We start from the raw sequence: 56008 nt of genomic DNA, 5'->3' as shown, positions 1-56008 counted from the left end.
GCCGGCCACACGCATCGCAGCCGGCGCTGCCGCTCGCAGTTCGGCGATCGCGGTTTCGACACCGCCATAAGTGCCCGTATCAAACGGACGATCCAGCGTCCGCGCGACTGCGTCCTCGAATCCCTGGGTCGCACGGATAGCGCGCGCTGCGTCGGGCTTGAACCTGTCCCAGGTCGGGTCGCTGAGAGTGTCTTCCGCCACGGCCACGTTCCCTTCTCGTCGTCGTCCTTGGTTCCCCCACATCGGGGGCTCTACGTCATATAGGCCGCTGGATCGGTCCTTCGCGGACAATGACGGACGAGATTTCTTGCAGGAATATTGCGCGCGTATAGCGCGTCCGTTTTCTTCCCTCTGATCGGGCATTTTCCGGACTCACGAACACCCCGCGAGCCGACCGTGACTGGTCGCTGGTCGCTGGCCCTTCCCGCTTATCCAGACGTTGACCCTGGGGTGCTGAGGAACGTGGCCGCCGTCAATCCGACGTAGCGACGAGGGGCCATTTCATGCACGTCTCATCCGCATCCACCACGCTCGAGCGGGCACTACTCAATGAGTGGAACAGCACCCTCGCAACCCTGCGTCACAGCTTCGGCGCACTCGGGGAACTGACCGGTGACGAGGCGATCGACCTCATCCGCCGGCCTCAGCCCCAGGACGAACGGGACCACGTTCTGCACCAGCTGATCGAGCTCGAGCACGCGGGAGATCAGATCGCCGGGAAGGTGATTCTCAAGTCGTTCCTGCCGCTCGCATTCCGCCTGGCACGGACCTGCACGAGCATGCGTGCCACCTGGCGCAACTCCCCCACCGACGCCACCGCGACCACCATCGGAGCGCTGTGGGAGATCATTCGCACCTACCCGATGCACCGCACAAGCTCGGTCGCCGGCAATATCCGCCTCGAGTGCATCAAGCTGCTCGAGCGAGGCTTCGGAGCGTCGACCGACGTCGAGCTCGCCGTCGACGACGAGACCTTGGAGCACCTGGTGAACGCCGACGCCGCCGCCGACACGGACGACCCTTTCCACGACCTCGTCACCCTGTTCACCTGGGCGATCGATAACGGCACACTGACTGCCGACGAGGTCCGGCTGCTCGCACGAATCGAGCTCGCGGAGGGCAACCCCGGTGAGGAGCGCGAACACGCTGCTGCCGAGCTCGGCATCAGCCGCGACACCCTCAACCGACGGGTGCATCGCATCCGCTCGAAGCTCATGACCGCCGTGTGCGGTGACGTCCAGGAGCGCGTCTCTTACGCCCCTCGTCGTAGCTGAGCTCGACCCCGAACGGACAAAGCCTCTGGATGGCCCCTAGAGGCTTTGTCGCGTGCGCGCACGGCTCTTACTCCCCAGACTGGCCTCAAAACCGGCTCAGGCGGGCGCTGACGCCCTCTCGCGGGGCGGCCAAGCCGCCGGGGTGTCGCTCTCCTCCCCCCCTCAGGTGGGACTGTGACCCCCCCCCCGGGGCTCGAGCCTTCTGCACTTCGGCGACCCATCCAAGTCGTAGACTCCCCCAGGCCTGCGGGGGGCCCCACCAGGCGCAGCACCTGGCGGCATTATCTCCGCCCAGCACCGGGCGCACGCATCCCGCATGCCCCCCGCAGCACTCGGGCAAGCACCACGCTTGATTCGGATCTGATCCGCGCTCTATTTACGCCATACCGGCGCAATACAACCGCGTATATGGCGTATATATAGCGAGCGTATAGCGATTTGTATGCGGTTATGCATCGCATTATGTGCGCCGCTCCTGCGTTGACGCTGCACCCGTATCCGTGCATATTTGCGGGTTTTTGCAGGTCATCTAGCGGTGCCCGGGCGCCTTTAGTGCGTTTATATAGCGCGTGTATTGCGCGCATATGGTTGCGGTATGTCGGGGAGTGCTCGCTAGACTGACGCCATGAGTCAGCACATCTGCCTACAGTCGAGCGAGGCAACTGCGCCACTGCGCAGCACCACCAGCGACACGTCAGCGCTTATCAGGAACGGGAGGAACCGATGAAGGTCATTGCGATCGCCGGCCAGAAGGGCGGCATCGGTAAGACGACGACCGTCATGAACGTCGCTGCTTGCCTAACGCGAGGACGTCGCGTGCTTGTCGTCGACGTGGACCCACAGGAATCCACCACCTGGTGGGCGGAGAACGCGGGGGAGGAGCTTCCCTTCGACTTCACCGCCGACGTCGAGCCCGGAAAGCTGTCACGGATCCGCAACGCCGATTACGACTACGTGCTGATCGACACCCCAGGAACACTCGACAACACCGACGTCCTCTCGGCCGTCCTCGACGTGACCGATTTCGTCGTGCTTCCGCTGAACCCGGAGCCCCTCGCCGTGCCCGCTCTGCGTCGCACAGTCGCGCACCACATCGTGCCGCGGGGGTTGGACTACCGGGTGCTGCTCAACAAGATCGACCGTCGTGTCTTCGGCCAACTCGAGGACTGGCAAAAGCTCATCGACGACGGACTCAAGATGCCCCGCTTCAACGGATACGTCCGAGCAAGCAAGAGCATCGCGGACGGGCCGCTCGACGGAAAGGTCGTCACCCAGTACAACGACACCCGCGCTACGCAGAACGCGATCTTTGATTTCACGACGGTCGCCAGAGAGCTACAGCAGGCATTGGAAGCCACACCCGCCGCCACAGCGAAGGGAGCTAACTGATGGCGCGCAAAGACCTGGGAGCACTGGTCGGCAACGATGCCGATACAACCCCGAACACCCCGGCGGCGCAGCCGGCCCCCTCGAAGACCCCGCAGGTCGCCGCGGCTCCGGCCGAAGTACCCGCACCCGCACCTACTCCCGCAGCAGCTGACGACGTCAGTGATGCTGCGCCGGCCGAGCCGGCGAAAAAGCAGCGCGCGCCCCGTCGACCAGCCGCAGCCGCAGACAGCGGGGGAGAGCGCGAGACCGCATCTAAGGGTGTCCCGGTCCAGCTGACCGAGGAGCTCAACGAGCGCCTGCAGGCGTACATGACCCGCAAGTCGTGGAGTCACCAGACCGTTCTCCTCGACGCCATCGAGGCGACCTACACTCGCCTGCCCGAGCTCATCAGCCAAGCGACCGCATCAGACGATGCGGCGGCTGAGCGCACTCCCTTGTTCGACCGCCCCTCACGTCCCACCCCGAAAGCCTCTGGTGAGGCGCGAATCAAGCACACGGTGCGGATGAGCGACAGCAACCGCAACACCCTCGATCGCATCGCCGAAGAGCTCGGAGCTCCGAGCCGCAACTTCCTCATCACCGTGGCCTACGAGGCCTACCTGCCCACCACCGAAACGAGCTAACCCATGACCACAACCGCCCCTGAGAAGACAAGCAAGCGCGCTCGGAACGCCGAGAAGCCGGCGACCCGGCCTGCAGCCGTAGGTCAGCCGACCAAATCGCGCCGCCGCGTATGGATGATCGCCCTGGGCATCACCATCGTCCTCATCGGCGCGTTGATGACCTGGTACGTGACCACCACCACATCCCGCACCGTGTCGGTGCTCACCACCAGCGACAACGTGCAGCGAGGCGAAGCGATCACGCAGAACGACCTCACCACCATCACGGTAGCCGGCGGCCAGAACGTCGACGCGATCCCGGCATCAGACGCGGCCGAAATCGTCGGCCGCGTCGCCAGCGTCGACCTTCCCGCAGGGTCGCTGCTGACCTCCGGCAATACGCTCGACACCCTGCCGGTGCCCGAGGGCTCCTCGATCGTCGGCATCGCCCTCAACTCGAGCCAGCTGCCGTCGTACCGCCTCGTCGCCGGTGACGCGGTGCGGCTCGTGGACACCCCGGTCGCCCAGGGGGAGCCGCCGACAAGTGACCCCCAGACATTCGACGCCACCGTGTTCACCACGACGTACGACGAGGCAAACCAGACGTGGATCGTCGACGTCGTCGTGCCCGAGCGAGAAGCGGCATCCATTGCCGCACGCGCAGCCACCCAGCGCGTGTCCATCATCCTCGACAGCGCGGGGGAGTAACACCGGATGTCGATCGTCTACCTCACCAGCACGTCGGGCGCTCCCGGGGTCTCGACCCTGGCTACCGCCCTCACGCTGAACTGGCCGCGGCCGGCACTCCTCCTCGAGGCCGACACCGCGAAGACCAGCCACATCCTCTCCGGCTACCTTCGCGGCCAATATCAGCACGTCCAGAGCCTCACTGAGGCCGCCATCGCCAACCTGCGCGGCGGGCTCGACGGCGAGATCCTCTTCGCCCAGACGATCAGCCTGGGGGAGGGCCGCTACGTCATCCCGGGATTCAACGATCTCGGCGGCGCACGCGGCACCACGAGCTCGTTCTGGGCGAACTTGCTCCGCGCCCTCGAGCAGCTGCCCCGCACCGCTGGGGCCCCGGACCTCGACATCATCGTCGACGCCGGCCGGTTCGCTCCCGGAGATCCCCGCAACCCGCTGATCGCGGCCGCCGACGCGGTCCTCGTCGTGACCGGGAACACGTTGCCTGACATCCACGCGCTCTACGCAGCCTCGAGCTCGTTCGGGACCACCCTTGAGGCCGCCGGCCATAAGGACTACCTGGGGCTGACCATCACCACCAGCCCGCTCCGGGGCCAGGGGTACAGCGCCACCGAGATCTCCGCGAAGACGGGGATGCCGTTCATCGGCGCCCTGCCCTGGGATCCCGCTACCGCCGCCCACTACTCTCACGGCGCCGCCGCACCCGCGAAGCGTTCGCCGTACTCCAAGGCACTGACAGAGATCATCACCACCCTTGAAAGCGATCTCGCCGGCCGCCGCTACACGCCGACCGCACAGGACTGACCATGGCCAAGAACAACACCCCAGACCCCGCAGACCTCTCCTCGCTGCCCCTGTTCAGCCAGCCGCGTCCCGCAGCAAATCCCGCTGCGAGCCACCTGCTGCGCGCAGCCGCCCGGGCCGAACAGCCGGCACCCACACCGCCAGTGTCGGAGCCGGTGACATCGGCCCCGACCATCGACCCCTTCGCGGTCGCCGACACAGCCGCGTCCATTCCCCCCACGACGCGACCTGTCGTATCGCCGAGCCGCCGAAGCGCCGCGGCAATGTTCGAGGATCAGGGTCGCATCCCCTGGGGGGCGGTGTCGGAGTTCCGTGATGCTGTCTCGGTGATCCTCGCCGACGCCGGACAGGCCGACCCCAGCCTCACAGACGAAGATCGCGAGGACATGGCCCGCCAGCACACGGCAGAGCTCATCCGCGCACGGGTCGACGACCTCACCCGCCACGGCCAGGAACAGTGGTCGATGGATCTGCAGGAAGACATCGCGCAGGCCGTCTTCGATGCGATGTTCCGCCTCGGTCGGCTGCAGCCGCTCGTCGACATCGAGGGCGTCGAGAACATCGACATCGTCGGCTACGACAACGTGTGGCTCACCTTCTCCGGCGGCAACAGGCAGAAGTACCCGCACCCCGTCTCCCGCAACGACGACGAGCTCGAGCGGGAGATCAACTTCATCGCCACCCGCCGCGGCGAGGGAGCGCGATCGTTCAACGCCTCACGCCCGTCACTGCACCTCGACCTGCCCGGCGGCGCCCGACTGGCCGCGCTCGCTCGACCCGTCGCGGAACGCCCCGCAATCACCATCCGCATCCACCGTCACGTCGATATCTCGCTCGGCGACCTGGTCGCCACCCACACCCTCACAGCGCTCGCGGCGAAGTTCCTCGACGCCGCGGTGCTCGCCGGGCTCAGCCTCGTTACCAACGGCTTCCAGTCCAGTGGCAAGACCACGCTGCTGCGCGCGCTGGCCGACTGCATCCCGCCGGACGAGAAGCTGGCGACGATCGAGATGGAACGCGAGCTCTACCTGCACAAGAACCCCGCGAAGCACCCCCTGGTGATCGCTTTCGAGTACCGCCCCGGCGAGGGCGAGCCCGGAGTGTCGGGGGAGCGGGCAGGGGAGTTCCCTCTGATCCGGGGCCTCGAGGACTCGCTGCGACACACCACCGACCGTCTGATCGTCGGTGAGGTCCGCGGCTCGGAGATCAACGCGATGCTGCAGGCGATGCAGTCCGGCGTCGGATCGATGAGCACGCTGCACTCGCAGAGCCCCGAGGACGCGATCGAGCGCATGGTCACGCTGATGATGAAGGACGGTTCCAACGCGACGCCGGCCTACTGCTACCGGCAGATCGCTCAGAACATCGACCTGATCATCCAGATGGCGAAGATCCGTGATCACGAGACCGGCAAAGCCCGCCGCGTGATCACGTCGATCAGCGAGATCCAGCCCGGCGAGGACAGCTACGGCATCGCCCGCCCCACGATCAGCAAGATCTTCGCGTTCGACAAAGCGACGCAGACGCTCGAGCTCGGCCAGCTGCCATCCCGGGAACTGCTCGACAAGCTCACAGATGTCGGCTTCCGCGAAAGCGAGCTCAGCCCCTACTCAAAGGAGGCCAGCGCATGAACACCGCCGGCATCCTGATCGCGATCCTGATCGCCGTCATCGGCGGCATCCTGGTCGTGCTCGGGCTCGCCTACCAGCCGCCCGAGCCGGGCACCGCCAAGCCCGTGCGAGCCAAGCGGACCACCCCGCTGTTCAGCCGACAGCAGCAGCTGTGGGCACTGATCGGCCTTGCCTCGGGCGTGCTGCTGTTCATCTACTCCGGATGGCTCATCCTGGTGCCCATCGCCGCCGTCGCCGGAGCCACGCTGCCGCTGTTCCTGAGCAAGGGCGATGCCCCGCAGAAGATCTCCCGCCTCGAGGCGCTCGAGACGTGGACCCGCAGCCTCTCGGGTCTCACCGTCGCCGGAGCCGGCCTCGAGCAGACGTTGACCTCGTCACTAGCATCCGCTCCCGAAGCCATCAAGACGCAGGTCGGATCGCTCGTCGCCCGGCTCAATGCTCGCTGGCCCACCCACGAGGCGCTCGAGGCTTTCGCCCGCGACTTCGACGACCCCACCGCCGACCTCATCGTCATGCACCTGCTGCTCAAAGAGCAGGCCCGCGGTGCCGGTCTCGCCGAGGCGCTGGACGACCTCGCGGAGATCATCTTCGAGGAAGTGAAGGTGCGCCGGCAGATCGAAACCGACCGCGCCAAGCCGCGCACCCAGGTCCGCATCGTGGCGATCGCCACTCTGGTCGTACTAGCCGCGCTGCCCTTCCTGGGCACCTACACCGCCGCTTACGCCACACCGCTTGGTCAAGTGCTCCTGACCATCTGGGTCGCCCTGTTCGGCCTGCTCCTGGTGTGGATGCGCTCGATCAGCATCGGCAAGCCCGCGCCACGGCTACTCGTGGCCCCCGAGACGAAGGAGGAGTCGCTGTGAACCTGCTCGCTCTCATCCCCGGACTAATCCTCGGTATTGGCGTCACTCTGATCGTCGCCGCACTCCTCCCTCGGCAGCCGCACCTGGCAGCGACCCTCGATCGACTCACCGAGACCACGATCGCCATCCCCGAGGCCGGTGACGACACGCTGCAGCACCGGGTCGGATCGTGGGTCGCCCAGCATCTTCCCGAGCGGTCCTGGCTCAAGGTGCCCACCACCGACCTGCGACTCATCCAGATGCCGTTGGACAAGTACTACTACGACAAGGTGCTCCTGGCTCTCGTCGGGCTGGTCTCCCCGCTCGCCCTCGGACTGTTCGCTCAGGCGCTCGGCTTTTTGCCGTTCTACATCCCGGCAATCCTCGGCCTCCCCATCGCCGTCTGGCTGTGGTTCAGCGTCGACCAGGACATCCGCTCGAAGGCCAACGACGCACGCGCCGAGTTCACCCGCGCGGTCGCCGTCTACCTCGAGCTCGTCGCGGCCGAGCGCAAACGAGGCGCTACCGCCGCACGAGCCCTCGAAACCTCCGCCGACGTCGGCCGCTCCTGGGTGTTCGTCCGCATCCGTCAGGAGCTCACCCGAGCCCGATACGCCGGCGTTGCTCCCTGGGACGCGCTGCGCACCCTGTCCGACGAAATTGACGTGCCAGACCTGGCCGATGTCGCCAAGATTGTGCGACTTTCCGGAGAGGAGGGCGCATCGATATATGAGACACTCAGATCGAGGGGAAAGACCCTCCGGCACAAGCTCCTCGCCGAGGAGCACGAGAAAGCGAACAGCGCGAGCGAACGGATGCAGATGCCACTGGCAACCACTCTGTTCGTCTACGTGGGCATAATCATCACTCCGCTGATCCTCAACCTGCTCGCCACGTAAGAAAAATGTCCGCGAACAGCCAACCGCGCGGCCTATATGACGTAGGGCTCCCTGCAACCGCAGCACCCGTAGTTGACTCACAACTCAAAACCCCGGCAGTCCACGCACCACCAACCAAGGAATGAGAGAGCACCATGACCAAGACCACCGAACGCATCACCGTCGCCGTGGAGGCCGCCAAGGGCCGCTACCGCGAACTCAGCGAGGCACCCGAAGAGGGCCTCGAGACCGCAGAGAAGATCTTCCTCACGGTCGGTGCGGTCATCCTCGCCGCTGCCGCGATCCTCGCCATCACGACGTTCGTCAACGGCCAGATCGCACTGCTGCCCAGCAACTGAGGTCGTGACCATGGCTTCCATCCGCGCTCGTCTCCTCCACCCGTTCCGGCGAGTAGAGCGAGACGAGCGCGGATTCGAGACAGCCGAAACGGTCATCGTCCTCCCGATGCTGCTGCTGTTCATCTTCGCGATCGTGCAAGGCGGCCTCTGGTACCACGGCACCAATCTCGTCCAGGCTGCAGCCGTCAACGCCTACGAAGCCGCCCGCCTCTACGACGGCAACACCACGGACGGCGTCAACGCCGGCACCGCTACCGCGGAGCAGGCCGGCGGGATGCTCACAGACGTCAACGTGAACGTCGAGCGCAACGCCACAGAAGTCACGGCAACCGTCACCGCCGTCACCCCCGGTCTACTGCCCGGAGTGAACACCACCGTCACCAAGACCATCACCGGCCCCATCGAAAGGTGGGTGCCATGATCTCCCGCCTCCGACACCGGCTGCTGACCGACGAGCGCGGATCCAACACCGCAGAGATCGTCATCATCGCTCCCGTGATCGCAATGCTGATCCTCGTGCTCGTCGCCGGTGGCCGCACCGCTCTCGCCGACAACGCGACCCAGAGCGCCGCCTTCGCCGCAGCCCGAGCCGCATCCCTGTCCCGAGACACCACCAGCGCGATCAACAACGCCGAGGATGCTGCGCGCCGATCCATGGCCCAGGCCGGCATCAGCTGCACGACGCTCACCGTGAACGTCGACGCCAGCGGACTCAACTCCCCAATCGGCACCACCGGCCGCGTCTCTGCCGCCGTCAACTGCGACGTGAGCCTCTCCGACATCACCCTCCCCGGCATCCCGGGGAGCCGCACCATGAGCTCGTCGGCAGCATCCCCCGTCGACGCCTACCGAGAGCGAGGCTGAACATGCACGTTATCCGCCAGCTGCTCCGCAAGCTCCGCGACGACGAGCGTGGATCCATCACCCCGTTCTTTGTCGTTCTCGTCCCCGCGCTCGTCCTGATCATCGGCCTCGTCGTCGACGGAGCCGGCAAGATCCAAGCCAACGAGAACGCGCAGGCGATCGCCTCCGGCGCCAGCCGCGCCGCTGCCAACGCTGTCGCATCCCAGGTCGTCGTCAACGGCGGCATCAGCCTCGACAACAACCGAGCCCAGATCGCGGCAACCGACTACATCGAAGCGTCCGGCATGACAGGGACGGTCAGCGTCGTCGGCAACCGGATCAGCGTTAGCGTCGAAACCTCGTACACAACGAAGTTCGTTTCCATCATCGGAATCGCCACACTCCCGGCCGAAGCCTCCGCCACGGCCGAGATCATCACGCAATAGGAGCCCCCCATGAGCATCAAGCGCATCGCCATCGCCGGCATCATCGCCGCAGCACTGACGCTGACCGCCTGCACTGGCACGGGCAACCCGAACCCCACGGCCAGCCCCACCGAATCGCCGACGCCGACGCCCTCCGCCACGTCCATCACCGGTGAGGCGCCCGCAGACGAGAGCGAAGCTATCGACCAGGCAGAAGCCACGATCGAGCTCCTACTCGACACACAGACACGAGTCACCGAAGCCGGGGGCACCGACACCGCCGCCTACGAGTCCGTTGCCACCGGGAACGCACTTCGGACTTATGTTGCCGACGCAGAGGGCATTGCCAACGGTCCCACGCTCAACGAAGACGGCGAAAGCATCGATGGCCGGTCGACGGTTGAGGGGTCAGTCGTCTTCGAGCCGGAAACTGCATATGGGCAAGAGTTCGACGGCATCGCCAACGGTCTCGTGATCGTCCCTGGTTGCCTCGACGGATCGGGACGGAAGATCACGACCGCCGACGGAAAGCCGGCCATGCAGAATCCCAACCCCCGCAACGAGGTCGAGTTCCACGTCGTCTACAACGCAGACACGAAGACCTGGCTCGTCGACGACCGAATCAGCCTGGGGACCACATGCTGAAACGAACGCTCGCAGTCCTCGCCACCGCTCTCATGATCGCGGTGGGTTCGCTCGTGGCGACCGCACCCGCTCAGGCTGCAGACGGTGTGTATTGCGATCTCGATAATCGCTGCTACATCACGATCTCGAGCATCCCGTCTGATCCAGCGCCTCGTCCTGACAGCAACGGTTGGACTGCGGGCGCGCCGACTTGCTACTACGAGAACTCGCAATCGGGACTTCTGCAGCTGGGCTATACGGAGGCAGACATCCGGGTCTTCGACGGGGGCAGCTACCAGCGGTTCTATGCACTAATCGACTGCGGCGGATCGACGTCCTACTGGTCAAACTCCCGGCAGTGCTACGTGTTCATGAAGGACGGGGTCTGGCCGACCCGCCCGCCCGGATACTCCGAAGAGGCCGGCTATTACGGGTGCATCATGTTCAACCCGACACCCGGTGGAGCGCCGGGCGTGGGCACGGAAACGAACTTCTGGAGTGAGAGTGTCCCCCCAGGCCTGCAGGTGCTCACTCCGGGTCGCGCTGCGGCGCAGCTGATCGCGACGTTCGCACTGCGAGGCATCGACATCGGGATGGCGCCGGAGGTCAATCCGGCATGGGGTCACCGCCGCTCCTACGTGGGGATCCCCGTGTGGCTCTGGGTCGAGAACCCGCAGCCGCTGACGTGGGGGCCGTACACCGAAACAGCGACCCTGGGTGGCCAGACCATCACCGCGACCGCACAAGTGACATCCGTGCGATGGGACATGGGCGACGGCGGTTCGCAGGTCTGCGGCGGCACCGGCACACCGTACACATCCGGCTACGGGGTCACCGACTCGCCCACCTGCGGCTACCGCTTCCGGACAACCTCGGAGTCGCAGGGCGGCGATCGATACACCGTGACCGCGACGAGCCAGTGGGTCGTGACGTGGACGGCGCTCAGCGGCGCCAACGGAACCGTCAACCTCACCACGCAGAGCGCGGTGCCGATCGAGATCAACGAACTGCAGACCGTCAACGTCGGCGGGTGAAACCGGTATGTCCGCGAACAGCCACCAGCGGGGCCTATATGACGTAGGACCCGCACCGCGCGGGCACTGACGCCGAATACGAGGAGACGACCGTGAGGCGAATCACCGCAGGGCTCGGAGCTCTCATCCTGTCTGCCGTGCTGCTGGTGGGGCCGCCCGCCGCACTGATCTTCCTGGCTGGCAACCCGATCCCGTCGTGGGATCGGCTCATGTCGGCGCTGACGACGATCGACTATGGCGGCGAGTTCCTCATCGGCACCGTCATCCCGATCGTGGCGTGGATCGCGTGGGCGACCTTCGCGGTCGGATACCTGGCGGAGATTCCCAACCAGCTGCGCATCGCCACGGCCGGTCCTGGTGTGAAGCGAATGACGCTGCCCGGCCTGGGAATGCAGCAGAAGGCCGCCGGCGTCCTCATCGCGGCGATCATCGCCGTCTTCGCGCCGACCGCCGCCATGGCAGCAACCCCGTCCACCGGCCCTGAGGTCGCGCCGGTGAGTGTGTCCGCGAGCGTGAGCAGCTACACCGCCGCGGACGACACCGCTGACGCGGCCGCCGACCCCGCCGCGGCCGCGGAGACCGCGAGCTCGGCGCCGACATACACCGTGGTTGCCGGCGACTCGCTCTGGGCGATCGCCGAACAGTTCCTCGGCGATGGTCAGCGCTATCACGAGATCATCGACCTGAACCGCGACCGCCCGCAGCCTGGCGGGTACACCGTTGGCCAGCGCGACGGCATCGACCCGGGCATGATGCTCGAGCTCCCCAGCGCAGCCGTCACCCCGGCAGAGACGTCTGCGCAGGGCATCGAGGAACAGCACACCGTCGCATCCGGAGACACGCTGTGGGACATCGCAGCCGAGGAACTCGGCTCGGGTGACCGGTACCCGGAGATCTACGAGGCCTCCCGCGACATCGCCCAGCCCGATGGTCGGCACATCACCGATCCAAACCTCATCGTTCCCGGCTGGACCGTCGTCATCCCCGGATCCGAAGTCGCCGCACCCGCCGCATCCATCCCGGAGGCCGCAGCGCCCGAGGTTGTGCCGCCCGAGGCCGCCGCGCCAGAAGCCGTCGCACCGGAAGCCGGCGCACCCGAAGCGGCACCCGGTGCGGACAGCACGGACGCGGTCGATGACGCTGCCGAGGCAGAGGGGGCTGTCGGTGCTGAGGGTGATGCCACCGCTGACAACGGGCTCGGATTCGTCACCGATGGCGAAGCGTCGACCCAGGACACAGAGCAAGGGCCGGCACCTGCCGCGGCAGAGATCGACGATGCCGCTGAGGCAAGCGACGCGCCCGACTGGGTCGACGTCGTCACCGACTGGCGTACCCTCGGTATCGGCGGCGTCCTCGCCGCGGGACTGCTCAGCTTCCTCGGCATCCGCCGCATCCAGCAGCGACGCAACCGCAAGCCCGGACAGCGCATCGCCATGCCCACCGAGGAGATCTCGACCGTCGAGCTCGAGCTTCGCGCCGTCGAGAACCCCCAGGGCATGGAGGCCGTCGACCACGCACTCCGCCTCCTGGCCATCTGGTCGCAGGACACCGGAGCCACCCTGCCGGCGCTGTACGCTCTCCGCCTCTCGGCCGAGGAGATCGCGATCTTCCTCGACGAACCCGCGCAGCTGCCCGCGCCGTTCCGGCAGGATACCGAAGACGAAATGGCGTGGTCGATCAGCTTCACCGATCTGACACCGCTCGAGCGGATCCCATCGGCGCCGTACCCGGCCCTGGTCACCCTCGGCCACGACGAGAACGATGCGCACCTGCTCGTCGACCTCGAGAAGCTCGGCTCGCTCAACATCGATGGCACACCGGAGCTCGAGGAGGCGGCACTGACCGCTCTCGCCCTCGAGCTCGCAACAAGCACCTGGGCAGAGAACCTGCAGGTCACCCTCGTCGGCGTCGCCCCCGGCCTCCCCGACGCGATCGGCTCCGGTCGCGTCCGTCACGTCGACGACGTCGCTGTTCTGATCCATGACCTCCGCAGCCAGGCCGAGGAAGTCACCGCTGCTCTTGCGGATGCAGGGATCACCAGCCTCGAGCAGGCACGCACCGCCGGACCACTGGCCGAATCGTGGACCCCCGAGATCATCGTGCTCGGGCAGCTGCCTGACGAGGACACCCGAGCCGAGCTTGCCGAGCTCGTCAGTCGCGTCCCGCGCGTGGGTATCGCCGCGATCGCCGCAGGGCACCTGGCCGGCGGCTGGAACTTCCGTCTGCAGGACCGCACCACCGCCGAGCTCGAGATCCCCGACACCGGCGGCGCTGCCCTCGCCCTCACCCCGCAGGTCGTCACGAGCGAGGAGTACAACCGGATCCTCGCGCTGTTCACCGTGGCCAACACCGAACCCGCCACCGAACACTCCTCCGCCTCGGCCGAGGTCGACATCGACGACATCTACCAGGGCGCCACAGACGAAGCTCCTACCCACCCGGAGGCAGAGACCGCCGAGCTCGACCCGAACGGCACCGCCGTCGACGCCGAGGAGCTTCTCACCGAGCACCTGGTCGACCCGGCTCCGGTCGACCAGGTGCTCGCAACGGATGAGACGACCGACGACCAGGACGTCGACGAGACGATCGAGGCAGCGCCCCAGACCGCGGTCGAGACGGCGGAGAGCGACCCGCGCTCGATCGCGCCGATCGTCGACCTGCGATCACCGCGCCTGCAGCTGCTCGGCCCGGTCAACGTCCTCAACCCGCAGGGTGAGGCCCCCAGCAACCTGCAGCAGTGGAACTCGCAGCGCCTTCGTGCGATCGAGCTCATCGCGTTTGTGGCCACGCACCCCGAGGCCAGCACCGAGCAGGTGCACGACGCGCTGTGGCCGGGGAGCGACCCCGCCAAGGGCACGTCCTCGCGCAACCGCCTCACCACCGCGGCGCGACGCTGGCTCGGCAAAGACACTGCGGGCCACAGCTACCTCGTCCCCGCAACGAAGGGGATCTACGGCCTCACCGACACGTTCACCAGCGACTGGGATGACTGGATCGCGCTCGTCGGCGACGACCCGGCGAACGCCACCACCGAGAACCTCGTCCGTGCGCTCGGCCTGGTCAAGGGCCAGCCGATCTCGGGCGTGAAGGACAAGTACTACGTCTGGTCGGAGACGCTGCGCCAGGAAATGATCGCCTCGATTGGCGATGCCGCCCACGAGCTCGCGACCCGGGCGCTGCGCGAGGGCAGCACTCGCAACGCGCGGATGGCCGCCGCGATCGGTCGCATGGTCGACCCGATCAACGAGGTCTTCTGGCGCGATGCGCTGCGCGCCGAGCACATGGCGGGCGACGCCGCCGGTGTCGAGCGCCTGGTCACTCAACTCGAGCACGCGCTCACTCAGATCGACCCCGACTACGCCGAGCCCGAGCCAGAGACCGAAGAGTTCATCGCGCAGCTGCGCCGCCGGCACGCGATCGCCAGCTGACCGCGACTTCCCCAATGACCATGGCAACCAGTCCGTCGACGCTCGCGGGCAGCCCTCAGGGCCGCTCTGCGCCCCGTCGACTGCTGTTGCTGCGCCTGGCAGCCCTCGTGGGCGGTTTCGGCCTCTCAGCGGCGCTCACAGGCCCGCTCCCGGCCGAACACCGCCAAGGGGTGGGGGAGTGGGGTGCGATCATCCTCTTCACTGCAGCGGCGGTGCCCTTGGCCGTCATCGACGCACGCACGAGACGACTCCCCAACCTGGGCACCCTCCCGCTGGCCGCCGGCCTCCTCGGCTACTGGACCGGGCTGGCCACCGCCACCGGCCAGTGGCAGCTGCTCGCCCAAGCCCTCATCACCGCGGCGGTGATCGGCGCGGTGGCCGTGGTAATCGCCCTTCTCGGAACCCTCGCCGCCGGCGACATCAAACTGTTCCTCGCGATCGGGCTACTCACCGGCTGGTTCAGCTGGATGCTGCCCCTGTACGCGCTCATCGCCGGCTACCTGCTCGCCATCCCGCACGCCGTCATCCACCTCGTTCGGCGACGTCGCGACAGCGCCCACGACACTCGCCTGCCCTTCGGCCCCTACCTCGCCGCGGCCGCGCTCCTAGTCACTCTCGTCGCCAAGCTCGCCGGCTGATCAACCGTCCGCCGGCAACTCCTCACCAACCAGCCAGGGCAAGACCGGTGAAGACCGGCTGCACGATCACGTCATCGACGGAGATCGACCACCCGCACACGGGGCACACCCACCCCGGAGGTCGATCGCGCATCACCACACCGCAGTCGCGACACCACGGCTGCGCCTGCTCCTGCAGGTCGTCGTCCATCGAACGAGCGTAGGGCTCCGCCGGCGGCGGCCGAATTCTCTATCCACAGCAAGACCCGCATGTCCGCGAAGACCCGAGGCCGCGGCCTATATGAGTACCTGACCCCGACAAGGAAGGCACTGCGCGAGAACATGGCCCCTGCCCAACCCACCCCTTCCCAGATCGCCGCCCGGGTCGCCCCTCGCGCGGCGGCCGCGGCCGCGCCTCGGAGCACGCCGGAAGGCCGTCGTCTGTCTCGCAAGGCCGCCACGCAGATCCAGGAGCTCGGCGTCGACGTCGCGGCCGTTGACCGGGCGATCGGTGAGCCCCACTCGACGGAGCGGACTCACCAGCACAACGGCACGCTCTACATCCGCGGAGACCTCGGCGTCATCGTCCCGGACGACGATCCGGCACTCGTGATCGCACTGTTGCGGATCGACCCGGGCGCCGCGCCGGCACCGCGCGGCCGTCGCGCGTCGGGAGGCCCCGCGCACCAGATGCCGGAGAGCAGCGCGGAGCTCGAGCGGCTTCTGATCGCTCACGGCTTCGAGATCTCTGCCGGCAGAGGCGGCCACCACAAGGCAACCTATCGCGACCACCCCGGCGTAACCATCACCATCCCGCACACCCCGAGCGATCACCGGAGCTACCCCAACCTGCTCGCGGAGATCCGGCGTCGCACAGGCGTCGACGTCCGGCCCGCCCGGTAGCAGCGAGAACGGCCCCCACGTCTGATGCCGGGGATACCCTCGCAGCGTGTGCGGAAGATTCGCGATGAGCAAAGGTCTGAGCATTAATCACCCGATGCAACCGGACGATCGCTGGGTGTCCTAGCAAATATGTCAGCATGCGCTGTATGATCAGTGAATGCTGACTATTGCTTCGCGCCTCGACGTCATGAACCGGCTCGGCCGTGCCATGGCCGATCCGACACGATCGCGCATTTTGATGACCCTGCTCGATGGCCCCAGTTATCCCGCCGTGCTGTCGCGCGGGTTGGATCTGACCCGTTCGAACGTCTCGAACCACCTCACGTGCTTGCGTGACTGCGGGATCGTGGTCGCCGAGCCGGAGGGGCGGCAGACTCGCTACGAGATCGCGGATCCGCATCTCGCGGCGGCGCTCATATCGCTCGTGGATGTGACGTTGGCGGTGGACGAGAACGCGCCGTGCGTGGACTCCTCGTGCACGGTGCTGGGTTGCTGTGGTGCAGGAGTGGGCAAATGAGCGCGGTGACGAAGTCTCAGATCGAGGGTGTCGATCTAGACGACGATGACGACGACCACGACGGGCCGTGGTGGACGGACCGTGGGATTATGGTGCCGGTCTTCTCCGGTATCGCGTTCCTCGCGGGCCTGATCTGCGAGTGGTCTGGAGCGGAGATCCCGGCGCTGGTGCTGTTCTGGATCGGCCTGCTGCTGGGCGCGTCGACATTCACGCCCGGCGCGATTCGGAAGTTGTTCAAGGGCAAGCTGGGCATTGGGCTACTGATGACGATCAGCGCAATCGGCGCGGTCATCCTCGGTTACGTCGAAGAGGCTGCCGCGCTGGCATTCCTCTACTCGATCGCCGAGGCACTCGAGGACAAGGCGATGGACCGCGCCCGCGGCGGTCTGCGGGCCCTGCTGAAGCTGGTCCCTGACACCGCTACAGTGCTCGTCGACGGAATGCAGACGGAGATCGCGGCGAAGGACCTCACGCTGGGGCAGGTCATGCTGGTACGTCCCGGGGAGCGGATCGCTACCGACGGCGTCGTTCGCTCGGGGCGCTCCAGTCTGGACACCTCGGCGATTACCGGCGAGTCCATCCCGGTCGAAGTTGAGCCTGGTGATGCCGTTTCCGCCGGGGCGATCAACACGGCGGGGGCGCTCGAGGTCGAGGCTACCGCGGCGGGAACCGACAACTCGCTGACCACGATCGTCGAGCTCGTTGAGCAGGCGCAGGCGGAGAAGGGCGATCGTGCCCGCCTCGCCGACCGGATCGCCCGGCCACTGGTGCCGGGTGTGTTGATCCTTGCCGCGTTGGTCGCACTGATCGGGTCGCTGTTCGGAGACCCGGAGCTGTGGATCACCCGCGCCTTGGTTGTGCTCGTCGCTGCTTCGCCCTGTGCGCTGGCGATCTCGGTACCGCTCACGGTAGTCGCCGCGATCGGCGCGGCTAGTAAGTTCGGTGTGATCATCAAGTCCGGCGCGGTCTTCGAGCGATTCGGTGGCATCCGCCACGTCGCCGTCGACAAGACCGGTACCCTCACCCGCAACGAGCCGACGGTTACCGCGGTCCTCACCGCCGACGGCGTGGCTGAGAGTCAGCTTCTCGGCTGGGCAGCCTCTCTGGAGCAGCACAGCACCCACCCCCTCGCGGCAGCGATCGCTGCCGCGGCTGCCGACGCCCCTGCGGCCGACGCGGTGACCGAGCTGGCCGGCCACGGCATTGAGGGCACCATCGACGGTGTGAAGATCACCGTCGGCAGCCCCCGATGGCTCGATGTCGGCGACCTCGGCGACCAGGTCGCCGCCCTCGAAGAACAGGGCATGACCGTGGTGATCGTCCACCGAGAGGGGACGCCCGCTGGCGCGATCGGAGTCCGCGACGAGCTGCGCCCCGAGGTTCCGGAAGTCGTCCGCACGCTGGCGAGCGATCGCATCGGTGTGACCATGCTGACCGGCGACAACGCCCGCACAGCGCGCGCTCTTGCCGCGCAGGCCGGGATCGAGGACGTGCGCGCGGAGCTTCGGCCCGAGGACAAGGCGGCCGCGATCGGTGAGTTGTCCCGCATTGCTCCGGTGGCGATGATCGGTGACGGCATCAACGACGCCCCGGCCCTCGCTGCCGCTGACATCGGAATCGCGATGGGCGCGACCGGCTCCGACGCTGCGATTGAATCCGCGGACGTCGCTTTCACGGGCCACGACCTCCGCCTCCTCCCGCGCGCGTTCGACCATGCCCGCCGCGGGCGTCGCATCATCAACCAGAACATCGTGCTGTCACTGCTGATCATCACCGCACTGCTCCCGCTCGCCCTATTCGGCGTTCTTGGCCTCGCGGCTGTCGTGCTCGTCCACGAGATCGCCGAGGTCATCGTGATCCTCAATGGCCTCCGCGCCGCTCGCACCCGGAAGGCAGTCTCGTGACGGCTTCCGCCCCTGCGATGCGCAGCGAGGAGGCAAGTGCAGAGCGCGACACAGCGTCATCGGCCACCAGAGGAACGTCCCGGCGCGCGCTCGGCGTCGCCCTGGCCGTCGCCGGGCTCGGTGTGGTGCTTGACCAAGGCACGAAGGCAGTCGCGGCGTCCAACCTCCCGCCGGGCGAGCGCACCCCGCTGGTGGGCGACTTGCTGGGCCTGTCCTTGATCTACAACCCCGGAGCCGCGTTCTCGCTCGGCTCCGGAGCTACCTGGATCTTCTCTGTTGTCGGTGTCATCGCCGCCGCGGCGACGATCGTGTTCGCCGTGCGGTTGCGGGGTGTCAGGTGGGGCATTGCGCTGGGGCTGATTCTCGGCGGCGCGGTAGGTAACCTCATCGACCGGCTCGTGAACCCTCCCTCGTTCGGGCAGGGACACGTTACGGACTTCATCGCCTATGGTGACCTCTTCGTCGGGAACGTCGCAGACATCCTCGTCGTCGCCGGGGTCGCCATGCTCGGCCTGCTCCTCATCAGCGCAAACTCGGGCGATGGTGAAGCGACCCAGCCAGAGAATTAATTGCTTGGGTAGACGCTCGAACAAGTCGGGACCCCCGCGACGCAGGTCTGATCCAGCCGGTCGCCTAAGCACCGACGTCGCACCCCGCGGCTAGAGTCCCGTCCCATGCGCGTCATTGGCACTATCCGCAGCACCGCGACCGATCGCATCACCGTCGAAGCCGACACCTACGAGCAGGCCCGCGAGCAGCTGTACGCGCAGGTCCCCGAGGGCCACGAGCTCATCGCCCTCCGGGTCGACCCCGCGGGAGCCGACTAGTGAACCGTCCCCGGTACACCGAGCTGCCCGAGGGCGTCACCGTCTACGAGAACCCGTTCGTCTACCTAGCGGAGAACCCCGACCGTGAGGCCGCGAACGGCGTGACCGGAGATCTCGGCGGATGGGACGTCGCCGATGGCTTCCGCCTCGCCGAAACACAGCTGCCCGGCACCCCCGAGTCCGAATGGCGAATCTCGATCATCGCCGGCGAGATCTACGCCGTGCTGCGCCGGCTTCCGCTCGAGCGGGGCTACACCTTCGACGGCCCGGTCTGGCTGATCGCTCGCATCCCGGAACGCCTCAGAGAGGGCAGCGCGTGGGGCCTGGTGCCGCCCGACCCCGTGGTCAACCTGATGACCGACGTCGAGCGCCTGCGCTCGGAACCTGACTCGCTGCTGACCGCGGTGCGGACGATCCGCGAGCAGCTTCCGCAGCTGGCCGGCGCCTGACCGCGCATCCCAGAAAAAGCTACTTGCATATATGCAAGAGCTAGTAGACTGGGGTGTGAGGAGGCGAGCGACATGACCACGATCACCGGCACCAACACCACCGCAGAGCTTCGCGAGCTCGCGAACCTGCACCTGCGGCAGGAGCTCATCGAGAAGGCGATCAACGAGCGTCTCGTGTCCCTCCGGTTCGGCAAGGGCGTCCAGCTGCAGGAGCTCGGCGCCGCGCTCGGCAAGAGCGAGTCGCAGATGTCGCGGATCCTCAAGGCGCTGGAAAAGAGCAAGGGTGTCGTCGTGACGACCGGCAAGCCTGTGGCCGCGACGGCAATGGAGCTCGTGCGCCAGGCGCAGCGGGGCGAGATCACGCACCAGGAGTTCGTCGAGCTCCTCAAGCACTGGAACTACGACCCGCAGTACAAGACCCAGGGTGAAGCCGACGACTGGGAGGTCGTGGATAACAGCTTCGATGCGGTCTACCACGCCTATGTCGGTCTCGATCTGCTCTCCGATGAGGAGTACGAGGAGATCGAGAGCGCAGCCGCTTGACGGACTCAGAAAACTCGGAGCACCTGACGGCGCTTCGATCCCTCACCGCTGTCAACGGCCCGATCGACGCAGACGCACCTACCGCTACGTACCAGCGCGAGCAGAACTACCGCAATGGGCGCCTCACTGCGCCTCGAGCGAGGCTGCACAAGCAGATCATCCGGGAGTTCTTCGCCGAGAACGACGCGGTGATCCGCGATCGCCAAGTGCTGGTGATGGCTGGGCCTCCCGGCGCCGGCAAGAGCTCGGCTCGGCGTGAACGGATTCCCGAGGCCGAGGAGAAGCACTGGCGGTTCATCGACCCCGACGATTTCAAGACGCGGCTGCTGCGCAAGCTGCGCGACTCAGGCGAGTACGACGACATCGTGCCGCCGGCCGTGAAGGCGCGGATCGACGAAGGTGACCGGTTCGCCCCGGGCGAGCTCGCCGCCCTTGTACACGAGGAATCATCCGAGCTCGCCCGAGAAGCCGCGACGCTCTCCCTCGAGCGAGGGGAGCGGGTGGTGATCGACGGCGTGCACGGCAGCAAAGTGAAGCTGCTCAAGCGGTTCCAGCAACTCTCCGACCAGGGATACACGTCGATCGAGATCATCGCGGTCGACGGGCCGCGCGAAGTCACCCGGGCGCGGGTAATCAACCGCTGGGAGAAGGGCTACGCCGCCTTCCAGGACGGCACCGACGACGATGCGGCCTACCAGGCCAGGTACGTTCCCGAACACATCACCGACTCGCTCTACGAAGACGACGAGCGATTCTCTGCGTGCACGCGAGCCGTGGCCATGGCGATCAAGGGCGCGCCCGAAGGGCTCACCGTGTGCGCAGACGTCTACTACGTCGACGACGTCGACGCCGCCGGCGCACCCTGGCGCAGCTACCGCAAGGACGACGTGGACGGATTCGCGCACGAGAAGATCCGCGAGATCCCCCGGCCACAGCCTCGTGCAGCCACCGACTCCGCCCCGAGCGCACCGGCCGGCGGGGACAGCACCACCGCCGCCGCCGGCGAGATCTACGTCGCAGGCTACGAGCGCTCAGACGGCACCGTGGTGCCTCCACATACCCGCACCCGCCCCACGAGCTCCTGAGTGCCGCTCAGGCCCTTACAGTGTGCCAACTCGTCCCAGTGGGTCGTAGCGCGGGGGGTGAGCATTTCGCGCTTCATCTGCCACGACGGGCCGGGACGCATGCCGCCGTATCCGAGGCCGAGGAGATCCCGGCCCTCTTTCTTCTGCACCTTGTCGATGAGCTCGGCGATACCCGACTCCTCGTGGGCATATCGGAAGAGCTCGAGCGACTGCGCCTGGGAAGCCGGCCGCAGGTCCGTGAGCATGATGCCCGCCCGTGCGTACCGCCCACCGTCCTCGATCAGCGGCAAGAGACGGTGTGCGGCACGGGTGAGCTCGACAGGGTCAGCGGTCGGCGCCGGAAGCTTCACCATCACCGAGGGGAAGCTGCGCTGCTCGGAGTAGTGCGACGTCCCCGCGAACGCGGTGAGCAACTTCGCGACCTGTTTTTGGCGCACCAACCGGGTCGCCGCCTGCTGCGCGTAGATCGACAACGCCTGGCACATCCCGTCCCGAGTGGTCACCTTCTCCGAGAACGACCGAGACACGATCAGCTGCTCTTTCCGCCCCGTGCGGTCCTCCTCCGCGACGATGGATGGCACGCCCCGCAGTTCCAGCGCCGTGCGCATCACGACCACGTTGAACGCTTTTCGGATCCGCACCGGGTCGGCTGTAGCGAGGTCCGCGATCGACGAGATCCCCATCGCCACAAGCCGTCGCTCGAGGCGGGACGCGATACCCCAGACCTCCGATACCGGAAGCCGGCTCATCAGCTGCTGCCGCCACTGCGGTCGCGTCGCCGGCCACACGCACACACCCTCGAATGCCGCGATTTTCTTGGCCGCCCGGTTCGCCAGCTTCGCCTGGGTGCGGGTCTCCGCGATCCCGACGCACACCGGCACGCCGATCAGCTGATGGAGGGTGTCTTTGATCTCCCGGCCCAGGGCTGTCATCGCATCGGGGTCGCGTGCGATCTTCGGACTCACCCGCATGAATGCCTCGTCGATGCTGTAGATCTCGAGCTCCGGGGTGAACCTGGCCAGGATGGCGTGGAATCTGCGGGACATGTCGCCGTAGAGCTCATAGTTTGAGCTCAACGCCGTCACTCCCAGCCGCTGCGCGTGAGGGCGGAGCTCGAACCATGGGCGGCCGAGATCCAGCCCCAGCGCCTTCGCCTCTTTGCTCGAAGCAACCACCATCCCGTCGTTGTTGCTCAGGACGACTGTCGGTATCGCTACTCGATGACACTAGGTGTCGCGCCGGAAGATCACTTCTGAGGGTTGCGCGGCATCCTTGTCGTGACACTTTCCTGAGACAGGCCGCCTGGCGGGCCTTAGGAGGCGCCAGCGCACACGGCGAGGAACAGGGCGATTGATGGCACCTGTCGCGGGAGGAATCTGGACTGATCATCTTTCGGGTGGCGTGTGTTTGCTACTTGTATTCTCGGAGCATCTTCTTCCGGTGAATGGATCGTCGTGCCTTCTGCTGTCAAACGTCCGGCCGCGCGTGAACGCTGGTCATCTACTCGATTCGTCCTTTTTGCCTTCATGTTCAACGCGTTGTGTTTGTTGGTCCTTCTGGCGAATCTGCTCACCGGCAATGTCTGGTGGAAGGTCGCGGTGCCGATCGCTGTCGTTTGCCTTCTTCTTGGGGGGCTGGCGGGCTTCCTTGCCAGGAGATTGCGGCTCAAAGAGCGATAGGAGCGAGCTCAGTGTCATATGCACGTCGACCAACGGAGATTCTCAACAGGTCATCGCGGGCTGTATAGTCATCGTGTGCTGACTCTTGCTTCTCGTCTTGATGTGATGAACCGGCTCGGTCGGGCGATGGCCGATCCGACGCGTTCGCGGATCCTGCTGTCCTTGCTGGATGGGCCGGGGTATCCGGCAGAGCTTTCTCGGGACTTGGAGTTGACTCGCACCAACGTGTCCAATCACTTGACCTGCCTTCGAGGGTGTGGCCTGGTGGTGGCAACACCCGAGGGCCGCCGCACGCGATACGAGATCTCCGATCCTCATCTGACCCGAGGGATGCGCGATCTACTCGAGGCTGTGGTTGCTGTCGATCAGGGTGTCCCCTGCGTTGACGACGCGTGCGAGTGCTGCGCATGACCGGCGGGGCATCGGTCTTCGAGCGGACGGGGTGGGCGGGATGAGCGAGGAGTGCTGCGCTCCTGACGAGCCTGGCAAGGCCAGGACGGTACGGCGAATCGAGTTGTCTGCACCTCGGGTAGCCGCGGATTCTTGCTGCTCGCCGGGCGAGCCCGCCGCACTGGCCGTTGACGCAACGCCCGTTCACGTCGAGGACGGAGACGCGTGCTGCGGTCCGAGTGTCTCGTCGGCGGTGACCGGTACCGCAGGAGAGGAGCCGGAGGTGCGGCCGCCGTGGTGGCGGGATCCTGCACTGCTCCCCTCAGTCCTATCCGGTGTTTTCCTTCTTGCCGGGTACGTTTTCGAGTGGTCCGGGCTCTCCGTTCCCGCGCTGGTGCTGCAGTGGGTGGCGCTCCTGGCGGGTGCCTACACGTTCGTTCCTGGCGCAGTCCGCCGGCTGCTGCTCGGTCACGTCGGTGTCGGGCTGCTAATGATGATCGCCGCGATAGGAGCGGTGCTGCTCGGTCACGTCGGTGAGGCAGCGACGCTCGCGTTCCTGTTCTCCCTCGCCGAGGCCCTTGAGGACCGCGCTATGGATCGTGCGAGAGAAGGCCTGCGCGCGCTTCTGTCGCTGATCCCCGACACGGTACGAGTGTCACGGTTGAACGGCGATGTCACGATCCCTGCTGCGGATGTTCAGGAGCTCGACATCCTCGTGGTCGGCGCGGGCGAACGCGTCGCCACCGACGGTGTGGTCGTGGAGGGACAGTCGAGTCTGGACACGTCCGCGGTAACGGGCGAATCCATCCCCGTCGACGTCGCCCCGGGAGACCTGGTGGCAGCCGGCTCCGTGAACGGGGCAGCGACCCTGCGGATCGAGGCGACCGCCGACGGCCGTGACAATTCCTTGACGCAGATCGTCGCCCTCGTGGAGCAGGCACACGCACGAAAAGGCAACCGAGCGCGGCTTGCTGACCGGATCGCGAGGCCTCTCGTTCCTGCGGTGCTGATTGCGGCCGCCGCAATCGTGTTGTTCGGTTTCTTGATTGGGGACCCCGGGACGTGGACAGAACGTGCGCTCGTCGTCCTGGTCGCTGCGTCCCCCTGCGCTCTGGCGATCGCTGTCCCGGTGACGGTGATCAGCGCCATCGGCGCCGCGTCCAAATTCGGTGTCATCATCAAGTCGGGCGAGGCGTTCGAACAACTCGGCACTATCCGCGCCATCGCTTTGGACAAGACCGGCACCCTCACCCGAAACCAGCCCGTCGTCGTCGAGGTACACCCGGCGCCGGGCGTCACCCACGAGGAATTACTGGCCTGGGCGGCGGCAGTCGAATCGACTAGCACTCACCCCCTCGCCACGGCCATCACGGCGGCCACGCCCAGTACTCCGGCCGCGGTGGATGTGGTGGAGGACGCGGGGCACGGTATTACGGGCCGAGTCGGTGGCCGCACCGTGCGTGTCGGCAACGCACGTTGGTTGGACGTCAGCGAGCAGAGCGACACCGCGGAACACATGGCCGGGCAGGGAATGACGGTTGTGGTCGTGGAGGTTGACGGGAGGTTCGCCGGCCTGGTCGGAGTGCGCGACGAGTTGCGCCCGGAATCGGCGGAGACAGTGCGGATGCTGCACGCGCAGGGCATTGACACGGTCATGCTCACCGGCGACAACGGCCGCACCGCCCGCGCGATCGCCCGCGAGGCCGGAATCACCGACGTGCAAGCCGAACAGCTGCCGAGAGACAAGGCCGACGCGATCACCGCCCTGGTCGCCACCCGCCCCACGGCAATGGTCGGCGACGGCATCAACGACGCCCCAGCTTTGGCCACGGCCACGGTCGGAATCGCGATGGGCGTGAAAGGGTCCGCGGCGGCGATCGAATCCGCCGACGTCGCCTTCACCGGCCACGACCTCCGGCTCATCCCCGCCGCGCTTGGTCATGCCAGACGCGGCCGACGGATCATGACCGCCAACATCGCCCTCGCCTTGGCGATCATCGTCGTCCTGTTCCCTCTCGCCTTGTTCGGGGTGCTGGGCCTGGCCGGGGTGGTCTTGGTTCACGAGATCGCCGAATTGATCGTCATCGCCAACGGTGTTCGCGCTGCCCGCCGCCCCGCCCTCGCCCGCAGCATGTCCACTCCCGCACCTCAGCACGCGCTGACGGTGGCCTGAATCTGGGCACCGCAACCCACTAATCCGTGGAAGGTAGACTGCGAAAGATGATTTCGGCCGCTCGAACACAGGATGCTGTGATTCTGAGCGAGCGTCTGCTGATAACGAGGATCATTACGAGCGTGGCGCTCGCGCTGCTGCTGATCGTCGGCGCGTGGATGGCGACCCACACCGAACCCGAGGCAGCCGCACCGACCGCGTCGTCCGTCACGGAGCATGTGGACGCGCACATCGCGCCAATCGTTGCTGGTACTCCGGTGATCGATCAGGGAACGACGAGTCCCATGCTGCTAGGCGTCGCGGTGTGTGTGCTTGGGGTGTTGTGTGGGCTGCTACTGGTCGTGGTGACCCGGTGGTTGCATCGCACCCGGCGGCCACAGCCTGAACGCGGACTGCTGCCGCTGCTGAGAGCACTGTTGCCCACGCCGGCACCGCCCCGCGCCGCCGCGTTCACGCTGACACAGCTGAGCATTTCCCGAACCTGACACCTGGCACGCCACCCGTCTGTGGTGGTGACCTTCTCCGGCGCCTGCCGGGGAGATTTCTCTCATGCCCACGCGTCGTGACCGTTCGGAGTGCCTCCATGAAAACCCCTGTGAAAGTGACCTTGATCACTGTCGCTGTCGTCGTCGCCTTGATCCTGGCGGCGGTCATCTATGTCCTTGTCAATCAACGCTCGACGCCTTCCCCGGGAGGGGAGGGGGAGCCTGCATCGGTGGTGCGACCGAACTCCCATGTCTTGGACGACGGGGGTGAGGGTGCGGTCACGGTGGTGGAGTTCCTCGACTTTGAGTGTGAGGCGTGCGGGGCGTTCTACCCGATCGTCGAAGACATTCGGGAGAAGTTTGCGGGGCAGATCACCTATGTCGTCCGCTACTTCCCGCTCCCCGGTCACACCAACTCCACCAACGCGGCCCTAGCTGCGGAGGCCGCAGCCGGGCAGGACCGGTTCGAGGACATGTATCACCGGCTGTTCGAGACGCAGGCCGAGTGGGGCGAGTCGCAAGAATCCCGCGCGGATTTGTTCCGCGGATTTGCGGAAGAGCTCGGGCTGGACATGGCAGCCTACGATGCGGCCGTCGCGGACCCGGAAACGCTGGCCCGGGTGGAGATGGACCTCAACGAGGGTCAGGCGCTGGGTGTTTCCAGCACCCCGACGTTCTTCGTGGACGGGGAACCGCTGGAGCTGCAGCAGTGGAACGACCTCGAGGACGCCATCACTCAAGCGCTGAGCACGGCCCCGTGATGCCTGCCAGTCTTGCGCGCCGTCGGGCGATCATCGTTGGCGCCGGCCAGTCGGGCCTGGCTGTCGCTGCGGCGCTGAGCGCGGAAGGGCTGCGGCCGCAGCAGGATTTCGTCGTGATCGATGCGGCAGCTCCGGGTCAGCGTAGCTGGTCGTCAAGGTGGCACTCGATGGTGCTGCTCAGTGACGCCCGACACAGCGCTCTCCCGACTCGGCGGCATCCTGGGGATCAACGGCTGCACCCCCGGGTGGATGAGATGGTCGACTACCTCAAGGTGGTCGAGGCCGGGATCGGTGTCGAAACAGCCTGGAATATCCACGTCACCGGGGTCGAGCGACGTGGCGACGGAACCACCCTGCACCTGTCCACCACCGTGGGTGAGGTGCAGACCCGCAACATCGTCTGCGCCACGGGCGCTGCTGCCCACCCCCGACTTCCCGAATGGGCCACCGCATTGAGCGTCCCCGGTGTCGCGATCCATACCAGCAGCTACCAATACCCCCGCCAGATTCCCACCCGGGATGTGCTGATCGTCGGCGGCGGCAACAGCGGTTTGCAGATCGCACGGGAACTTGCCGCTTCCCACACAGTGACCGTGGCGGTGCGTACCCGCCGCGCGCACCGGCCGTTAGCGAGCTACCCGTTGGCCGCCGGCGGGCGTCGGCCGTTGTTCGGCGGGGATCTTCGTCCCGAGCCGGTGTTCGGTGACAGTTACGAACGGCTGCAACAGGCCGGGGTGCGAGTCGTCCCCGCGGTAACCGACGCGCGGGGCGGTGCAGTGACCTTCGCGGACGGGACGACGGCATCACCGGGCTCGGTGATCTTCGCGACCGGCTACCTCCCCGGAGACGACTGGCTCCCCGATGAGGCACGCATCCGTGGGCCGCGGCGCACAACGACCCCCGTACCGGGCCTGTTCGTCGCGGGATTCCCGCAATACAGCCGCCGCGGTGTCGACACCATCGCCGGGGTCTCCGCGGACGCGACAGCGATCGCACACCACATCATCAACCGGCCATAAGAGAGGGACCAACATGGGCGCTGGACACAGCCACGACACGGGCGAGGCCACCCCCCGGAACAGATTGCTGATCGCGTTCTCGATCACCGCATCGGTGTTCGTGATCGAAGTCATCGGCGCAGTCATCACCGGCAGCCTCGCGCTGCTCGTGGACGCCGCGCACATGCTGACCGACGTGATCGGCCTCGCGATGGCGGTCACCGCCGCGCATCTGATGAACCGGCCCCCGTCTGACCGGTACACGTTCGGGCTGCGGCGTGCGGAAGTGCTCGCCGCTCTCGCCCAGGCCGCCCTGCTCCTCGGTGTGGGGATCTTCGCGCTGGTTGAGGGCGTACGGCGACTATTTGAGCCGCCCGAGATCGCGTCCGGCAGCCTGTTGTTCTTCGGGATCGTCGGCCTGGTCGCGAACATCGCGTCCCTGCTGGTGCTGATGAGCGGTCGCACACGCAACCTGAACATGCGCGCCGCGTTCCTCGAGGTGTTCAATGACGCACTTGGCTCCGTCGGCGTCATCGTCAGTGCCATCCTGATCGCCACCCTCGGCTGGTACCAGGCAGACGCGGTCGCCGGCATCCTGATCGCTCTCCTGATCATCCCGCGCACCTTCATCCTGCTCCGCGCATCCGGCAGCGTCCTGCTCGAATCCACCCCTCCCGGCCTTGACCTGGCGGAGGTACGCCGACACATCCTCGAGCTCCCGCAGGTGGTCGCCGTGCACGACCTGCACGCCTCCCAAGTCTCCACGGACCTCCCCACTCTGACCGCGCACGTCGTCGTCGACGACACCCTCACCCCGGAACAGTCCGCCCGGCTCCTGCAAGAGCTCCAGGAATGTGTCGCCGACCACTTCCCGGTGAGCATCGAGCACGCCACGTTCCAGATCGAATCGCAATCCCACCCCGGAGAACACACCACCCATGCGTAACCCCCGCCGCTCACTCATCACCGCCATGGCCACCCTCCTCCTCGGAGCGGGACTAACCCTGGCTGTGGCAACCCCCGCCCAAGCACACGACGAACTGGTCTCCTCCTATCCCGAAGCGGGCTCCACAATCACCGGATCACCGGCAGAGATCACCCTGTCCTTCAGCGGTGAACTCATTGCGGGGATGCAATCCGCTGCCGTCGAGGTGATCGCCCCCGATGGGCAGAACATCGCCACCGATGCACCTTCAGAAGTTGGCACCTCCATCACTCAGCACCTCGCCCCGAACCCGCCGGCCGGGCTGTTCACCGTCCGGTGGAAAGTCGTCTCCAGCGATGGCCACCCGATCAGCGGCGAATACACCTACACCGTCGCACCCACCGACGCTGTCCCGAGTAGCCCCGCCGCCACACCGAGCACGGCTCCGCAAACCCCCGCACCGACCGCGACCGAAGCGCCCGCTGACAACGGATACGGGGGCGAGACCTCCGGAGGCGGCGATACCTTCGCGATCCTCGCTGTGGTCGGGGGAGTGGTTGTCCTCGGCGGCGCCCTCGTCATCGTGTTGATGGTCGGCAGGGAACGTCGACGCCGCGACCGTGCCGACGCCGCGCGAGCCGCCCGGGACACTCCCGCCGGGAAGGACTCGACTGATGAGTCGTAACCAGGCACGCAGGTTCGCTGTCGCCTGCATCGCGGCAGCAGGAGTGGTGCTGATTGATCAGGCCAGCAAGGCGGCCGCGTTGTCCTCCCTGAGCGAGGAGGAGCGGATCCCGCTGCTGGGTGATCTGCTCGGTCTCCAACTAGCTTTCAACCCGGGAGCCCTCCTGTCCCTCGGGTCCGGGGCGACGTGGCTGCTCACCCTGCTGGGGGTGGCCGCGACCGCCGTGCTCGTCATCGCCGCAACGCGCGCCCGCACCACCGGCTGGGCGGTCGGGATCGGGCTGATCCTGGGCGGCGCGATCGGCAACCTGATCGACCGACTGTTCGCCCCGCCCGCGTTCGGCCGCGGCCATGTCACCGACTTCCTCGCCTACGGCAACTGGTTCATCGGCAACCTCGCCGACGTCGCTCTCGGCGCCGGCGTGGTCGTCCTGGCCGGAAGTCTCTGGATCCGTCACCGCCGCACCCGCACAACAACAGCAAAGGATGATCCCACGGCCCCGGCTGCCGCGGTGGAGGCGGGACGATGATGGCGAAACAGCGAATCCCCTCGACGTATCAGCGCAACGCGTTCGCGCCGAGCCTGCTCGCTGCAGCTGCCTTGTTCGTTGCCCCCGCGCTCATGGGCAATGACTGGTTCCTGGCTGTGCTGTTCCTCACCGCCATCCTGGGTGTGATTGTGGCGTGGTTTGCGGTGCAGGCGCGGCAGTGGTGGTGGGTGCCGGTGTTCGCGGTGATCGTGGTGGTCTGGAATCCGGTCTTCCCGTTCCCGTTCGCGGGGCCGGTGTGGACGGCCGCGCAACCGGCCGCAGCGGTGGTGTTCCTTGTCGCCGGCGCGCTGATCAAGGTGCGCCGCCCATGACCACCCACATGGGTCGGACCCGGACTGCTGTCGCCCTTCTCCTCGCGGGCGCGTTGCTGACCGGCTGCGCGGCGGATGACTCCCTGGCGCAGCAGTACCGCGACGGCAACGAGAAGGGCTACATCTCCGGCGATTTCCAGGTCGTGGAGATCCCGGAGCCGGAACGGGGTGACCCGGTCGTGTTCGAGGGTGTCACCGAAACCGGTGAGACGGTGACCAGCGACGACTACCGGGGTGGGGTGCTGGTGGTGAACTTCTGGTACGCCGCGTGCGGGCCGTGCATCGTCGAAGCGCCACTGCTGGAAGAGGTGTGGCAGGACTACCAGGATCAGGGTGTCGCGTTCCTCGGGGTGAACACCTACGACCAGCCCGCCACCGCGCTCTCCTTCGCCCGCGACAACAACATCACCTACCCCAGCGTGATCGACGTGAACGACGGGCAAGTCAAACTCGCATTCGCACAGCTCACCCCCATCCAAGCCACCCCCACCACCCTCGTCATCGACCGCGACGGGAGAGTCGCCGCCCGGATCATCGGACAACTGGCCACCGCATCAATCCTCTCCACACTCGTCGCCGACACCCTCGCAGAGGATGCCCCGTGAACCCCGGGGTGGCGATCATCGACGGCGCCCTGTGGGTGGCCGTCCCGGTCGCGGTACTCGCCGGGCTGGTGTCCTTCCTGTCCCCGTGCGTGCTGCCCCTCGTGCCCGGCTACCTCGGCTACCTCGGCAGCACCACCACCGACACCCGAACAGTCGGAAACGGGTCAGGGGTCGCGGTGCGGGCAGAGCGTGCACGGCTGCTGCTCGGGGTGGCCTTGTTCATCGCCGGTTTCACATTGGTTTTCGTGGCAGTCACCATCCTCGGGGGCACCTTCGGATTCCTGTTGCTGCAGTACGCGAACATCCTCACCCGGGTGTTCGGGGTCGTCATCATCATTCTCGGGCTGGTGTTCCTCGGTCTGTTCGGGCTCGCCCAACGCACCCTCCGCCCCCGCACCCGAGGCCGGGCCGGGTTGATCGGCGCGCCATTGCTCGGCTTCGCGCTCGGTGTCGGCTGGACGCCCTGCATCGGCCCCACCCTCGCGGCGATCATCTCGATGTCCTGGAACCTGGGCGACCCGGCTCGCGCCGGCCTGCTCGGCCTGGCCTACTCTCTCGGCCTGGGGATCCCGTTCCTGATCCTCGCAGCCGGCTGGGGGTGGGCATCCCGGTCCGTGACATTCCTGCGCCGCCACATCCGCGCGCTGAACATCATCGGCGGAGTGATGCTCATCCTCCTCGGGCTGCTGATGGTCACCGGACTGTGGACGGCGCTGATGTCGGCACTGCAACAGGTGGTGATCAATGTCCCCCTCCCGCTCTGAGACCGACACGACGAACGAGGCTGTCGACCCGCTCCGACCTCGCGACCACGCCGACAGCGACGACGGTGACAATGCCGCGGACGTGACCTCGCCGGCGCTCGGCATAGTGGGCTGGGCGAGGTGGGCGTGGCGGCAACTGACCAGCATGCGTACCGCCCTGGTGCTGCTGCTGTTCCTTGCGATCGCCGCCGTACCGGGGTCGCTGTTCCCGCAACGCACCGCCGACCCCAACGGCGTCATCCAATGGGAACGCGACAATCCGGACGTGTTCCCTCTCGCGGACGCGATCGGGTTGTTCGACGTGTACCAGTCGCCCTGGTTCTCCGCGATCTACCTGCTGCTGTTCACCTCCCTCATCGGCTGCGTGATACCCCGCGCAAAGCACCACTACAAAGCCCTCCGGTCCCAGCCGCCCCGCACTCCGGCCCGCCTCTCCCGCCTCCCCGATTACCGGGAAGTCACCGTATCCGCAGGGGCGGCGGCCCAGAACGCGGCGGAAGAGGCCGTTGAGCTCGCGGAGCGGCAACTGCGCCGCGCCGGCTACCGGGTGCACAGGTACGACGGCCGCGGATGGGCATCTGTCTCGGCGGAGCGCGGTTACTTGCGAGAAACAGGGAACCTGGTCTTCCACATCGCTCTGATCGGGGTGCTGGTCTCCGTCGGCATCGGCGGCGGGTTCGCATACACCGGACAGCGGGTCGTGGTGGAGGGGACCACGTTCGTCAACGCGCTCAGCGACTACTCCTCCTTCAACCCCGGCCGGTTCATCGACGGGACCGGCCTCGCCCCGTACTCGATGACCCTCGACGAGTTCGAGGTCACCTATCAGCTACCCGGTACCCCCGGCGCGGGGCAAGCAGGGGACTTCTCCGCCAACGTGACCATCCGCCAACCCGGGCAGGACGACCGCAGCGAGAGCGTCATCGTCAACTATCCGATCACCGTCGAAGGTGACCGGATCTACCTGCTCGGAAACGGGTACGCGCCCACCCTCACCATCCGGAACCCGGAAGGGGAAGTTGTGTATAGCGAATCGCAGCCGTTCTTGCCGCAGGACTCATTCATGACCTCCTTGGGGGTCATCAAGATCCCGGACGGGATGCCTGAACAGCTCGGCCTGGTCGGGTTCTTCTACCCCACCCAGGGTGTGCTGCCGTCCGGCGCGTATACATCGGTGTACCCGGATGCGATCAACCCGGTGCTCACTCTCAACGTGTTCAGCGGTGACCTCGGGATCGATGACGGCACCCCCCGGTCCGTCTACACCCTCGATGTCGACGGGCTCACCCAGCACACCGGCGCCGACACCGGCGCCGACTCGCTCGAGCTCACCCCCGGCGCGACCGCTGACCTTCCCAACGGGTGGGGGACGATCACCTGGGAGGACGACACCGCGGTGGTCGGTGAACCGGTGAAACGGTTCGCGTCGCTGCAGATCCAAAACGACCCCTCCGGTACCTGGGTGCTCGCCTTCGCCACCCTCGCCACATTGGGACTGATTGCCGGGATGTTCGTCCCCCGCCGCCGCGTGTGGATCAAAGCCCACACCACTCCCGCGGGCGTCCGCGTCGAGTACGCCGGCCTCGCGCGCGGCGAGGACCCGACCCTGCATAAAGCCGTCCGCGACATCGCGGACACTCATGCCGCCGCGCTGACCGGCACCATAAGCCACACCCCTCCCGAAGGAGAAGACCGATGAAATGTCCCATTGACGATGCCCTGCTCGTGGTGACCGAGCGCTCCGGTGTCGAAATTGACTACTGCCCGCAATGCCGCGGCGTCTGGCTGGACCGCGGCGAACTGGACAAGATCATCGACCGCGCCCCCGACTCCCGCGCACCGGAATACCCCGCACCACCATCACGCGACTCCCACCACGGCCGCAGCGACTCTCAACCGAACCGAGGCGATTCCCGTCACGACCGAGGAGGGAAGCGCCGTCGAGAGGGTTTCCTCGGCGACCTCTTCGACTTCTGATCACTCAACCGAGATGAGACCGTGAACGACTGGATCCCCGGGGCACCGCCGACACTGCTCGGCTTCCTCAGCCCTGGGCCGTTGCCGTTGCCGTTGCTGCCGCTTGTGGCCGGCGTGCTCGCGGTCGGCTACCTGGCCGGCGCGGTGCGGCTGTGGTCGCTGGGGCGTCGGTGGCCGGTGTGGCGCACGGTCAGCTTCCTGCTCGGCTGCGTCGCCCTTGCCGCGGTCACCGGGCTCGGAGTCGAGGGGTACGGGTACGCGCTGTTCTCGGTGTTCATGTTCCAGCAGCTCACCCTGATGATGGCAATCCCGCCGCTGCTGGTTCTCGGCTCTCCCGGCACGCTGTTGTTGCGCGCCACCCCCCACCACGGCGCCGGCCTCCTGATCCTCCGTGCGGCACATGCGGGGCTGCGCAGCCGGACCGCCCGGTGGCTGCTCAGCCCGTGGCTGGCGGTCCCGTTGTACCTGGCCGCTTTCTACGGTCTCTACCTGGCGGACTTCGCCGACCCGATCCTGTCCACCGTCACGGGCCACACCCTTCTTGAGGTCGGGTTCCTGGTTGCCGGGATGCTGTTCACGATCCCGATTCTGTCCTCAGACCCGCTCCCGGTGCGGATGAGCCACGGCGGACGCGCTCTGGATGTGTTTGCGGAAGCCGCCCTGCACGCGTTCTTTGGCGTGTTCCTGATGATGGCCACCAGCACCCTCGTGCAAGAGTTCACCGGGCCGACGAGCGCGCTCGGCATTGACCCGATCGAGGACCAACGCCTCGCCGGCGGCTTGGCCTGGTCCTACGGCGAAGCTCCCACCCTGCTGATGCTCATCTACGTGATGCACCGCTGGTTTCGTGAGGACACCGCCCAGGCCGTCGCCGCCGACCGCCGCGCCGACGCTCACGGTGACCCCGAACTCGACGCATACAACGACTACCTGACCCGACTGCACCAGAAAGACACCTGACCGATGCCCACGACCGTGCCCTCTCTCGCCCCGGCTGCTGTGCCGGAGCACGGGACGCTGCGGCGCGCATCGTGGTCGATGCCGCTCTGGGCTGCGGTGATGGCGGCGGCCGCGGCCGGGTTCCTCCTGGATTGGGCGTCCGCGCCGGTCGGGGGGTGGCCGCTGACCTTCGTGAGCGTCATGGTCGCCCTGGTGACTCTGATTGGGCGCAGTCTTGGTGGTGCGTTGCTGGTGGGCACCGTCTTCGGTGCGGTGTTCTACGTCACCCACTTGGTGTGGGTGGGGGAGTTCCTCGGCCCGGTGCCGTGGCTTGCCCTCGCCGGGCTGGAAGCGATCTTGTTCAGCGTAGGCGCGGTGCCGATCGCCCTCGCCTACCGGTGGACTGCCCGTCACCGGGCTAATGGCGTCATTCAGCTGCTCGCCGTGCCGCTGTTGGTCGGGGGGCTGTGGGCGGTTCGCGAGGTGGCGATGGGAGCGTGGCCGTACTCCGGCTTCCCGTGGGCGCGGGTCGGGATGACACAAGTCGGTGGGCCGTTCGTCGAGGTCGCGTCATGGTCGGGTGTGACCGGTTTGTCGTTCCTGATCGTGATGGTGTGCGCCGCCGTGGTGCAGTCGTTGTGTGCGGGCGGGCTCCGATTCCTCCGCGGTCTGCTCCTCGTCGGTGTCGTGGCCGTTCTCCTGGCTGTGGCGCCGCAGTTCCCCACCACGGAGGCCGGAGCGTTCCGGGTCGGGTGGGTGCAGGGCAACGGCCCAACCGGATACTTCGACGTAAAGGCGCCCGGCGACGTCCTCGCCGCGCAGACCACCGCGACGCGCCCTCTGTACGGGAAACCGATGGATCTGTTGGCCTGGCCGGAGGGCGGCGTCGACGCCGACCCCCTCAGCGACCCCGCCGCCGCTGCGGCGCTTGACCGTGTCGTGCAGGCGGCGGGAGCGCCGCTGCTGATGAACGCCGCCACGACCCGCGGCGACGACGTCTTCAACACGTCCCTGCTGTGGACCGCAGATCCCGCGGACCGGCAGTGGCATGACAAGGTCAACCCGGTCCCGTTCGGGGAATACGTGCCCGACCGGTGGTTCTACGAACTAATCGTCCCTGACATGGTGGGTCTGATCCAGCGCGAATACACCCCCGGCACCAACCCGCCCCTCGTGCAGGTCGGCGACGTCGGTGTCGGGCTGGCGATCTGCTTCGACGTCATCTACGACACCGTCATCTGGAACGGCGCCCAGCAAGGTGCTCAGCTGTTCGTGTTTCAGACCAACAACGCCGACTTCCGTGGCACCGACGAGAACCTCCAGCAACTCGCGTTCGCCCGCATGCGCGCCATCGAAACGGGCCGCGCCGTCGTCAACGTCTCAACGGTGGGCACCAGTCAGGTGATCGCCCCAGACGGCACCACCCTCGACAGTGTCGGCGTAGACACCGCTGGCGCGTCAATCGCCACCGTCCCGCTGCGCACCGGGCTCACCCCATCGACCGTGCTCGGTCCCTGGCTCACCGGGCTCATTGTCCTCGCCTCCGGTGTTGCTCTCACGGCCGCCGGCATCTCCCACCGCGCCCGTACCCGGGTGGGCGCCACGGATCAGTCGACCGGCCGAAGGAGTCTTCCATGAACGCGGCACGGACGGGAAACGCCGGATACCAACATGACCACGCACGGCGAACGCTACAGGTGATCCCCACCAAGGCCGCGGAGCAAGATCCGCGGAGGGCAGAGGAATGCGGGTGCGCACCGACTCCCGCGGAGAGCCGAGCGATGCGGGCGGGTGTCAGCCGACGCACCCTGCTGGGCGTGGGGACGGCTGGCCTGGTCGCCGCGATCGTGGGTGGCCCGCCGCTGCCGGCAGCGTTCGCGGCCACCTATCCGTCCTGGGATGACGTGCAGGCAGCAAAAGTGAACGAAGCGACAAAGGCTGCCGAGGTGCAGCGGATCCAGGGTTTTATCCAAAGCCTCACTGGCGAAGTGGCGCGCACCCGCACCGCGGCCGAGCAGGCCGCGGGCGCGTTCTACACCGCCCAGCAGGAGTACTTCGAGGCGGCCGTCCGAGCGGACACGTTGCAGTCCCAGGCTGATGCGGAAGCAGCGAACGCGACCGACGCGGCGAACAAAGCCGGCCGTGTTGCCGCGCAGCTGTACCGAGACGGCGACACGACCTCGCTCGAGCTGTTCTTCTCGGGCTCCGCCGCCACCGCGGATGACCTGCTCACCCGGCTGGGCGTGATGGACAAACTGCTGGAACGCAACCAGAGGGTGTATGCCACCGCGATCACCGCGCGCAATGCTGCGCAGAGTTTGACCGATCAGGCGGTCGTGGCCCGAGATGAGCGCGACCGGCTGCAGACGTTAGCGGAGCAGAAGATGTTCGAATCGCAGCAGGCCACCGATGCCGCCCAAGCAGCCCTCGACGCCCAGACACTCAACCTTGGTCAATTGCAAGCCCAACTCGCCGCTCTCCAAGACACCACGGCGAAGACCATCGCCGATTATCAGGCCGGGGTCGAAGCTGCCCGCATCGCCGAGGAGCAACGCCGAGCGGCGGAACGAGCAGAGGTTGAACGTCTCGCCGCCGCAGGCGACGGAGGGGGTGTGGTCAGTTCTGGGTGGGCACGGCCGACATCCGGGCGTCGCACATCAGACTTCGGGCCGCGCAGCTCGCAATGCGGCAACGGGTACTGCTCGACCAGCTACCACTACGGCGCCGACCTGAGCGGTGGCTGCAGCGCCGGGATCTACGCCGCCGCCGCCGGCACCGTCGTCTACGCCGGATACAACGGCGGCTACGGCAACTACATCAAAATCGACCACGGCGGCGGGATCGGCACCGGATACGCCCACATCCGCAACGGCGGGTTCAACGTGGGATACGGCCAGCGCGTGAACGCCGGCGACCTCATCGGCAGCGAAGGCAACACCGGAAACGCGTTCGGCTGCAACCTGCACTTCGAGGCCTACGTCAACGGGTCACCCGTCAACCCCATCAACTTCCTCGCCGACCGCGGCGTCTCCATCTAACCCGAAACGAAGGAGGACATCATGACTGACCAGCCCACCTCACCAACCGGCGATCACCCCCAGAGTCCCCCCACCAGGCGCAGCCTGCGCCACACCGCACCCCTGCCACATGCCGGCATCCTGACGCCCCCACCCCTACGGCGCACGACCGCACGTAAGTCCGCTCCCCGCGGGTCCAATGCGCTCCGCCCGATGCGGTCCCTGGCGGTCCTCACGATGGTCACCGGCCTGGTCGCCACCGTCGCGCTACCCGCATACGCTGCCTGGCAGCCGGCAGACGCAGAGATCTCGACACTGCAGCAAGTTGCCTCGGACGACGCACAATCCCTCGTCGTGGCCTCCGACTCAGCCGCAGGACAGCTCTCTCGGGAAAGCTACGCCGCAACCACCCAGGCGGAGATCGACCAGAAGAAGGCGGCAGAAGCAGCCGCAGCCCGCGCCCGCGACGCAGCCCGCGTCGCGTCGGTGCCGTTCGACTACAACTTGGTGTCACCTGGCAGCGGGACCGTGCGCTGGCCGGTGGGCGGTCCCTTCACCGTGACCGACAGGTTCGGCGCTCGAGGCGGCGCGCACATGGGTACCGACATGGTCGCCGCCGGTGGTACCCCCGTCTACGCATCCGTCGACGGCGTCGTGCGGATCTCGCAAGACAGCTACAACGCCTACGGCGTCACCGTCGTGTTGGAATCCGTCCTGAACGGGCAGCAGATCAGCACGGTGTACCCACACATGCAGGCCGGAAGCCGACAAGTCGCCGTCGGCCAAACGGTCACCGCCGGTCAGCTGGTCGGTCTCGTTGGCAGCACTGGCCGTTCCACCGCAAACCACCTGCATTTCGAGGTGTATCTCGACGGAACCGCCGTCGACTCGCTGGCCTGGCTAGAAGCGAACGCAGGCTGACTGTGCCGTCACGCATTCGCCACGCCACCATGCTCTTCCCCAGCCCCGTGATCACAACGATGAAGAGGACGACCCTGCCATGACCGGACCCGATGCGCTCTCCCTCGACGGCATCTCACTGCTGCTGGTATGGACGGCGATCGCCACCTACCTGCTCGCATTCATCGCGTACACCGTGGACCTCGCCCAACGCTCCGTCCCCACCAGCATCCCGCAGCGAGAGCCGCTCCTGGTCAGCGCGGGCACAGCCGACAGCTCGCAGACGAACACCGCTCAAGCTGGCCCGCTCGACAGCAGTCATCCACCGCCCGCCCAGCGGCAACGACTGCTGTGGGCGCGGATAGGGACATCGCTGACGGTCCTCGCGTTCCTGTTCCACCTGGCTGGCACCATCCTGCGCGGAATCGCCGCTGAACGGGTGCCGTGGGCGAACATGTACGAGTTTGCGCTGACCGGCACTGTCCTGACTGTCGCGGTGTACCTGCTGGTGCTCCGCCGCTTTGACCTCCGGTTCTTGGGCGCGTTCCTGATCGGCATGGTGGTGCTGCTCCTTGGCGGGGCGACGATCACGTTCTACGTCGACGTCGTCCCGCTGATGGACCCACTCAAGAGCGTGTGGCTGGTCATCCACGTCTTCGTCGCCTCGCTCGCCACCGCCCTGTTCGCAATCGCATGCGGCCTCTCCATCACCCAGCTCATGCAAGCACGCCGTGAACGCCGCGCTCAGGCATCCTCGGAAACTGCCCGCCCCTCCGGCCCCGGGTTCCTGCGCACTCTGCCCCCCGCCGACGCGCTCGAATCGCTCGCCTACCGGTTCGCGATCGTGGGGTTCGTGTTCTGGACGTTCACTCTGATCGCCGGCTCGATCTGGGCGAACGACTCCTGGGGCCGCTACTGGGGCTTTGACACCAAGGAAGTGTGGACGTTCGTGATCTGGGTGCTCTACGCCGGCTACATCCACGCCCGCGCGACAAGGGGATGGCGTGGCACCCGCTCCGCGTGGCTGTCCATCATCGGGTTCGTTGCGGTGCTGTTCAACTTCACGATCGTCAACATGTTTTTCAAAGGCCTCCACGCCTACTCCGGGCTCAGCTGAGTCCTCTTCCGTGATCCGCCCGAGCCCAGAACCGAAAGCGCGCATATGACCCCGAATCGATCGAATCCGGCCAACAAACCTCAGCACGGTCAGGTGACCGTCAAGCAACAGCGCGAGCAGAAGCGCCAGGAGAAATTGGTCGAGTATCAGAAGCAGCTCGCCAAACGCCGTCGGAGCAAACTGGTCTGGTGGGTGGTCGGTTCGACGGCGGCTGTGGTGATCATCGGCCTCGTTGTCGCATCAGTCGTGCTCGCTCCGTCACCGCCACGACAGTATGAGGCCGGTAGTGAGGGGGCCACCATCGACGGTGTAGAGACCTTCGAGAATACGGCTGAGCACGTCGAGGGTGTTGTGGAGTATGAGCAAAGCCCTCCGGCAGGCGGGCCGCACAATGCTGTCTGGCTGAACTGCGGCGTCTATGACCAACCGGTGCCGAATGAGAACGCGGTCCACTCCATGGAGCACAGCGCTGTGTGGGTGACGTATAACCCCGATGAGGTCGCGGGCGATGAACTCGCAGCACTCAAAAGCCACTTGCCCTCGACCTATGTCGTTCTTTCCCCCTATGAGGGTCTGGAAACGCCGATCGTGATGTCCAACTGGAACCAGCAGCTGAAGGTTGACTCGGCCGACGACGAGCGCATAGGTGAGTTCTTCGAGGAGTACTGGCGCAGCCAGAACGCCCCCGAGCCGAACGCCGCCTGCACTGGCGCGTACGACGCCCCCGGAAAGCAATGAACCCCAGCGAAACCCTTTGCGCGGCCCCAGCCCGAGGATGGCGTCAGTGGCGGAACGTCATCCTTGTATCGCTCGCGATCGGCGCGCTGGCATTCGCCACGGGACGCTTCTCGACCTTCGGGTCGCAGGGCGCTGGCGCTCCTGGTATTGACTCTCCCGAAGCCGGCTTCTCACGTGACATGCAGGTGCATCACGCTCAGGCCATCCAGATGGCCATGGAAATTTACCGAAAGACTGCCGACGACGAACTGAGGATCTTCGCCTACGACATCGCCACCGGGCAGGCTGGCCAGCGCGGCGAGATGTTCGACTGGCTCGTGCAGTGGGGTCTGCCACAGTCGGGTAGCCCGATGATGAAGTGGATGGATGCCCCTCCGGTCGGGAGCGGCCACGCCATGTCTGACGGTGCGGCCATGACGGAGGAAGAGGCACGCATTGAAATGGGGATGGCTTCAGCTGACGAGATCACCGCTCTGCAGGCCACGACCGGGCAGCAGGCTGATTGTCTCTTCCTCGGGCTGCTCATCCGCCACCACGAAGGCGCCATCCCTATGGCCGAAGCGCTCATCGAACTCGGCTCAGATCCGCGTGCCCTGACCGTTGCGGAGAACATCAAGAACGGACAGGCCGCCGAGATCAGCGCTATGGAGTCCATGCAGGCGCGAATGGGCTGCGAATAGCACACGATAGCGCCACGCCCCGGCTGGTGAAGCGACCGCTCCGCCTGGTTGCGCATAGACCGAACCGAAAGAGTAACCGTGACCTCAAGGCCCAAAAAGTTGTGCAGGCGAGCCCGCTGCAATCCTGTGCACGCGGGGTACAACTGATGTCGTCCGCCAGAAATGTGAGGTACCGAAGACTGCGGGCCGTTGGGCCGGCAATCCTCGTTGTGGTGGCATTCGCTGCCCTGGTCGGCGCACTGGCATTCGGTGGCGGCGCCGCCGAACTGTCATTAGACGACGCAGGCCCGATCGTCCGCTGGGGACTTCCGGCCGCAAAGCTGACCGTGAACCTCGCTGCCGCGGGCATGGTCGGTGTGCTCGTGACGGCGCTATTCACGCTCCGCGCCGGTGAGCGCGAGTTCGATGTCGCCCTTGACGCCGCCTCGATCTCCGCCGCCGTGTTCACCGTCGCCGCCGGCGCAACCGGATTCCTCACATTTCTCAGCGTGTTCAACCCCGCGCTCAACGCAGGACCGCAGTTCGGCGCCCAGCTCGGTCGTTTCCTCGTCGAGCTCGAGGTGGGCCGCACCTGGCTGATCACGACGGTTGCGGGCGCAGCACTCACCGTGCTCACCTTCGCTGTACGATCCTGGGTCGGCACGTTCGTCGTTGCGCTGCTCGCAATCGCCTCGCTCGTGCCGATGGGCACACAGGGACACTCCGGCGATGATGCCTTCCACCACGAGGCGATGATGGCGCTCATTCTGCACATCATCGGCGCCGCGGTGTGGCTCGGCGGGCTGCTCCTGCTCATCGCCGTCCGTCCCGTCCCTGATCGGCGCCGCATCCCCGATGTCGTCGCCCGGTACTCGAGCATCGCCCTTGCCGCGTTCGTGCTCGTCGCCGTGTCCGGCACGGTCCGTGCGGCCATTGGACTACAGGGGTGGTCTGCCCTGTTCTCTCCCTATGGTGCGATCTTGGGCGTCAAAGTCATCACGCTCATCGGGCTCGGACTCTTCGGCGTGTGGTACCGCGCTCGGCTGGTCGGCAGGATGCGCGACTCTGACGCGGCATCCCACGCCTTCTGGACACTGATCGCCTTCGAGCTGGGATTGATGGGCCTGGCCAGCGGCGCCGCAGCAGCGTTGGCACGCACCCCGCCCCCCAACCCGGTCCCGCTCCCCGCGATCCCGTCCGCAGCTGAACGCCTTACCGGTGCACCGTTGCCCCCGGAGCTCACGATCGAACGGTGGGTCACCGCCTGGAACGTTGACCTTTTGTGGGCTGTGGTCGCTGGCTTCGCGGTCTTCTTCTACCTCGCCGGGGTGTGGCGGTTACGCCGCCGCGGCGACGCGTGGCCGGTCTACCGCACGATCCTCTGGGTCGCGGGAATGGTGCTACTGGTATGGGTCACCGGGGGTGTTATCAACGTCTACCAGGACTACCTATTCAGCATGCACATGGTCGGACACATGCTCCTCACGATGGCGATCCCGGTGCTGCTGGTCGCAGGAGCTCCGGTGACGCTCGCCGCCCGAGCGATCCGCAAGCGTGACGACGGCACCCGCGGCGGCCGTGAGTGGATCCTGTGGGCCGTGCACTCCCCAGTCGCGCGCGTGCTGACGAACCCATTTGTCGCGGCCGGCCTGTTCATCGGGTCGCTGTGGATCTTCTACTACACCAACCTGTTCCGATGGTCGTTGTATGACCACCTCGGTCACCAATGGATGATCGCCCACTTCCTCATCACCGGCTACCTGTTCGTACAGTCACTGATCGGCATAGACCCGGTGCCGTGGCGGCTGCCATACCCCGGCCGGCTACTGCTGCTCATCGGAATTATGGCGATGCACGCCTTCTTCGGCATCGCCATCATGATGCAATCGGGGCTGATGGTCGCCGAGTGGTTCGGAGCGATGGGCCGCACCTGGGGAGCCACACCGCTGGAAGACCAGTACACCGGCGGCGGCATCGCCTGGTCGATCGGCGAGATCCCAACCCTCATCCTCGCGATCACCGTCGCGATCCAGTGGAGCCGTAGCGACGCACGCGAGACCAAGCGCCGCGACCGGCACGCTGACCGCACCGGCGAAGCCGAACTGGATGCGTACAACGCACGCCTGCGCGAGCTCGCCATGCGCGACACCCGCGACCGCAAATGATCGCCTCATCGGAAGGATCTATCGAGATCCGCGCAGGAGGCGCCGCATGACAACAAAGGAACAGCTCGACGAACGCTACGGCCGCGCTTCGCACCCCGCCCGCAGCCGCGCGCGGTGGATCATCCTCACGGTTGCGGCCGCCGTGGCAGTCGTGGCGCTCTCATGGTTGACCGTCTCGAACTCCGCTGACGATGTCGGATACGACGAGACCGGTTTCGAGCTGGTCGACGCACGCACTGTGACCGTGTCGTTCCAAGTCACCCCACCTACGAACACAGCCTTCGCCTGCGCCATCAAAGCCCTGGACGAAGACTTCGGCGTCGTGGGTTGGCGAGTCGTGAAATACTCCGCGTCGGAGTCGGTGACGCGAGCGTTTCTCGAGACCATTCCGACTGTCGCCCAGGCCACGACCGGCACAGTCCACTCGTGCTGGGCCAGATAACCGCAGTCAGAAAGGCCACCCGCCACGGAACGTTTCGGGCTTGCAGGCCCTGGAGATTCCTCCGACACGTGGATGCCGGGCACTCGCGCACCGGTAGGAGGATCATTGAGGGATGATCATCGAAGTGCTTCATATCGACGACTGCCCAAGTTGGGTCGAGGCGGGCAACCGGCTGCGGGAGGCGTTGGACACCACCGGGTTCGGCGACGCGAAGATCAACTATCGAGTCCTGAGGACGACCGACGAGGTTGCGGGGGTTCCGTTTGCGGGATCGCCCACAATCCTTCTAGACGGCGAGGATCTGTTCCCGGGCATCGCACGCACCTCCGACCTCGCGTGCCGGGTCTACGCCACCGAGAGGGGCCTCGCTGGGATGCCGTCGAACTCGCAGTTCATTGAGGCGTTGGCCCCCCATGGACGGTGATGCACTCGTAGAGTGCTCCTGCTGCGGCAGGAGCCTCCCAGAAGAAAAGTCCACGCACTGAGCCGCCAAGCAGGTTTCCTATGCCGGCGGTGCGGCCTCTGGATCGCGCTAAGGCCACACAGCGACGCGTCAGACTAGTGATATCTGCGTATGAACGTTGATGAGCAGGGGTGTGGATATCGCATCGACAGCTCGTAGACGAAAGCGCAGGACAGACAATGATCAGCGTGGGCACCGCGGCAGTGAACACGACCTCAATTCCGCCGACCAGATATCTAACATCTTTGCCGTAGCGATCGCTGCCGCTCTTTCACTGCATCTAGTGCAATGAAAAGTCGCACCAGTGCAACGAAAGGGCGACAAGTGCAACGTGACGACGTTTCCGACAACGACCGTGGGCACGTTCTCGAGGGCCGGATTGAACACCCGCTCGAAAGAGACGTAGGCGCTGTTGACGTCGACGTGGGCGAGCATTCAGGGCCGCCGCAGGTGGTGGATCACAAAGGTCGCCACACCCCAGATCACGAGCTCGGAGAGCTCCTGCACGACGATGTCCGGGTAGTCAGCACTCTCGGATCTCAACGTGACCCGCCCCGACGACACCTGCAGCCGTTTGATTGTCAGCTGCCCGTCGAGCACTGCCACCACGACATCGCCGTCCCGCGGCCGCTTCGATCGGTCGACCAGGAGCTCGTCGCCGTCACTGATGCCGGCGCCGGTCATCGAGTGCCCCGACGCGCGCACGCTGAAAGTCGCTTCCTCGTCGTCGATGAGCATCGCGGTCAGGTCGATCGGGCCGTCGTAGTAGTCCTAGGCGGGGGAGGGGAACCCGCACGCCACGGCGACCGGAGCCGCCTGCAAAATGGCGGCGGCGGTGGTCTCGTCGACGGGCCGCGGAGAGAGCGCCAGCATGGCTGCCTCCCGCCTCTTCTAGAACATGTGACCGATTCAGAGTATGCGAGGCGCACCCGATATTAGAACAGGTATCCTGCATCGCGCACGGTGTCTGGTGCAAGACTGGGGCCATGACCCCGATGCCGACCGACGACGAGGAGATCGCCGCGATTATCCGGCAGCGGCGTGCCTCGCCCCGTCTGATCGGCCCATGATGCCCACACCCGTCGTCGACGCCGAGCCGGTCTCCGCCTCTCAGGCGCGCGCCGCATGGCAGACCGGTGTCGCACCCCTACTCGAGGCCTTCCCCGATCACGCGGGCGACATCCTCCGCGCGATCGCCTTCGCTCACCGCGCCCCCTTCCCCGTGCCAGTGTTCATCACCGGACGCGCCGGCGCCGGCAAGACGACCCTCGCCCGCACGATCGGCGAGCTCACCGGCCGTAGCGCAACACTCGAGCTCCCTCAGCGATCACTCGCGTCCATCCGCAAGGCCGCGACACCGGGGGAGCCGCTCGTCCTCGATGACGCGGCGCCGGCGCACTCCCGCGCTCGGCCGGCGATGTTCACTCAGATCCAGGCCGAGGTCTACGCCAGCCGCAACTCCCCGCTGAACGCGGCATCCATCGTCGTCGCCACTGGTGAGCAGAAGATCGACGAGCTCAGCCTGCAGCGCACTCTCGCCACACGCATCAACAGACGCCGGGCACCGGGGAAGGTCTACGAACAGCTGCACAGCGCCGCCGCGGCCGCCGCGCGACTGAGCGTGCACACGTTCCTGCAGGCACAGATCCCGCGCGTCACACTGAGTCGCGCCGACAGCGCCGCCACACGCCTCGCCCTCGGCGTCGACATCGAACACGAACGCCGCCGCGACGCCGCACTTCACGTCGGCGGAGTGCTGCTGCGCGCACTCGAGCTCGACGCCGGAACCAGCCGGCACCGGATGCCGCGCGAAGACAGCATCCTCGTCGGCGTCTACGCCGCGCTGCAGTACGTCCTCGACAACGGCGCACTCCTGGGCGGCCGTGCCACCGCCGGCGACTGGATACTCGGTCGCAGGGACGAGGACTACCTGTACGTGATCCCCGGCGAGCTCATGCCCTTCATCCGAGCCGAGCTCAACGACACCACGCTGACGAGCAATGCCGTCGCGGCCGCGCTCGAGAACCGCGGCGTGCTCTACCCCTCACGGCGCCAAGGCCGAAGCATCCCCCGCAGCATCAACGGGACTCTGACTCGCGTATGGCGCCTCAGTCCCGGCCTGCTCATCTGACACGACACGCCGGATCTCTCACCCAGATCCGTTGAGCGATCCCTGGTTTGCCAACCGCCGGGGCCTCCTCGTGACGTTTACGAGGCATGAAATCGGGAAAAATCTGTCGACAGCCTTTACGTGTTTTGGGGGTTCCGTGCCAGCCTACCGAAACAATGTGTTCCAGGTGTTCCGCCCTTGACCAGGAGTTTTTGTGCGAGCGGTGGAACTTGGAACCCGTAGGTGTTCCGCTCCTAAAGTTAGTTTGATCAGGTATTTATAGTCGCTTGGAACACCTGGAACACATTTTCAGGCACACACCCCCCGCACGCGCGATGTGTGTGCGCGCGCGAGAGTGTTCCAGGCGCACCGTCAACTTTTTCCCGGATCGGATGTCCGCGAAGGCGTGGATGATCGGCCTATATGAGTCATGGATCACTCAGAGCGCCGCGGCCGTGTCGCGACAGAAATCCCCACTCTGAATACGAGTAGTGGTAGACAAGTCACATGGCAGCACAGCAGGTACGTCGACGCGGCCCACAGCCGCGGGGTGATCGTGTCGGTGTCACGATGCGTGTCCCCGGCGATCACGCCGAGACGTACAAGCAGCAAGCCGACAGGCTCGGCATCCCGCTCAGCAGCTGGATCACGTTGGCTCTTGCTGAGCACGAAGGCCTGCCAGTCCCCGACTACGTCCAGAAAGAGATCCGCAAGGCCGCCGAGGAACGGGCAGCCCATGCGACGGAACAGGAGATCGACATGCTCGACATGCCTAAGTCCGCATAAAACAACTCACCCCTGCTGGTCGGCAAACCAACAGGGGTAATGAGTTTTGGGTCACGTCCTCCTGGCAGAGGACGCAAGGTATTTGATTCTGAATCAGACCGGAGAGGTCGTTCATGAGTATAGCGGCTGTATTGCGGTTGTCTAGCGTGCGTGTGCGTCGTGTCGCACACGCTGCGAGCCGCAGCGCACGCTACCCCGTGGGGGTGGCGCTGCGATGACTCTCGAGATCCCCGGCACCGCCGCCTCGATGAACTCCCTCGACCGCGTCTGGGAGGCGCTCGACCGTGGAGGCTTCAAGCCGACCCGTCGTGCGAACACCTTCAAGGCGCTCTGCCCGGTTCACGGTGACGCCAACCCGTCGCTGAGCGTGCGTTACGACCCGCAGGCTGGCAAGATCGCGCTGCATTGCTTCGGTTGCGAGGCCAGCGTCGCCGACATCACCGCTCAGCTGAGCCTGACGGTCAGCGACCTCTTCGACGCACCGCTGCCCGCTGATCGCCGCACGCAGAACAGGTCGCCCCGCCCCAAGCGACCTTCCCTCCCGCCACGACTGACCCGCGAGGAGCTCGCCACCCCCGCACCGGATCTGACCGGTGCGTCGTGGCAGCGGGTCAAGGCCTACGAGTACGTCGACGACAACGGCGTCGTGCAGCAGCGCGTTCACCGTGAGGAGACCGTCGTCGACGGCGTCCGACACAAGCGCTTCACCCAGAGCTACCGCGGCGCCAATGGCCGGTTCGTCAAGCGCAAGCCCGAAGGCTTCGCCCCGCTGCTGTACAACCTGCGCGCCGTCACCACGACCGTCGCCGATGGCGGCGAGGTCTGGCTGCTCGAGGGCGAGAAGGATGCCGACAACGCGATCGCCCAGGGACTGGTCGCTACGACCAACGCTGGCGGCGCCACCGCGTTCCCCGCCGAGCTCGTCGACCGTTTCCGCGGCGGCCGCGTGCACCTGGTCGTCGACAACGACCACGCCGGCTACAAGCGGGCCGCATCCGTGACCGCGCAGCTGCTGAACGAACGCATCGAAGCCCGCTCCTACTTGCCTTCTCTCACCGAGCGCAAAGCCGACTTCACCGACCACCTCGAGGCGGGCGGGACGATCGACACCCTCGTCGAGATCTCCGTCGACGACGCCACCGCACTCGACGCCGCGGCCGAGGCCGCGAAGCTGCTTGGACAGGTCGAGATCTGCCTCAAAGAGGCCCGCGCCCAGCTGGACGCCAGCGACCAGGACCGCGCCACCGCTGAACGCAACGCCGAGGCGTGGGCGCGGGAGTCCGCGCAGCGGCTCGACCGGATCACGTCGCTGCAGCCCACGCTCGCCGACACCCTCAGCGAGCGGGCAGAGGCCGCACGGGACGAGCTCGCCGCCACGATCACCGCGGCCGCGGAGATCTCCCGCGACACCTTCGCCCTGGCAGGCCTCGACATCCCCCAGGGCGTCGTCGCAGCGATCGGCACGGCACCCGAGCTCGAGGACACCGAGCCCGACGTCGACGAGCGGCCCGCCCGCGATCCCCGCACTCTCACCGTCACCTTCCAGACCGGCAACGGCACCGGCGGAGGCAAGGGCGGCAGCGGCTCCACCGGTGGCGGCCGGCCTCGTTTCGACGGTGGCGACTCGGGCAAGCGCGCCACGATCAAGCGCGAGGAGTACGACGTCGTCGACGGGATCACCGTCAGCGTGAAGTGGGCGCCGGCTGACGAGGCCGGCGAGGACGGCAAGACCAAGTGGGAGCCGCGCTACACCGCGGTTCTCAACGGATGGGCAGAGATCGAGACTGTCGCAGTCGAAGATGACGGCACCGATAGCGAGATCGCCCGCGCCCCCCACATGATCTCGATCCGGTTCTACCGCTACATCCGCGATGCCCGCGGCAGCGCCATCGTCGACGAAGAGACCGGGCACCCGCAGATCGAATCAACGCTGGTGAAGTTCGACGAGGAGCAGCTGCGCACCGGCACCTGGTCGCAGGCGCTGCCGTGGCCGAACCTCATCGAGTCCACCACTCGCCGCGGCAAGGATCAGGCATGGGACGCGATCCGCAAAGCCCGCCAGACGGTCGCGAGCAACAGCCTCGTCTACACGACGCTCGGCTGGCGCACCGGCGCAGACGGGCAGCCGTTCTTCGTCCACTCAACCGGCGCGATAGGCCAGGACGGCGCGATCGACAATGTCGAGGTCAAGCCGTCGCTGTTCAACGTGTTCGCCCTCCCGGCGCCGTCGACGGACGCCGACGAGCTCCGCGCCGCGTGGCACAAGGGCACCCTCGAGGCCAAGGACTCCTGGCTGCTCGGCCGCGCACTCGCACCGCTGCTCGCACAGTCCTGGGGATCGGTGCTCAAGCCCAACGACGCGACCGTGCACCTGGTCGGCGGCCGCGCCTCCCTCAAGTCCGCACACGGGCGTCTCGCCGTGCAGTACTTCGCCCCCGAAGTCCACTACCACGGCGTCAAGGAAATGCTCTCGGGATCAGCGAAGGGCGGCTCCGCGCTAGGTCTGATCCGCAGCGCGAACACTGTCTCGCACCTGCCGCTGCTCATCGATGACTTCGCCCCGGACGGCAACGCCAAGCAAGCTCAGAACCGCCTCGGCGAGCTCGCCCGTATGCGGTTCAACTCCACCGGCCGGAAGGTCTCGACCCAGCGCGGCGGAGTGCGCGAAGACCGCCCCATCGAAGCGAACCTCATCACCACCGGCGAGCTCACCGCCACCGGCTCCGCCGACACCCGCATCCTGAACATCCCGCTGCACCCCCAGTCCGTCGACAAAGGCAAGGCCCTCTTCGGGCGCCTCGAGTCACGCAGCTACCGCGCCGCCCGCGCCCTCCTCGGCTCCTCGCTGATCCACTGGGTCGCCCAGCACCGCGACCAGATGCTCGAGGAGATCCAGGTCGCCGTCGAAGGCGACGCACCCTCGCCCCTGGCCACCGACTCCTACTGGGAACAGCGCCTCGCCGACCTGCCCCACGACTCCGGCGTTCGCAACCGCCTCGAGAACATCGCGGTCGACCTCGACCGCGGGATCTACATCATGCTGAAGATGCTCCGCGAGTACGGTGCGATCACCAAGGAAGAGGCCGTCGAGTTCTACGCCTGGGGCCGCGACGGGATCTACGACGCCGTCGCCCTGCAGGACTCCGCCTCCTCGGATGCCGGCGAACTGCTGCTCGGCTTCCTCCGCGAGGCACTGATCTCCGGCGGCGCACACCTGAGCACCCAGCACGGCGACGCACCGATGGATGCCGCCAGCCTCGGCTGGGTCGGCCAAAGCGCCGGCGAAATGCCCCAGTGGCGGCCGATGGGCTCCCGCATCGGCGTGATCGTCGGCGAGGGCGACGCGCAGCGCGTCTACCTGATCCCGTCCGTCGCGATTGGCGTCGCCAACACCGTCGCCTCCCGGGCCGATGAAGTGTTCTCCGAGACGACCCACTCGATCGCGAGCTCGTTCGAGAGTCACGGCTGGCTCACCAAAGACCACGAGGGCAAGCGCTCCGGCGCCCGGCGCATCGGTGGGCAGAAGATCCGCGTCTGGGATCTCCCCCTGCACGCTCTGCTCGGCGCCGACGACGAGCCCGGCAGCGGCCCCACGTCTGACGACCCGAACAGCCCCGACACCAACCCCGGCCTGTTCGACACCGACCCGCAAAGCCCCACCGGCCCGGCCACTGATGGCACGGCCCCCGACGTCGACGAGCCGCCCATCGAGGAGCCGCCGGCCGACGAGTACCCGCCGACCGACCCGTACCTCGACGAGACGCCTGCCTCAGACGTCAGCGATACGGCCGCTGACGAGCCGGCGGCATCCGCCGAGGCTGAGGCCCCCGCGGCCCCGGCCCCCGCGGCCGCAACGCCGGCGGCGCGCACCACACCGCGCAGCGCGTTCCGCGCCTCCGTGGCGGTCCTGCACACCGATGGGGTGTGGCTGCCTGATGGGACACGCCTCGACCTCGACGAGCAGATCACCCACGCCGGCCAGGTCGCGATGCTCGCCTCCAAGCTCTCCCTCGGAACCCAGATCAACACCGGCCCCAGCAAGCTGCGCCGCACCGAACGCGGACAGATCTACGTCACCCACGACTTCGCTCTGACGCTCGGAATCCCGTTTGACAAGCTCCCCGCGCCGATCGCGTTCCGCTACCGCGAGAAGCTGCAGGAGGCCACCGCCGGCACCGCGTTCATCGCCGACGCCCGCACGGCCGGTTTCCAGGTCTCCGGCAAGGAATCCCTCGACCCGAGCATCGAGGTCTGGCACGACAACAACCCCGAGCTCGGCGTGCTCATCGGCTTCCTGCCCGCCCTGCCGCCCGCATTCCAGCAGGTCATCCTCGCCGACGACCCGACACCCCTCGTGGTCGCCGACCGGCTGCAGCGCTTCACCACGGCGCTGCGCTTCCCCTACCGCAAGACCCCCTCGAGCACCGGACTGGATCTCGCGTTCGCCCTGCATCCCCGCACCGAGCGTGAGCGCCTGTTCGACTCCTGCGAGTCACCCGCGGTGCTCCGCGAGGCGGGGCACTCCGAAACCGACCTCGACTGGCAGCGGACCCTCACACCCGACGAGCAGCAGCACAGCTGGGTGCACGCCTACGACCGTGGCGGCTCGTATCTCGCCGCTGTCGCCGGCCTCGAGGTCGGCATCGGCTCACCCACGCACCACCCCGAACCACTGCCGTTCACCAAGCTCCCCGGCTACTGGAACATCACCATCCCCGAGGACGGCCACTGGCTCACCCCCAACCTGTTCAGCCCCCGCGGCCTCAGCGGGCAGGCCACCCCCGGCACGCGAATCTGGGTCGCAACGCCCACCATGGAGCTCGCCGTCGAGCTCGGCGTCGAGCCCGAGATCCACGAGGCCTATCTGTGGCACGAGAAGGGCCGCATCTTTGACACCTGGCAGAAGCGGATGCGCGAGGCCCGCCAGCTGCTCGACACCGACAACCCCGACGATCAGATCGCCCGCGACCTGCTCAAGAAGGTCTACGTCTCCGGTCTCGGCATCATGGCTAGCGACCTGCACCGCAACGGCCGCCAGGGCTACGCCCCCCACCGCTACGACCACATCATCGCCAAGGCCCGCGCGAACATCCTGCGCCGCGTGTTCCAGATCGGCCGCGACACCAACCGCTGGCCAGTCGCGATCAGCAAGGACACGCTGATCTACACCAGCCCCGACATCGACGCCGTGAGCTCCTGGCCCGGAAGGCCCGAGCACTATGGACGCGGACTCGGCAGCTTCAAGTACGAAGGCACCGCCGCGCTCTCTGAGCACGCGAAGTACTTCACCGGCCAAGCCCGCCCCTACGAGGGTAAGAACGACCTCGGGGAGATCTTCTGATGCCCGACTACGACAACGACATCCCCGACTCCATCGCCCAGCGCAACGCCGTCTTCGAGTTCTTCACCGGCCAGGACTACACCACCGTCTCGTCGTCGCCGTCGAACATGCTCCGCTACCTGTTCGCCGGCAAGAGCGACCGCCACCCGATCGACACCAAGACCGCAGCCGCCCGCCTCGGCGTCTCACAGCGCACCGTGCAGCGCTGGGCAAAGGGCGACTCCAAGCCCCGCCCGGAGCTCCTCAAAAAGCTCGCCGACCGCACCCGCCAAACCGTGACCACCAAGCGCGGCCGCACACAGCTGGCGAAGAAAGCCCAGGCCTCACTCCCCGGCGACCGTCGCACCCTGATCATCCACGGCGTGCAGGGGCTCTCCTCCGACCCCCAGGACATGGGATACAACCGCAACGGCAACAGCTATATCCATCTCAGCGACGACGAGCAGCGCGGGCTGCTCGACGCCTGGGGCAACGGGGGAGACCAGGGCGCGCTGGGTTACCTCGAGGGGATCTACGCCCAACCCGGTCGCTACACCGACTCCGGCACCTGGCGCTTCCACGGCGTCGACGGCATGATGTGGCGCTGACCGCGTCGCCCATCATCACCCCGACGATCTGTGGTTGGGTCGCACCATGACATCCAGCCGCGCCGACACCGTCGACTACACAACGCAGTGCACCGTGCTCATCACGTACCTCGACGGCGATCGTCAGGACCGGCTCGTTTACGAACGCCCCCAGACGCAAGTCCCCGCCGGCCCCCTCAGTACGTTCGACCGCATCCGGATCTCGCAGTTCCCCACCGACGACGAGCTCACCGTCGAGGCGCGGAGAATCTTCGCCGACATGAAGCGGAACGACCGCATCGGCAAATCCTCGACGCTGAGCTCGGTCTTCATCGCCCGCACCGCGGCCGCCGCCCTCGAAATGAGCCTCTAGCTCAGACCCCGATGGCGCGCAGATACCCCGTCACATCGAGCCTCTGCAGCGGCAAGGCGTAGCCCGCCCGAGACGGGTGACGTGGATGCCCACTCTTGAGCAGGTCGCCGATCGACACCCACTCACAATCCGAGGCGTCAGTCACCGCCACGATGCCGGCCAACAGCTGCGGGAGGTAGCTGCGGGTCGCGATCAGCTCGCCCCACGCCCCCAACAGCGTCAACGGGCGACCATCCAGCAGCGCAGCGATGTGCTGCTCGTTCTCCTCCTGCAGGGCCGGCTCGTGCACCAGGTGCATACCTCTCGGGTCGGTCGACCGCTGCGGATAGAGGTTCAGCATCACCCAGCTGTCAAAGCCGTTCCGCTCCGCGAAGCCCATCACCTTGCTCACCGTCAGATCCGGATCTCCCGGCGCCGCCGTGCTCGGATTCACACCGACACAGATCAACGGATTCGCGCCCACCGTGCCCAGCACGAAGCGCGCCGAGTTGTCGACGTTATGCTCGTACAGCCACGCTCCGCTCACCATCACAGCCTCCCGTCTCTCACCGTAGACGCGCGTCGACGCTGCGCGATCGACCCCAACACCGCTAGTGTTATGTACGTCACATGCACTTTACTTTTACGGACAGGGAGGGACAGCAACATGGCCACGACGAACCCGCTGCAGCAGATCACCGACGTCGAGCTCGTCGGATACGACTACTTCGCCAAAGAGCTCGACGTCCAGCTGCGCACCATCTACGCCTACGCCAGCGAGACGAACGCGCAGCGCCTCGAGAACTTCCCGCGCCCCATCACACCCGCCGGCCACCGTCAGCCGCTGTTCACCAAGACTGCAGCCGACGAGTTCATCGAGAGCCGCCGGGCCGGCAGCACCACCGGCAAGGGCCGTGTGAAGGCCCGCCCGCTCACACAGGCCGAGGTCGACGCGCTCGAGGAAGCCGCGCGGATCCTCGGACGCGAAATTGACCTTCGCGATCGTCGTGCGCTGCGCGCAGCGATCTACGACCAGCTGGCCCTGCCGGTGCTCAACACGAGCGAGAAAGAGGGCCTGCCGGCCGTGGACACCGTCACGATCAAGAAACTGCACAAGCAGACCGGACACCCGTTCCTCTACCAGCTGCTCACCTTCCGCGGCCTCGACGTCGCACCCATCGACGCTCCCGCCGAGTAACCACACCCCTCAGCCACGATGACCGATCCCACGCCCCTCTGGCGCACCACCGAGCACGCGAACCTCGACGTGCTCGAACGGGCCTGGGGGGCGCATCGGCTGTCGCAGATCCTCGGCGCAGCGCTCGGCAGCTACAACCGCCGCGGGAACGTCGACGCACACACCGCCGGCGCCGTCCTCGGCGTCACAGAGGGCACCATCCGCCGCTGGGTGCGCAACGGCGTGCCCGCCGGCAAGATGCAGGCCGTCATCGACCTCGTGCGGCCGCCGCAGGGCGCCTTCGAGCTCGAACACTCCGATCTCCTCACCACCCGAGACAACCTCGCGATCGCCACGGCCGACCCCCACAAAGGCGCCGATCTCTGGGGGCACAAGGGCTGGCTCGATCGCCACGATCTCGCAATCGTCAAGATCGCCGGCGCCCCCGTGATGGTCGCCCGCATCGCGAAGCACGATCGCTCCGCCACCGCACAGCGGAACATGCTGCAGGGCGGCCTGAAAGACGAGCACGGCCACTACCTACCACCGGCCGAGATCCTCACCTTCTCGAACTACTTCGCCGCCGCTATCGCCCGCCTCGAGATCCTCGAAGACGTCTACCCCTTCCGCGTGCAGATGCCCGAAGGAAAGCTCAACCGCGGCGGGTCGAAGGCGTGGCTCGCCGAGGCACCCCGCAAGCCCCTGAGCTCCTACCGCCGCAACCCCCGCCGTCGCACCCGCAGCAAGGCCCAGGTCGGCATCCGCGCGATCGCAGAGTAGGTCACACCGGCGCGCAGCGCCGATCGCCGCGCATAGAGCCGGCATGACCATGTCCAAGAGATCCCACCGGTGCATCCGGCACGTCCGGCACATCTTCCACGAGTGGGCCAACCTCACCCGCGAGACCACACGCCTGCTGCTGTGGGGGAGCGCCGCAACCTACGGCCTGCAGACGGTGCTCGAGCTCATCGCCAACCTCGGCAGCTGACCCCCGCCCCCGGTCGACTCGGCTCGGCGCGCAGCGCCGAACCTTCACTGCCATGACCAACACCCCACGAAACCCCGTCCGGGTGCAGCGGCCGGCTTGCCGGGTGCCGTGGGATGGGCGCGCAGCGCTCAGCCTGCATCAAGTCTCTTATACACATCTCGCAGGGGATAGTCAGATGACGCTGCCGACGACAGTGGCACTGTGTAGATCTCGGTGGTCGCCGTATCATTAAAAAAATGTTTTTTTGTTGCAGGAGGGGGCG

Annotated in this window: 60 protein-coding genes and 1 pseudogene (1 of these 61 cut by a window edge); 56 read left to right on the top strand and 5 right to left on the bottom strand. The window is 66.7% G+C overall.

Annotation, left to right across the window (positions count from 1 at the left end; translation table 11 throughout):
- A protein-coding gene (locus tag ACLQ2Q_RS20605) for a hypothetical protein (protein ID WP_425823433.1) crosses the window boundary here: on the bottom strand, positions 1–207 show its 5' portion. It extends 24 nt beyond the left edge of the window; only the first 207 of its 231 coding nucleotides appear in the window; it begins with the start codon at positions 205–207; the stop codon falls past the left edge of the window.
- 296 nt (positions 208–503) lie between these two features.
- On the opposite strand from ACLQ2Q_RS20605, the gene ACLQ2Q_RS20600 reads away from it, so the two are divergent.
- From ACLQ2Q_RS20600 to ACLQ2Q_RS20525, 16 genes are all read left to right on the top strand, one after another.
- Positions 504–1274, top strand: a complete 771-nt coding sequence (locus tag ACLQ2Q_RS20600; protein ID WP_425823431.1) for a hypothetical protein — start codon at positions 504–506, stop codon at positions 1272–1274.
- Between the two features lie 723 nt (positions 1275–1997).
- A complete protein-coding gene (locus tag ACLQ2Q_RS20595) occupies positions 1998–2663 on the top strand; it encodes a ParA family protein (RefSeq protein WP_425823429.1) in 666 nt (221 codons plus the stop codon).
- Complete coding sequence (locus ACLQ2Q_RS20590; RefSeq protein WP_425823427.1) at positions 2663–3286, top strand: hypothetical protein; 624 nt, start codon at positions 2663–2665, stop codon at positions 3284–3286. The genes ACLQ2Q_RS20595 and ACLQ2Q_RS20590 overlap by 1 nt, the downstream gene beginning before the upstream one ends.
- 3 nt (positions 3287–3289) lie before the next feature.
- Complete coding sequence (locus ACLQ2Q_RS20585) at positions 3290–3973, top strand: SAF domain-containing protein (protein ID WP_425823425.1); 684 nt, start codon at positions 3290–3292, stop codon at positions 3971–3973.
- Between the two features lie 6 nt (positions 3974–3979).
- Positions 3980–4774, top strand: coding sequence for a hypothetical protein (locus tag ACLQ2Q_RS20580; RefSeq protein WP_425823423.1), 795 nt, complete (start codon positions 3980–3982; stop codon positions 4772–4774).
- Between the two features lie 2 nt (positions 4775–4776).
- Positions 4777–6405 (top strand): ATPase, T2SS/T4P/T4SS family, encoded by a 1629-nt coding sequence (locus ACLQ2Q_RS20575; RefSeq protein ID WP_425823421.1) that lies wholly within the window; start codon positions 4777–4779, stop codon positions 6403–6405.
- Positions 6402–7268, top strand: a complete 867-nt coding sequence (locus ACLQ2Q_RS20570; RefSeq protein WP_425823419.1) for a type II secretion system F family protein — start codon at positions 6402–6404, stop codon at positions 7266–7268. The genes ACLQ2Q_RS20575 and ACLQ2Q_RS20570 overlap by 4 nt, the downstream gene beginning before the upstream one ends.
- Positions 7265–8146 (top strand): type II secretion system F family protein, encoded by an 882-nt coding sequence (locus ACLQ2Q_RS20565; protein ID WP_425823417.1) that lies wholly within the window; start codon positions 7265–7267, stop codon positions 8144–8146. Before ACLQ2Q_RS20570 ends, ACLQ2Q_RS20565 begins: the two co-directional genes overlap by 4 nt.
- Before the next feature lie 134 nt (positions 8147–8280).
- Positions 8281–8484, top strand: a complete 204-nt coding sequence (locus ACLQ2Q_RS20560) for a hypothetical protein (protein WP_425823415.1) — start codon at positions 8281–8283, stop codon at positions 8482–8484.
- A gap of 10 nt (positions 8485–8494) precedes the next feature.
- On the top strand, positions 8495–8905 hold the full coding sequence (locus ACLQ2Q_RS20555) for a TadE/TadG family type IV pilus assembly protein (protein WP_425823413.1): 411 nt from the start codon (positions 8495–8497) through the stop codon (positions 8903–8905).
- On the top strand, positions 8902–9348 hold the full coding sequence (locus ACLQ2Q_RS20550; protein ID WP_425823411.1) for a TadE/TadG family type IV pilus assembly protein: 447 nt from the start codon (positions 8902–8904) through the stop codon (positions 9346–9348). The genes ACLQ2Q_RS20555 and ACLQ2Q_RS20550 overlap by 4 nt, the downstream gene beginning before the upstream one ends.
- Positions 9349–9350: 2 nt before the next feature.
- Positions 9351–9773 carry a TadE/TadG family type IV pilus assembly protein gene (locus ACLQ2Q_RS20545; RefSeq protein WP_425823409.1) on the top strand — a complete coding sequence of 141 codons (423 nt, stop codon included), beginning with the start codon at positions 9351–9353 and terminating at the stop codon, positions 9771–9773.
- A gap of 9 nt (positions 9774–9782) precedes the next feature.
- On the top strand, positions 9783–10397 hold the full coding sequence (locus ACLQ2Q_RS20540; protein ID WP_425823407.1) for a hypothetical protein: 615 nt from the start codon (positions 9783–9785) through the stop codon (positions 10395–10397).
- Positions 10391–11410 carry a hypothetical protein gene (locus tag ACLQ2Q_RS20535; protein WP_425823405.1) on the top strand — a complete coding sequence of 340 codons (1020 nt, stop codon included), beginning with the start codon at positions 10391–10393 and terminating at the stop codon, positions 11408–11410. The genes ACLQ2Q_RS20540 and ACLQ2Q_RS20535 overlap by 7 nt, the downstream gene beginning before the upstream one ends.
- Before the next feature lie 92 nt (positions 11411–11502).
- Entirely contained in the window at positions 11503–14838 is a 3336-nt protein-coding gene (locus ACLQ2Q_RS20530) for a LysM peptidoglycan-binding domain-containing protein (protein WP_425823403.1), read from the top strand.
- Between the two features lie 20 nt (positions 14839–14858).
- The gene (locus ACLQ2Q_RS20525; RefSeq protein WP_425823401.1) at positions 14859–15476 is read left to right on the top strand and encodes a prepilin peptidase; all 618 of its coding nucleotides are present in this window, start codon (positions 14859–14861) and stop codon (positions 15474–15476) included.
- Positions 15477–15498: 22 nt separating this feature from the next.
- Here ACLQ2Q_RS20525 and ACLQ2Q_RS20520 read toward each other — a convergent pair whose 3' ends face one another.
- Positions 15499–15666, bottom strand: coding sequence for a hypothetical protein (locus tag ACLQ2Q_RS20520; protein WP_425823399.1), 168 nt, complete (start codon positions 15664–15666; stop codon positions 15499–15501).
- 59 nt (positions 15667–15725) lie between these two features.
- Between ACLQ2Q_RS20520 and ACLQ2Q_RS20515 the strand changes: the two genes are divergently transcribed.
- The 8 genes from ACLQ2Q_RS20515 (at position 15726) to ACLQ2Q_RS20480 (ending at position 21683) form a co-directional block, all read left to right on the top strand.
- The gene (locus tag ACLQ2Q_RS20515) at positions 15726–16358 is read left to right on the top strand and encodes a hypothetical protein (protein WP_425823397.1); all 633 of its coding nucleotides are present in this window, start codon (positions 15726–15728) and stop codon (positions 16356–16358) included.
- A gap of 157 nt (positions 16359–16515) precedes the next feature.
- Positions 16516–16875, top strand: a complete 360-nt coding sequence (gene cmtR / locus ACLQ2Q_RS20510) for a Cd(II)/Pb(II)-sensing metalloregulatory transcriptional regulator CmtR (protein WP_425823395.1) — start codon at positions 16516–16518, stop codon at positions 16873–16875.
- Positions 16872–18779, top strand: a complete 1908-nt coding sequence (locus tag ACLQ2Q_RS20505; protein WP_425823393.1) for a heavy metal translocating P-type ATPase — start codon at positions 16872–16874, stop codon at positions 18777–18779. The genes cmtR (ACLQ2Q_RS20510) and ACLQ2Q_RS20505 overlap by 4 nt, the downstream gene beginning before the upstream one ends.
- On the top strand, positions 18776–19348 hold the full coding sequence (locus ACLQ2Q_RS20500; RefSeq protein WP_425823391.1) for a signal peptidase II: 573 nt from the start codon (positions 18776–18778) through the stop codon (positions 19346–19348). The genes ACLQ2Q_RS20505 and ACLQ2Q_RS20500 overlap by 4 nt, the downstream gene beginning before the upstream one ends.
- Positions 19349–19453: 105 nt before the next feature.
- Positions 19454–19606 (top strand): hypothetical protein, encoded by a 153-nt coding sequence (locus ACLQ2Q_RS20495; protein WP_425823389.1) that lies wholly within the window; start codon positions 19454–19456, stop codon positions 19604–19606.
- Positions 19606–20055 carry a hypothetical protein gene (locus tag ACLQ2Q_RS20490; protein ID WP_425823387.1) on the top strand — a complete coding sequence of 150 codons (450 nt, stop codon included), beginning with the start codon at positions 19606–19608 and terminating at the stop codon, positions 20053–20055. Before ACLQ2Q_RS20495 ends, ACLQ2Q_RS20490 begins: the two co-directional genes overlap by 1 nt.
- A gap of 72 nt (positions 20056–20127) precedes the next feature.
- A complete protein-coding gene (locus ACLQ2Q_RS20485; protein WP_425823385.1) occupies positions 20128–20598 on the top strand; it encodes a hypothetical protein in 471 nt (156 codons plus the stop codon).
- Complete coding sequence (locus tag ACLQ2Q_RS20480) at positions 20595–21683, top strand: zeta toxin family protein (RefSeq protein ID WP_425823383.1); 1089 nt, start codon at positions 20595–20597, stop codon at positions 21681–21683. Before ACLQ2Q_RS20485 ends, ACLQ2Q_RS20480 begins: the two co-directional genes overlap by 4 nt.
- Here ACLQ2Q_RS20480 and ACLQ2Q_RS20475 read toward each other — a convergent pair.
- On the bottom strand, positions 21620–22879 hold the full coding sequence (locus ACLQ2Q_RS20475) for a Y-family DNA polymerase (RefSeq protein ID WP_425823475.1): 1260 nt from the start codon (positions 22877–22879) through the stop codon (positions 21620–21622). The two genes, ACLQ2Q_RS20480 and ACLQ2Q_RS20475, sit on opposite strands and share 64 nt — an antisense overlap.
- A 258-nt stretch (positions 22880–23137) precedes the next feature.
- Between ACLQ2Q_RS20475 and ACLQ2Q_RS20470 the strand changes: the two genes are divergently transcribed.
- The 24 genes from ACLQ2Q_RS20470 (at position 23138) to ACLQ2Q_RS20355 (ending at position 44387) form a co-directional block, all read left to right on the top strand.
- The gene (locus ACLQ2Q_RS20470; RefSeq protein WP_425823381.1) at positions 23138–23362 is read left to right on the top strand and encodes a hypothetical protein; all 225 of its coding nucleotides are present in this window, start codon (positions 23138–23140) and stop codon (positions 23360–23362) included.
- Between the two features lie 75 nt (positions 23363–23437).
- A complete protein-coding gene (gene cmtR / locus ACLQ2Q_RS20465) occupies positions 23438–23773 on the top strand; it encodes a Cd(II)/Pb(II)-sensing metalloregulatory transcriptional regulator CmtR (protein WP_282836805.1) in 336 nt (111 codons plus the stop codon).
- A 262-nt stretch (positions 23774–24035) separates the two neighbouring features.
- On the top strand, positions 24036–25925 hold the full coding sequence (locus tag ACLQ2Q_RS20460; RefSeq protein WP_425823473.1) for a heavy metal translocating P-type ATPase: 1890 nt from the start codon (positions 24036–24038) through the stop codon (positions 25923–25925).
- Positions 25926–25972: 47 nt separating this feature from the next.
- A complete protein-coding gene (locus ACLQ2Q_RS20455) occupies positions 25973–26410 on the top strand; it encodes a hypothetical protein (RefSeq protein ID WP_425823379.1) in 438 nt (145 codons plus the stop codon).
- Between the two features lie 98 nt (positions 26411–26508).
- Complete coding sequence (locus ACLQ2Q_RS20450; protein WP_425823377.1) at positions 26509–27171, top strand: DsbA family protein; 663 nt, start codon at positions 26509–26511, stop codon at positions 27169–27171.
- Positions 27171–28190, top strand: a complete 1020-nt coding sequence (locus ACLQ2Q_RS20445; protein ID WP_425823375.1) for a flavin-containing monooxygenase — start codon at positions 27171–27173, stop codon at positions 28188–28190. The genes ACLQ2Q_RS20450 and ACLQ2Q_RS20445 overlap by 1 nt, the downstream gene beginning before the upstream one ends.
- Positions 28191–28203: 13 nt before the next feature.
- Entirely contained in the window at positions 28204–29115 is a 912-nt protein-coding gene (locus ACLQ2Q_RS20440) for a cation diffusion facilitator family transporter (protein WP_425823373.1), read from the top strand.
- Positions 29108–29779, top strand: a complete 672-nt coding sequence (locus tag ACLQ2Q_RS20435) for a copper resistance CopC family protein (protein WP_425823371.1) — start codon at positions 29108–29110, stop codon at positions 29777–29779. The genes ACLQ2Q_RS20440 and ACLQ2Q_RS20435 overlap by 8 nt, the downstream gene beginning before the upstream one ends.
- Positions 29769–30308: a signal peptidase II gene (locus ACLQ2Q_RS20430; protein WP_425823369.1), complete on the top strand. Its 540-nt coding sequence runs from the start codon at positions 29769–29771 to the stop codon at positions 30306–30308. Before ACLQ2Q_RS20435 ends, ACLQ2Q_RS20430 begins: the two co-directional genes overlap by 11 nt.
- Positions 30305–30640 carry a DUF6804 family protein gene (locus tag ACLQ2Q_RS20425; protein ID WP_425823367.1) on the top strand — a complete coding sequence of 112 codons (336 nt, stop codon included), beginning with the start codon at positions 30305–30307 and terminating at the stop codon, positions 30638–30640. The genes ACLQ2Q_RS20430 and ACLQ2Q_RS20425 overlap by 4 nt, the downstream gene beginning before the upstream one ends.
- Positions 30637–31245 carry a TlpA family protein disulfide reductase gene (locus ACLQ2Q_RS20420; protein WP_425823365.1) on the top strand — a complete coding sequence of 203 codons (609 nt, stop codon included), beginning with the start codon at positions 30637–30639 and terminating at the stop codon, positions 31243–31245. Before ACLQ2Q_RS20425 ends, ACLQ2Q_RS20420 begins: the two co-directional genes overlap by 4 nt.
- Positions 31242–32009, top strand: coding sequence for a cytochrome c biogenesis CcdA family protein (locus ACLQ2Q_RS20415; RefSeq protein WP_425823363.1), 768 nt, complete (start codon positions 31242–31244; stop codon positions 32007–32009). Before ACLQ2Q_RS20420 ends, ACLQ2Q_RS20415 begins: the two co-directional genes overlap by 4 nt.
- A complete protein-coding gene (gene resB / locus ACLQ2Q_RS20410; protein WP_425823361.1) occupies positions 31990–33708 on the top strand; it encodes a cytochrome c biogenesis protein ResB in 1719 nt (572 codons plus the stop codon). The genes ACLQ2Q_RS20415 and resB overlap by 20 nt, the downstream gene beginning before the upstream one ends.
- The gene (locus ACLQ2Q_RS20405; RefSeq protein ID WP_425823359.1) at positions 33705–33986 is read left to right on the top strand and encodes a zf-TFIIB domain-containing protein; all 282 of its coding nucleotides are present in this window, start codon (positions 33705–33707) and stop codon (positions 33984–33986) included. Before resB ends, ACLQ2Q_RS20405 begins: the two co-directional genes overlap by 4 nt.
- A 21-nt stretch (positions 33987–34007) precedes the next feature.
- Complete coding sequence (locus ACLQ2Q_RS20400; RefSeq protein ID WP_425823357.1) at positions 34008–34946, top strand: cytochrome c oxidase assembly protein; 939 nt, start codon at positions 34008–34010, stop codon at positions 34944–34946.
- A gap of 3 nt (positions 34947–34949) precedes the next feature.
- Positions 34950–36563 (top strand): apolipoprotein N-acyltransferase, encoded by a 1614-nt coding sequence (lnt, locus tag ACLQ2Q_RS20395; protein WP_425823355.1) that lies wholly within the window; start codon positions 34950–34952, stop codon positions 36561–36563.
- A 143-nt stretch (positions 36564–36706) separates the two neighbouring features.
- Positions 36707–37963, top strand: a complete 1257-nt coding sequence (locus ACLQ2Q_RS20390) for a M23 family metallopeptidase (RefSeq protein ID WP_425823353.1) — start codon at positions 36707–36709, stop codon at positions 37961–37963.
- A 21-nt stretch (positions 37964–37984) separates the two neighbouring features.
- Positions 37985–38863, top strand: coding sequence for a M23 family metallopeptidase (locus ACLQ2Q_RS20385; RefSeq protein ID WP_425823351.1), 879 nt, complete (start codon positions 37985–37987; stop codon positions 38861–38863).
- A 79-nt stretch (positions 38864–38942) separates the two neighbouring features.
- Positions 38943–39959 (top strand): c-type cytochrome biogenesis protein CcsB, encoded by a 1017-nt coding sequence (gene ccsB, locus ACLQ2Q_RS20380; protein WP_425823349.1) that lies wholly within the window; start codon positions 38943–38945, stop codon positions 39957–39959.
- Positions 39960–40004: 45 nt separating this feature from the next.
- Positions 40005–40697 (top strand): DUF3105 domain-containing protein, encoded by a 693-nt coding sequence (locus ACLQ2Q_RS20375; RefSeq protein ID WP_425823347.1) that lies wholly within the window; start codon positions 40005–40007, stop codon positions 40695–40697.
- On the top strand, positions 40694–41377 hold the full coding sequence (locus tag ACLQ2Q_RS20370; RefSeq protein WP_425823345.1) for a DUF305 domain-containing protein: 684 nt from the start codon (positions 40694–40696) through the stop codon (positions 41375–41377). Before ACLQ2Q_RS20375 ends, ACLQ2Q_RS20370 begins: the two co-directional genes overlap by 4 nt.
- A gap of 146 nt (positions 41378–41523) precedes the next feature.
- On the top strand, positions 41524–43521 hold the full coding sequence (locus ACLQ2Q_RS20365; RefSeq protein ID WP_425823343.1) for a cytochrome c oxidase assembly protein: 1998 nt from the start codon (positions 41524–41526) through the stop codon (positions 43519–43521).
- A gap of 46 nt (positions 43522–43567) precedes the next feature.
- The gene (locus ACLQ2Q_RS20360; protein ID WP_425823341.1) at positions 43568–43963 is read left to right on the top strand and encodes a DUF4307 domain-containing protein; all 396 of its coding nucleotides are present in this window, start codon (positions 43568–43570) and stop codon (positions 43961–43963) included.
- A gap of 112 nt (positions 43964–44075) precedes the next feature.
- The gene (locus ACLQ2Q_RS20355) at positions 44076–44387 is read left to right on the top strand and encodes a thioredoxin family protein (protein ID WP_425823339.1); all 312 of its coding nucleotides are present in this window, start codon (positions 44076–44078) and stop codon (positions 44385–44387) included.
- 474 nt (positions 44388–44861) lie between these two features.
- On the opposite strand, the pseudogene ACLQ2Q_RS20350 reads toward ACLQ2Q_RS20355, so the two are convergent.
- Positions 44862–45299: pseudogene (locus ACLQ2Q_RS20350) on the bottom strand (LexA family protein).
- Positions 45300–45492: 193 nt separating this feature from the next.
- Here ACLQ2Q_RS20350 and ACLQ2Q_RS20345 point away from each other — a divergent pair.
- The 5 genes from ACLQ2Q_RS20345 (at position 45493) to ACLQ2Q_RS20325 (ending at position 53602) form a co-directional block, all read left to right on the top strand.
- Complete coding sequence (locus ACLQ2Q_RS20345) at positions 45493–46557, top strand: hypothetical protein (protein WP_425823337.1); 1065 nt, start codon at positions 45493–45495, stop codon at positions 46555–46557.
- A 486-nt stretch (positions 46558–47043) separates the two neighbouring features.
- On the top strand, positions 47044–47322 hold the full coding sequence (locus ACLQ2Q_RS20340) for a hypothetical protein (RefSeq protein WP_425823335.1): 279 nt from the start codon (positions 47044–47046) through the stop codon (positions 47320–47322).
- A 214-nt stretch (positions 47323–47536) separates the two neighbouring features.
- A complete protein-coding gene (locus tag ACLQ2Q_RS20335; protein ID WP_425823333.1) occupies positions 47537–52663 on the top strand; it encodes a CHC2 zinc finger domain-containing protein in 5127 nt (1708 codons plus the stop codon).
- On the top strand, positions 52663–53250 hold the full coding sequence (locus ACLQ2Q_RS20330) for a helix-turn-helix domain-containing protein (protein WP_425823331.1): 588 nt from the start codon (positions 52663–52665) through the stop codon (positions 53248–53250). Before ACLQ2Q_RS20335 ends, ACLQ2Q_RS20330 begins: the two co-directional genes overlap by 1 nt.
- Positions 53251–53296: 46 nt before the next feature.
- Positions 53297–53602 carry a hypothetical protein gene (locus ACLQ2Q_RS20325; protein ID WP_425823329.1) on the top strand — a complete coding sequence of 102 codons (306 nt, stop codon included), beginning with the start codon at positions 53297–53299 and terminating at the stop codon, positions 53600–53602.
- Between the two features lies 1 nt (position 53603).
- On the opposite strand, the gene ACLQ2Q_RS20320 is transcribed toward ACLQ2Q_RS20325, so the two are convergent.
- Complete coding sequence (locus ACLQ2Q_RS20320; protein ID WP_425823327.1) at positions 53604–54128, bottom strand: DUF1643 domain-containing protein; 525 nt, start codon at positions 54126–54128, stop codon at positions 53604–53606.
- Positions 54129–54248: 120 nt separating this feature from the next.
- Between ACLQ2Q_RS20320 and ACLQ2Q_RS20315 the strand changes: the two genes are divergently transcribed.
- Genes ACLQ2Q_RS20315 through ACLQ2Q_RS20305 form a run of 3 tightly spaced genes read left to right on the top strand, consistent with a single transcriptional unit; the run spans position 54249 to position 55746 of the window.
- On the top strand, positions 54249–54779 hold the full coding sequence (locus ACLQ2Q_RS20315) for a hypothetical protein (protein WP_425823325.1): 531 nt from the start codon (positions 54249–54251) through the stop codon (positions 54777–54779).
- 18 nt (positions 54780–54797) lie between these two features.
- Positions 54798–55538, top strand: a complete 741-nt coding sequence (locus ACLQ2Q_RS20310; protein WP_425823323.1) for a hypothetical protein — start codon at positions 54798–54800, stop codon at positions 55536–55538.
- A gap of 43 nt (positions 55539–55581) precedes the next feature.
- Positions 55582–55746 (top strand): hypothetical protein, encoded by a 165-nt coding sequence (locus ACLQ2Q_RS20305; protein WP_425823321.1) that lies wholly within the window; start codon positions 55582–55584, stop codon positions 55744–55746.
- Positions 55747–56008 lie beyond the last annotated feature (262 nt).

Origin of the sequence: Microbacterium sp. DT81.1 (assembly GCF_049844955.1) — a bacterium.
In the GTDB taxonomy this organism is placed as follows: domain Bacteria; phylum Actinomycetota; class Actinomycetes; order Actinomycetales; family Microbacteriaceae; genus Microbacterium.
Note: the sequence above shows the minus strand (reverse complement) of the source record. Positions and strands in the feature narration are given on the sequence as shown.

Coding starts and splice junctions, on each gene's coding strand:
- ACLQ2Q_RS20425 (WP_425823367.1), top strand. CDS start 30,305: ATGATGGCGAAACAGCGAATCCCCTCGACGTATCAGCGCAACGCGTTC.
- ACLQ2Q_RS20335 (WP_425823333.1), top strand. CDS start 47,537: ATGACTCTCGAGATCCCCGGCACCGCCGCCTCGATGAACTCCCTCGAC.
- ccsB (WP_425823349.1), top strand. CDS start 38,943: ATGACCGGACCCGATGCGCTCTCCCTCGACGGCATCTCACTGCTGCTG.
- ACLQ2Q_RS20540 (WP_425823407.1), top strand. CDS start 9,783: ATGAGCATCAAGCGCATCGCCATCGCCGGCATCATCGCCGCAGCACTG.
- ACLQ2Q_RS20580 (WP_425823423.1), top strand. CDS start 3,980: ATGTCGATCGTCTACCTCACCAGCACGTCGGGCGCTCCCGGGGTCTCG.
- ACLQ2Q_RS20550 (WP_425823411.1), top strand. CDS start 8,902: ATGATCTCCCGCCTCCGACACCGGCTGCTGACCGACGAGCGCGGATCC.
- resB (WP_425823361.1), top strand. CDS start 31,990: ATGTCCCCCTCCCGCTCTGAGACCGACACGACGAACGAGGCTGTCGAC.
- ACLQ2Q_RS20440 (WP_425823373.1), top strand. CDS start 28,204: ATGGGCGCTGGACACAGCCACGACACGGGCGAGGCCACCCCCCGGAAC.
- ACLQ2Q_RS20595 (WP_425823429.1), top strand. CDS start 1,998: ATGAAGGTCATTGCGATCGCCGGCCAGAAGGGCGGCATCGGTAAGACG.
- ACLQ2Q_RS20600 (WP_425823431.1), top strand. CDS start 504: ATGCACGTCTCATCCGCATCCACCACGCTCGAGCGGGCACTACTCAAT.
- ACLQ2Q_RS20535 (WP_425823405.1), top strand. CDS start 10,391: ATGCTGAAACGAACGCTCGCAGTCCTCGCCACCGCTCTCATGATCGCG.
- ACLQ2Q_RS20315 (WP_425823325.1), top strand. CDS start 54,249: ATGGCCACGACGAACCCGCTGCAGCAGATCACCGACGTCGAGCTCGTC.
- ACLQ2Q_RS20585 (WP_425823425.1), top strand. CDS start 3,290: ATGACCACAACCGCCCCTGAGAAGACAAGCAAGCGCGCTCGGAACGCC.
- ACLQ2Q_RS20340 (WP_425823335.1), top strand. CDS start 47,044: ATGGCAGCACAGCAGGTACGTCGACGCGGCCCACAGCCGCGGGGTGAT.
- ACLQ2Q_RS20385 (WP_425823351.1), top strand. CDS start 37,985: ATGACTGACCAGCCCACCTCACCAACCGGCGATCACCCCCAGAGTCCC.
- ACLQ2Q_RS20390 (WP_425823353.1), top strand. CDS start 36,707: ATGCGGGCGGGTGTCAGCCGACGCACCCTGCTGGGCGTGGGGACGGCT.
- ACLQ2Q_RS20360 (WP_425823341.1), top strand. CDS start 43,568: ATGACAACAAAGGAACAGCTCGACGAACGCTACGGCCGCGCTTCGCAC.
- ACLQ2Q_RS20330 (WP_425823331.1), top strand. CDS start 52,663: ATGCCCGACTACGACAACGACATCCCCGACTCCATCGCCCAGCGCAAC.
- ACLQ2Q_RS20575 (WP_425823421.1), top strand. CDS start 4,777: ATGGCCAAGAACAACACCCCAGACCCCGCAGACCTCTCCTCGCTGCCC.
- ACLQ2Q_RS20450 (WP_425823377.1), top strand. CDS start 26,509: ATGAAAACCCCTGTGAAAGTGACCTTGATCACTGTCGCTGTCGTCGTC.
- ACLQ2Q_RS20515 (WP_425823397.1), top strand. CDS start 15,726: ATGTCCGCGAAGACCCGAGGCCGCGGCCTATATGAGTACCTGACCCCG.
- ACLQ2Q_RS20355 (WP_425823339.1), top strand. CDS start 44,076: ATGATCATCGAAGTGCTTCATATCGACGACTGCCCAAGTTGGGTCGAG.
- ACLQ2Q_RS20405 (WP_425823359.1), top strand. CDS start 33,705: ATGAAATGTCCCATTGACGATGCCCTGCTCGTGGTGACCGAGCGCTCC.
- ACLQ2Q_RS20310 (WP_425823323.1), top strand. CDS start 54,798: ATGACCGATCCCACGCCCCTCTGGCGCACCACCGAGCACGCGAACCTC.
- ACLQ2Q_RS20420 (WP_425823365.1), top strand. CDS start 30,637: ATGACCACCCACATGGGTCGGACCCGGACTGCTGTCGCCCTTCTCCTC.
- ACLQ2Q_RS20520 (WP_425823399.1), bottom strand. CDS start 15,666: ATGGACGACGACCTGCAGGAGCAGGCGCAGCCGTGGTGTCGCGACTGC.
- ACLQ2Q_RS20435 (WP_425823371.1), top strand. CDS start 29,108: ATGCGTAACCCCCGCCGCTCACTCATCACCGCCATGGCCACCCTCCTC.
- ACLQ2Q_RS20560 (WP_425823415.1), top strand. CDS start 8,281: ATGACCAAGACCACCGAACGCATCACCGTCGCCGTGGAGGCCGCCAAG.
- ACLQ2Q_RS20305 (WP_425823321.1), top strand. CDS start 55,582: ATGACCATGTCCAAGAGATCCCACCGGTGCATCCGGCACGTCCGGCAC.
- ACLQ2Q_RS20345 (WP_425823337.1), top strand. CDS start 45,493: ATGATGCCCACACCCGTCGTCGACGCCGAGCCGGTCTCCGCCTCTCAG.
- ACLQ2Q_RS20455 (WP_425823379.1), top strand. CDS start 25,973: ATGATTTCGGCCGCTCGAACACAGGATGCTGTGATTCTGAGCGAGCGT.
- ACLQ2Q_RS20445 (WP_425823375.1), top strand. CDS start 27,171: ATGCCTGCCAGTCTTGCGCGCCGTCGGGCGATCATCGTTGGCGCCGGC.
- ACLQ2Q_RS20590 (WP_425823427.1), top strand. CDS start 2,663: ATGGCGCGCAAAGACCTGGGAGCACTGGTCGGCAACGATGCCGATACA.
- ACLQ2Q_RS20325 (WP_425823329.1), top strand. CDS start 53,297: ATGACATCCAGCCGCGCCGACACCGTCGACTACACAACGCAGTGCACC.
- ACLQ2Q_RS20570 (WP_425823419.1), top strand. CDS start 6,402: ATGAACACCGCCGGCATCCTGATCGCGATCCTGATCGCCGTCATCGGC.
- ACLQ2Q_RS20555 (WP_425823413.1), top strand. CDS start 8,495: ATGGCTTCCATCCGCGCTCGTCTCCTCCACCCGTTCCGGCGAGTAGAG.
- cmtR (WP_425823395.1), top strand. CDS start 16,516: ATGCTGACTATTGCTTCGCGCCTCGACGTCATGAACCGGCTCGGCCGT.
- ACLQ2Q_RS20525 (WP_425823401.1), top strand. CDS start 14,859: ATGGCAACCAGTCCGTCGACGCTCGCGGGCAGCCCTCAGGGCCGCTCT.
- ACLQ2Q_RS20430 (WP_425823369.1), top strand. CDS start 29,769: ATGAGTCGTAACCAGGCACGCAGGTTCGCTGTCGCCTGCATCGCGGCA.
- ACLQ2Q_RS20365 (WP_425823343.1), top strand. CDS start 41,524: ATGTCGTCCGCCAGAAATGTGAGGTACCGAAGACTGCGGGCCGTTGGG.
- ACLQ2Q_RS20505 (WP_425823393.1), top strand. CDS start 16,872: ATGAGCGCGGTGACGAAGTCTCAGATCGAGGGTGTCGATCTAGACGAC.
- ACLQ2Q_RS20370 (WP_425823345.1), top strand. CDS start 40,694: ATGAACCCCAGCGAAACCCTTTGCGCGGCCCCAGCCCGAGGATGGCGT.
- ACLQ2Q_RS20375 (WP_425823347.1), top strand. CDS start 40,005: ATGACCCCGAATCGATCGAATCCGGCCAACAAACCTCAGCACGGTCAG.
- ACLQ2Q_RS20495 (WP_425823389.1), top strand. CDS start 19,454: ATGCGCGTCATTGGCACTATCCGCAGCACCGCGACCGATCGCATCACC.
- lnt (WP_425823355.1), top strand. CDS start 34,950: ATGCCCACGACCGTGCCCTCTCTCGCCCCGGCTGCTGTGCCGGAGCAC.
- ACLQ2Q_RS20485 (WP_425823385.1), top strand. CDS start 20,128: ATGACCACGATCACCGGCACCAACACCACCGCAGAGCTTCGCGAGCTC.
- ACLQ2Q_RS20545 (WP_425823409.1), top strand. CDS start 9,351: ATGCACGTTATCCGCCAGCTGCTCCGCAAGCTCCGCGACGACGAGCGT.